Raw genomic sequence first — 57,671 nt, forward strand, 5'->3', positions numbered from 1 at the left:
GGTCAGCAACGGCCCGGCGACCGCGCGATACGCGGCAAGCACATCGGGATCGGTGACGTCGTAGTTGAGGATCAGGAGCGCGGCATGCGGCGGTCCTTCCGTCGTACTGGTGAGACTGTTGAGACGGGTCGTCCTCACGCGAGGACGTCGAGGTGCGCTCGCCGGGAGCGCATGGCGTGACAGCCCGCGCGACAAGACATACCGCTACGGCGCAAGCCAGCGCGAACACTCCCGCTCCGGCGAACGCGAGTGCATGACCCACCGCGGTTGTGAGCACGACGCGGCGCGGTGCCCACCGGCGGCTCACGAAGCGGACCGCACTGCCCGCTGGTAGTCACGCAGCAGGTCAGGGTCATCGATCGAGCCGTGGTGATGCAGTTGCCGCCAGCCCGTGCCGTCGCGGTTGCCGAACACTCGTGTCGTCCTGATCGCTAACGGCACCGAAGCGCCCGCCACCGCGAACTCACCGCGCTCGCGACCGGCGAACATGACCACATCAGGCGACTCGTAGCGCAGGATGTCACCGAACTCCACCCACACTCGCGCTGTTCCGGCGAATACCCGCGCGTAGACCTGGCTGATCGCCTCGATACCACGCACGATGCCACCGAGCGGGTTGTTGAGCTGGATCGCCAGGTCATCCCACCAGATTTCGCGCATCACCGGCAGCGAACGCTGGTTGAAGGCGTAGTAGAACGTCTCCAGCGCGGCGTGGGCCCCGGTGAGACCAGCATCGCGTGTCTGGTCAAGACACTGCTGGGCGTCCCGGCCGTAGGTCGTCGTCACCGGTGTGATCATCAGGCTCCCCCTCTCGAACCGGACAGCAATGCCAGCGCCCCACGCTGCGCGCGGTTCATCGCATCCGGGTCGCCGGTGGCTCGTGCGATGACGAAGCCCCCCTGCACCACCGCGACGAGCGTGGCGGCGAGGTCCGCACTCACCACACCCCGATCGAGGTCACCCGCCGCGACCGCGTCATGAAGCTTCTCAGCCAGCCGGTGCTGTAGATACTCGAAGAACGCGCCGATCGGATCACGCACCCGCGACTGCTCCAGAATCGGTTCCCCGGTCAGCCGCCCGAGGCGACACCCCATCAGCGACTGCCGTGGCGCCCGCAACCAGGTGAGCACACCTTCGAGGGGATCATCGACCGAGTCGAGCAACGCGTCGGCCTCGGACCGCATCTCGGTGGCTACCTCCGCCAGTGCCGCGGCCGCTAGGTCATCTTTCCCGTCGAAGTGGTGATACAGCGATCCGTGGCCGACTCCACTACGCCGCAGCACGTCCCTCGGACTCGTCGCGAGATAGCCGTCCTCGGCCAGCAGGTCCTTCATCGCTCGCACCAGCGCCACCTTGCTCTGGACACCCATCGCGCACCTCCCGCAACATACGTACTAGTAGGTATGTTAGCGGCCTACGGTACGGACGGCAATCCGGGCGGGCGTTCCGTCGCCCAGGGATCGGACCGGTGTCACGCAGGATCGGCGTGCGAGGTTCGACTTTCACGCCGTCGCCGACTACGACCAGAACGACATCGACCGGCTACTCACGAACCCCGGAATCGTCCGGCATCGGGGCAAGATAGAGGCAGTCATCAACAACGCAAGAAAGGCCATCGAACTCCAGGCCGAGACCGGCTCGCTGGCAGCGTTCTTCTGGCGTTACGAGCCTGCCCACGACGAACTTGACGAGCCACAATCCGCGTCGACGTCACCTGGCTCGATCGCACTGTCGAAGGAGTTGAAGAAGCGGGGCTGGAAGTTCGTCGGACCCACGACCGTCTTCGCCTTCATGCAGGCTATGGGACTCATCAACGACCACGCCCACGGCTGCGTCACCCGTCCCACGGCGGCAGCCAGACGAAGCCACTTCACGCCACCGCGAGGATGACGACCCACCGCACCAGGATGGGTCCCTCCCACCCGATCTCGGATGCGGGCGGCGGCACGGGGTCAGCACAATTAACGGGCCAGCAACCGCGCAGTACTTCCGGCGTCGTCTGGACGTCGTGCGGCCCGGCGACTGTTGCCTAGGCCGCTGATCCGGCGGCGACACCCGATCAAGGAGATTCCGTTCATGGCCAACTCGCTGCTATCCCGATTTCTGCTTGCCGCCACGGCGACCACGCTGGCCTGCCTCGCCGTGGTTCCGCCTGCTGCGGGCGCACCGGGCGACCGCGCTGACGAGGCGCGTCCCGGTGCCAGGCCGCACCCGCTCGTCATTGGGCACCGGGGTGCGTCCGGTTACCGGCCGGAGCACACACTGGCGTCCTACGAACTCGCGGCGCGGATGGGTGCCGACTACATCGAGCCCGACCTGGTCGCCACCGCGGACGGCGTGCTCGTCGCGCGGCACGAGAACGAGATCAGCAGCACTACCGACGTCGCAGAGCGCCCCGAGTTCGCCGACCGCGAGACGACGAAAACCATCGATGGCTACGAGGTCACCGGCTGGTTCACCGAAGACTTCACCCTGGCCGAGCTGAAGACGTTGCGTGCCAAGGAGCGGCTGCCGCAGCTGCGCCCGGACAACACGCGCTTCGACGGCCGCTACGAGGTGCCGACGTTCCAGGAAGTCATCGACCTGACCCAGCGACTCTCCCGCGAACTCGGCCGCGACATCGGCATCTATCCCGAGACCAAGCACCCGAGCTACTTCGCCTCGCTCGGACTACCGCTGGAACCGCCGCTGGTGCGCACGCTCACCCGGAACGGGCTGAACCACAAGAACGCGAAGGTGTTCGTGCAGTCGTTCGAAGTCAGCAACCTCAAGGCGCTCGACAAGGCGCTGCGGGTGCCGCTGGTCCAACTGGTGTGGAAGGACGGCCAGCCGTACGACTTCACCGACCGCGGTGACGACCGCACCTACGCGGACATGGTCACCCCGGGAGGGCTCGCCGAGATCGCCACCTACGCCGACGGCGTCGGCCCGGAGAAGACGATGGTCATCGGCTGGGATGACGACGACTCCCTCGATGCACCGAGCGACCTCGTGCCGGATGCCCACGACGCCGGTCTCGTCGTGCACCCCTACACCTTCCGTGCCGAGAACGCGTTCTTGCCCAGCGACCACCGCTCCTCGAACCACCCTGCCGAGCACGGCGACGTGACCGGCGAACTCCGCGCGTACTACGACGTCGGCGTCGACGGCGTCTTCACCGACCACCCCGACCTCGGCGTCGCCGCCCGCGACGACTAACCACACGCGGAACCCCACCTCCGGAATGGCCCGCGGGGGTGGGCTGGGTGGTCGTCATCAACGTGGTTCCGGCCGCGCGACTGTCATCTGGATGGCAGCCGCGCGGCCGAGCCGAGCGATGGTCCGCAGCGCGGTGCCGTAGCCGGCCCTTGAGCTGCGGGGTCCGGGCCGGAGGCGACGCGGTGGAGCTGGTTGTTGTGCACGGCGGGGCACGGGTGCGGATCACAGCCCTCGGGGCGGGTTGTGACCACTCACAAGAGGTCCAGTGCGAACCGGGATCGGCGGGGTTAGCCTGTCCGAATCCATGTGCGTCGCTCGCATGGCTCGGCGGTACGTCGTTGGCCGTCCGCCGAGCCGAAACAGCAGGAGGCAGCGATGTCCGTCGTGCCAACGGGCAGCCCCGCCGACGAACCGCTCGTCGCGGACCTGATCGACCGGTTCGACTTCGACGGGGTCGCCCGCCGCATCGTCGAGACGACGCTGCCGACCATCCCCGGCTCTGACGACAGCACGCGAACTCGCAATGCCGAGCGCATGCAGCATGCGCCATCCGGCGCAGAACATAGCCGCGATCCGAGCCAATGGCTCCACTGAACAGCTCACGACAAAGGTCTGGCGCATCCCGTTGTCCTTGCCAGGTAAGAAATCACTAAATATTCTTTCCTATTGGCAAGCACACACCTCTCGCCGCTGCTCACAAGCGAGAGCAACGGAAAGCCCGGATCCATCCAGGTGCCTTGCCTGGGACGAAATCCGCCCGTCGGGTAGTCCTCGGCCGACGGACGGCAACGTGCCATACATCATTCCCATTTCGAGGCGACGCCCTGCCCGCTCGTGACAAATCCGGATGTTTTCGAGAAGGAGTTGGCATGAATCTGAAGCGCAAGCTCGCGATCGGGACTGCCGCCATAGGCGTCACGCCGTTATTCCTGGTCGCGTTACCCGCAGGCGTCGCCAACGCACACGGCTACGTGTCCTCGCCGCCGAGCAGACAGGCCCAATGCGCGGAGGAAACCGTACCCTGCGGACCGATCAAGTGGGAGCCGCAGAGCGTGGAAGGCCCCAAGGGGCTGCGTAGTTGCAGCGGCGGCAACGCCGAGTTCGCCGAACTGGACGACGACAGCAAGGCATGGCAGGCGACCCCGGTGGACAACTCGGTGACCTTCACATGGACGTTCACCGCGCGGCACGCCGCGGCCAACTACCAGTACTTCCTCAACGGCACCAAGATCGCCGAGTTCGACGGCAACAACCAGCAACCGCCGCCGACCATCTCGCACGACGTCGACCTCGGCGACGTGAGCGGACGACAGAAGGTGCTCGCGGTGTGGAACATCGGCGACACCGGCAACGCCTTCTACGCCTGCATCGATCTCGACGTCAACGGCGGCGGTGGGAACCCTGACCCCGAGCCGACCACGACAACCGCACCGCCGCCGCCGACCACCACAACGACCACGCCGCCGCCCAGCGGCGGGACCTGGGAAGCGGGCACGGCGTACGAGGTCGGGAGCGAGGTGACGTACAACAGCGTCACCTATCGGTGCCGACAGGCACACACCAGCCTCGCTGGCTGGGAGCCCGATCGCACGCCCGCGCTGTGGGAAGAGGTCTGAGTTCGCGGCGGCCAGAGTTCCGACCACACCGCAGCGGTCGCGGCAGCCACGACACGCAGCCTGCTATGGCGAAGCGAGTGACGACACGACCGACTACAACAACCGCCCCAGCTTCGTCCGCGAGATCAGGATCCAGCCGAGGCCGAAGCAGGCCACGATGCCGATCGCGCCGACAAGCGGCGCCTTCACCTCGGCGGGTGCCGGCATCGGCCGCAGCGCGATGGCCAGCATGATCAGCACCGGCCCCTGCAGCACGAAGGCGGCGAACGAACTGCGGATGGCGCTGTCGCGCACCTTGCCTCCCCGGATCAGCCGCTGTTGCGCGATGCCGAGCAACCAGACCGAGCCGAACACCACCAGCACCGACTCGACGGTCGCCAGCAGCGCCGACTGCCAGTTCCAGCCGCCGAGGAATGGCCCCATGTCGGCGGCGAGGTTGTCCACCCCGATGACCAACGCCAGTACGGGCACGATGATCAGGGTCGCTAGCGTGACCATGCCGCTCGCACGCCGCAGCCGGTGTGGCACCTGCTCCGCAAGCCCGCTGCTCGCGAACAACACCCCAAAGCCGAACATCGCGCCGAGCTGCGGCCACTGCCACAAGTGGACGTCCCCGAACGCGCTCGCGCGCGCCGGGATCGCGACCCGCAGCAGGAATGTCGTCAGCGCCAGCAGCACCGCGAGCACCCAGAGCTGGTTCACGGAGTGCAGTACCCGCTGCCGCTCGTTCTCCCGCCTGTCGGCGACCCAGCGCCATCCGGCGTAGACGAGCGAGAAGATCAGCAGCACCTCGGCGAACCACAGTGCGCCGGAATCGAACACCCGCTCCCTGCCGCTGAGCAGAAAGGAGTACGAGACCGTCTGGCCCGAGGACAGGTACGCCAGCCACATCACCAGCGGCCACACGATCGCCGCGCTGACCAGGAACGGCACGCCGAGTCGCAGTATCCGGCCCGCGACGAACTGGCTCGCGCCCTTGTGCCGCAACGACCGTGGCGTGAGCAGGCCCGCGATCAAGAAGAACGTGCCCATGAAGAACAGCGCGGATGGCCCGAAGATCGCCGCGAGTACGAGTTCGACCGACGTCGTGAACGTGACTTCGTTGACCTCGTCGTAAGCCCATCCTCCGACGGCCGAGTAGCCGAGCAGAGCATGCCCACCGATGATCCATGCGACAAGCAGCGCACGCAGGGCGTCCAGACTGTAGAGGCGCGTGCCCTGCTGAGTTCGCGGTACCACGGTCACGATGACCAGGATCCCCCTTCCTGGACCGTATGCCGAGAGGATTTAAGCCCTTTTGTGACCACAACGCCCCGAATGGGCGAGCTGTTCCCGAATATTCTTCATGCCGCGTGACGGTGCGGCGGCGCTGGCTGGACGTCGTCGGCGCACGCGTGCGGTTCCGGAGCGGGGCGCGGCTCTCGGCGTCGAAACCAGCGGCCACCTGGGCGCGGGTCAGCCAGTGCGACCACTACGACAAGTCCCGCCTGCACCAGCGCGTGCGAGAGCAGCCGCACCAGTTCGATGTGCCCGCTCACGACGTCAATGATCTCCAGCACCGTCAGGGCCAGCACGAACGCCGCCAGCGTCGGCACGATCCCGGAGGGCTTGGCCACCCGGAACGCGATCCACAGGAAGCCAACGCCGAGCGCGAGGTTCCACGCCGCGAACTCGTGCGACTGGTGGATCTCACCGGAATGCGCCCATACCGTCGCGCCCAGCAGGGTGAGCGCCGCCAGTACGAGCTGCCCCATGCCGAGCAGGGCGAGCACGACACGCAGGCTCAGCCGCAGCCGGTGACGCCAGCGTGTGGGACGGGCGGCGAGCACGGCGTCGACCAGATCGGGGCTGGGCCGCGCCACCGCCATGCGCGCGAGCCGCGTCACCCGGGCGGCAGCGTCCTGCCACTCCCGGCAGGCGGCGCAGGCCGCGACATGCGTGTCCACTTCGGCCCGCAGGCCAGGGGTTTCCTCGCCGTCGAGCCGAGCCGAGAGCTGTTCCCGGCATTCTTCGCAGGTCATATGTAGAGGGTCGGAGTTGAAGCGCGGACAGTTCCAACTCGAGGCCTAGGGCAGCCGGTCGCTGCTCGGCTCTCGACCTCGCCCGCTACTGTGAGGCTCCTATGACCGCAGCGCATCCCCACGACAGCGAGGTCACCAGCATCGCACTCGAGGCGCGAGACGGTGACCGGGCCGCCTTGGAGGAGTTCATCCGGGCGACTCAGCGGGATGTGTGGCGGTTCGTCGCGCATCTCGCGGGTACCGCGGCTGCCGACGACCTCGCGCAGGAGACGTACCTGCGCGCGGTGCGCAGCCTCTCCAGCTTCCGTGGACGGTCATCGGCGCGTACCTGGCTGCTGGCCATCGCGCGGCGGGTGGTGATCGACCAGTTCCGCAGGGACAGCGTGCGACCGAGCCACGCCGGGGTGGACGACTGGCAACTGGCTGCCGAGCACGCGCAGCCAACCGGACTGCCCGGCGTGGACGAGGCGGTGGCACTCGGCGATTTGCTTGCCCGCATCGACGACGACCGCCGCGAGGCGTTCGTGCTCACGCAGATGCTGCGGCTGACGTATCCGGAGGCGGCCGAGGTGTGCAGCTGTCCGGTCGGAACGATCCGGTCCCGGGTCGCCAGGGCGCGCGAGGACCTGGTGGGGATGCTCAACGACGAGCGACACGACTCTGGCGCCTACTCGGCGGGGTGAGGACCACGTCACGACCGGGGCCGGGAGGACATCGTCTGCTCCCGGCCCCGGCCTGCGTTGTGGGTTAGGCGGCGCGTCGCGCCGCGCGAGTGCGGTATCAGAGGTCAGCGCAGGCGAACTTCGTGCCGTCCTCGTCGTCAAGGTGCAGCACGATCGACTTCGCGCCCTCGCTGTTCGGGTTGTCGTTGCTGACGGTGGTGTTCGCCGCACCATCAGCGTCGGCTGTGAAGGCGATGTGGACCTCGTTCGGCGGTTTCTCCGAGCCCTTCTCGTCGAACCTGAAGTGCGGGCCACCGTCGTCCTCGGCGCACGGCTGGGCGTGCAGGTGCGACATGTACGCGGCCTCGGGCTGCAGGCCTTCGACGTCGATGGTCACCGTGGTGCCCTCGTCGTGCCGGGCCACGTACGCCACGCCGCTCACAGATTCGGTGCCCGCCGGGGCCGACTCCAGGGGATTGAACGTGCCCTCCGTGAGGTCCGCACCCTCGATCTCGTTGGCCGGAGTCGCGTTCGGGTCGCCCGTCGCCCCCTCGTGACTGTGGCTGTGGCCGGAGTGGCCGTCATGGCCGCCGTCCTGATTGGCCGCCGTCGACGTCGAGCCCGCCGTGTCGGCAGCGTTCTCGACGGCCTCCTCGGCGTCGCCGCCACATGCGGACAGGGTCAGTGCGGTAGCCGCCAGCGCCGCGAGCAACGTGCCCGCGCGCCGGTTCCGCGTCATATTGGTCGTGATCATGCCCAGATAGTCGCACAGCCGTGTAGTTCAGTTCCCACGACCGTGTCCCCCGTTCGCTATGTCGTGTTCCTCCTTCTAGCCGCTGTATGTCACGTCCATGACGCTGTGTCCCGCCTTCCCACCGTCGTGTCTCCTCAGGACGTCGTGTGGCGCGCTCAGCAGCAGTGTTCACCACGCCACGCCTCGCGGCCTTCCCTGACCGCGACGACGGCGATGACAATCGCGACCACCGGATCCGCCCACGCCCAGCCGAACAGGCTGTTGAGCAGCAGTCCCACCAGCAGCACGCCGGAAAGGTACGCGCACAGCAGCGTTTGCTTCGAGTCGGCGACCGCGCTGATCGAGCCGAGTTCCCTGCCGGCACGCCGCTGCGCGAGTGACAACGACGGCATGATGAGCAGTGACAACGCGGCAAGGACGATGCCGACCGTCGACGTCCCAGCGGACTCGGCGCCGACCATGGTCCGGACCGCCTCGACGGTGATGTAGATCGCGAGCGCGAAGAACGACACGGCGATGACCTTCAACGCCGCTCGCTCTCGCGCTTCCGGATCGGTCCCGGAGAACTGCCACGCCACCGCCGCGGCCGAGCCGACCTCGATCACTGAGTCCAGACCGAAGCCGATGAGGGCAGTCGAATTCGCGAGGGTTCCCGCTGAGATCGCGACGACCGCCTCGATGATGTTGTAGGTGATCGTCGCGGCGACCAACCAGCGCACCCGACGACTGAGCACGGACTGGCGCGCGGCCGAGAGCTCGGGACTGCCGTCCGCCCTCGCGCACTGGTCGGCGTGGTTGGTTTGGTGGTCTGGCCTGGTCATCACGCCCCCACGCCGTCAGCTACGACGCCGTAACGCGGGCACAGCGTCACTGCCTCGCCGGTCGCCGCGAGCACTGCTTCAGCAGCCGCGAGCAGGTCGAGTAGCTCTGGACGGCTCAACGAATAGAAGACCTGCCGACCTTCGGGGCGTCCCGACACCAGACCGCAATCCCGCAGGCAGGCGACGTGCGCGGACACCGTCGACTGCGCGAGACCGAGGTCCCGCGTGAGGTCCACGACCCGCGCCTCCCCCTCGGCCAGCCGCCGCACGATCGCCAGCCGCGTCGCGTCGGAGAGGCTGTGGAACAGCGATACGGCCGGCTCCATGCCGACCGCGAGGCAATTAATCGTCATATGGCGATTATATCGCAACATGCCGATGTTAGAACACAGCGTCCGGAATGACGGACACACGGTTTCTGCGGGAGGGACACGGCGTGGGCAACGAGGGACACGGCGTCGTGGAGGCGGGACACGACATCGGTGTCGGGGGTGCGGAGCAGAATGTCCCGCGTGGACATCGTCGTGGCGGAGCAGGAGAAGCAGTCGAGCGACGGTGACCCGCTGTACGAACTCCGCGCGGTCGCCCGGGCCGCGCAAGAGTCGGAGCGAGCCACGGCGCCGCCGCACGACCTCACCGCGCACGATCTCGCCGCACGGATCGCCGAGCACGACACCGGAAACACCACGTGGGTTCTGCCGAGTACGGATCGCATCTATCCGAGGCTGCTGCGGCACGGCATGCGGCTCCGCCGCTGCCACGACGTCGCCCTCGCCGAACGTCTGCTGCTCAACAGTCAGGGGCGACACGACGAACCGCACGGGCTCGCCGCCGCGTACGCCAGGGCGCGCGGTCTGCCACCGCCATCCGACGCGGAAGACGACACCGCGGACGCCACCGGCCAGGCGGCCCTGTTCGCACCACGCGGAACCGGCCTCCCGGATGACGTCACGCCCGCCGAGGCAACGGAGATCGTCCTTGCCGAGCAACACAGCGCGATCCAGCGCGCCCCAGCGCCTGAGCGCTTGCGACTACTGATCGCGTCGGAGTCGCAGAGCGCGCTGGCCGCGGCCGAGATGTCGCAGCACGGGCTGCCATGGCGCGCGGACATTCACGACGCGGTGCTCACCACACTGCTCGGCCGCCGCGTGGCGAACGGACGTCCGAGCACGCTCGCCGACTTGGCCGACCGGATCTCCGAAGCATTCGGCACGCCGGTCAACCCGGATCATCCACCGAGCGTTGTGCGTGCGTTCCGCCGCGCGGGGATCGACGTCCCGTCCAGCAGGGCGCACGTGCTCAGAGATGTCGACCACCCTGCCGTCGTACCGCTGTTGGAGTACAAGGAACTCGCCAGGCTGCATTCCGCGCACGGTTGGTCGTGGCTCCGTGAGTGGGTCCACGATGGACGGTTCCGAGCCGCCTACGTCGTCGGTGGCGTGGTGTCGGGGCGCTGGGCGACCAGGGGCGGTGGCGCGTTGCAGATCCCGAAGGTGCTGCGTACCTGCGTGCGGGCTGATCCGGGCTGGCGGCTGGTCGTCGCGGACGCCGCGCAGCTCGAACCACGCGTGCTCGCCGCACTGTCTGGGGATCGGCGGCTCGCGGACGTCTCGGCGTCGTCGGATCTCTACGCCAGCATCGCGGCGGACGCCTTCGGTGGCGAACGCGGCCGCGCCAAGATCGCGATGCTGTCCGCGCTCTACGGCGGCACGTCCGGTGAGGCTGGCCCGTTGCTGGCGCGGCTGCGCACCCGGTTCCCCGACGCCGTGCATTACGTCGAGCACGCGGCAGCGGCGGGCGAGCGCGGCGAACTGGTGCGCTCCCGGCTCGGCAGGACGTCGCCGCCGCCGTCGGAGCAGTGGCGTGCGCTGACCGGCAACGCCGACGCGGGTGTGGCGGCGCACCGCGCGTCGCGGGAGTGGGGCCGGTTCACCCGCAATTTCGTGGTGCAGGCCAGCGCGGCGGATTACACGTCGGTGCTACTGGCGCTGCTGCGCCGCGCACTCGCACATCACGCGCCGGACGCCGAGCTGGTGTTCTTCCAGCACGACGAGCTGATCGTGCACTGCCCCGCCGAGGACGCGGAGGCCGTCGCGGGCCTGTTCCAGTCGTGCGCCGACGAGGCGGGAACGCTCACGTTCGGCGCGCGCTGCCCGGTGCGGTTCCCGTTGGAAGCGACGCTGGTGGACTGCTACGCCGACGCGAAGTGACGGTCGCGAGCGAGGAACACGGCGTCGGGAACGGGGGACACGGGGTCGGGAACGCAGGACACAGCGTCGGGAACGCAGGACACAGCGTCGGGAACGCAAGACACAGCGTCGGGAACGCAAGACACAGCGTCGGGAACGCAAGACACAGCGTCGGGAACGCAAGACACAGCGTCGGGAACGCAAGACACGGCGTCAGGGGTGGTAGTGGGCCACCCCGTCTCGCACGGTCTGCTCCAGCACGCCGGTCGTCGCGAGGTGTTCCAAATGCGCGGCGGTCTCGCCGATCGCGAGGAACTGGTTGAACGTCCCGAGTGTGTCGAACGCGCGGTGCTTGCCGGTCCACGTCAGCCGGGACGCCGACTCGTACGCGGTCGTCGCGCCCTCGGCCACGGTCCGCTGGGTGGCATCCAGTCGCTCGTCGTGGTGGCCAAGTAGCTCCTTGACCCGCACATGCACGCTGTCGGTCACCGGCCCGTGGGCGGGCAGCAGCATCATGTCGGGCAGTTCCAGCAACAGCCGCAACGACGCCAGGTACTCGGTGAGCGCGCTGCGGCGGATCACCGGCTGGAACCCGATCGACGGCGTGATGTGCGGCAGCACGTGGTCACCGGAGAACAGCAGCGAGGCGGCCTCGTCGGCGAAGACGATGTGCCCCGCGGTGTGTCCCGGCGTGGGCACCGCGCGCAGCGTCCGAGTGGTCAGCGCGATATCCGTCTCGGTGTCCAGCCACTCGTCGGGCAGCTGGTAGACCTCGCGGGAGTGGCTGGGGTCGATGCCGATGTCGCGCATCGACACCTCATCGGGGATGCCCCACCGGCGCGGTTCGCCCAGCTCGCGCGAAGTGCTGCCACCCAGGATCGCCTCGATCGACTCCCGCTCCGCCGCACCGAGCGTGATCGGCGTGCCGTACTCCTCGCGCAGCGCGATCGCGAGCGTGTAGTGGTCGGCGTGCATGTGCGTGACGAGAAACCGCCGAACGTCGGCGAAGTCGTGGCCCAGTGCGACGAGCGCGTCGCGCAGGTGCCCCTTGGCGTCGGCGTCGTTCCAGCCGGAGTCGATCAGCACAAGGCCGTCGCCGTCATCGATCGCGTAGACGTTGACCGCGCGCAGGCCGTCGTTGGGCATCGGCAACGGAATCCGGTGCACTCCTGGCGCTACCGGCTGCGGGCCGGGCTCGGTCCACGGTTGGGTGTCGAAAGGCATCCGGCTCCGATCTCAGGCGAAACCCGTCCCCTCGACGCTACCCAAATAAACGCTCGTTAACAACGATGGTCGTGTCACATCGCCAGGAACGCCACTGACCGGAGCCCGCGCCGCCAGGTCACCCCAGCCCGAGCCGAGGCAGCTCGATCGCGGGACACCGATCCATCACCATGTCCAGCCCCGCACGCGTGGCCCGCTCATACGCGTCCTCGTCGACCAGGTCGAGCTGGAACCACACCGCCTTCGCGCCGACGTCCACGGCGGCGTCGGCGTACTGCCCTGCCTCGTCGGCGCGCCGGAAGACGTCGACGCAGTCCACGCTGAACGGGATGTCCGCAAGCGTGGCGTACCCCTGCTCACCGTGCACGGTCGCGGCGCTGGGGTGCACCGGAACGACGCGCTTGCCCGCGCGCTGCAACGTCTTCGCCACGCCGTACGCGGGCCGCGCCGGGTTATCGCCGAGCCCGACGATCGCCCAGGTCTCGCAGCCGGTGAGGATGCGGCGGATGGTGTCTTGGTCTGTCCACGGTTCCACGCCGCCAGTCTGCCGCGCCAGCTACGCTCGCGCCACGAGCACCGAGTTGACCACGTCGGAATGCGGGTGAACTTCCAACTCGACCCGTAGGCCCGCGAGATCCTCCGCTCGCACGCACGGGTACAGCAGCGAGCGCAGCCGCACGGCCGACCGGGCCAGCACCAGCGTGCCGGGGCGCAGCAGCCGCGCCAACCGCGCGCTGACCGCACGCTTGCCCGCCGCGTCCTGCCCCACCAGCGCGGCCAGCACCACGACGTCACAACCGTCGATGCCCTCGGCGCGCAACACGTCTTCGCTCGCCGCGACGTCGAGGTCGGCGTGCGCGGCAGTGGCGTCGACACCCAGCGCCGCCGTGAGCTTGCCGCCCAGTTGGAGGCTGTCCAGGTCGCGATCGACGTGCAGCACCGAGGCGCCGTAGTCGCGGGCCAGCACGATGCCGGTCAGCGGCAGCGGGCCCGAACCAAGCACGGCCACCCGCCGGGGCAGTTCGCCGCCCGCCGCGATGACCGCGCCCAGCTCCATCCGCACCAGCTCGCGGTAGTTGTCCAGGTACGGAAACCGCGCCAGCTCGGCGTTCGGGTCATCGGCGGCGAGCACCCGCCGCGCCCAATGCTCCTCCAGCGCGGCCTCCCCCGCCGCGCATAACCTGCGCGTCGCGGGCGCCTCGTCGTCCAGTTGCGCCAGCGCCGAAGCGGCCAGCGGCGGCGGCGTGGTGCAGCACAGCCCGACCAGCTCGGTGAACAGTGCGTTCACCTCATGGCAGGGCCGCAGGTCAGCGGCCGATTCCAGTCGTGTCCGCAGTTGCCGCACGCGCTGCGATACCGCGCTGGCAGCACTCACCTGTGCCTCCGATCACCCACAGAGACACAATAATGGAACCCATTTTCATTAGGGTACCGGGGTGTGCTCGCACGGTTACCCAGGGCTATTCACCAATGAGCTGGCGAGGCGTCAGCGCGCCCGGGACAATCCCGCCTTCGCGGCCGTCTGGATCAGCCACTGATACCCGGAGCCCAGCGCACGCGGCATGAGGTCGAGACCGTAGGCGTCCGCACCAACCAGCACCTTCGCCTCATTCCGCCGCACACCCCGCAGGATGCGCTTGGCCGCGGCCTCCGGCGTGGTGCGGGCGATCTTGTCGAACAGCTGCGCCAGTTGGTCGGAGTCCTTGCCGGTCGCGGCGCGGGCGTTCTTGGCGATGTTGGTCTTGATCCCACCCGGGTGCACGCAGCTCACGCCGACCGGGTGACCGGCGATGCGCATCTCCTGCCGCAGCGCCTCGGTGAAGCCGCGCACCGCGAACTTCGTGGCGTTGTACGCGCTCTGGCTTGGCACCGCGATCAGACCGAACACGCTCGAGACGTTGACGAGGTGACCGTCACCGGAATCGATCAGGTGCGGCAGGAACGCCTTGGTCCCGTGCATGACGCCCCAGAAGTTGATGTTGACGATCCACTCGAAGTCGTCCCAGCTCATCTCCGTGACATCAGCGGTCAGGGCGACGCCCGCGTTGTTGAACACCAGGTTGACCCGGCCGAACTCACCCGCGACGGCATCGGCATTGGCGTGGACGGCCTCCCGGTCAGCGACGTCGAGCACATCGTGGCGCACCGTGACGCCCTCGGCCTCGCACAGCTTCACGGTCTCGGCGAGCCCGGTGACGTTGACGTCGGAGAGCGCGAGCTTCGCCCCGCCACGGGCCAGCTCAACGGCCAGCGCCCTGCCGATCCCCGACCCGGCCCCGGTAATGACTGCGACTTTGCCATCGAACGACTTCACTGGCCCGCCTTTCGTTCCGCTGATGCGATGAGCGGAACGATAACCTACTAACAGTAAGTTAGCTAGACGGCGGTGTCTCGGATGACACCTTCGCTGGACGGGGCGCGCCGAGCAGACCGATGTGGCCTTCATCGTGGAACCGCTCGGTCATGTGCGGGTAGTGCAGCTCGAACGCGGGCCGCTCGGAGCGAATACGCGGCAGTTCGGTGAAGTTGTGCCTCGGCGGCGGGCAACTGGTCGCCCACTCCAGCGAGTTGCCGAAGCCCCAGGGGTCATCGACGTCGGCGCTGTCGCCGAACCGGTAGCTGCGCACCACGTTCCACAGGAAGATCAACATGGACGCACCCAGCAGGAACGAGCCGCTGGTCGAGATCATGTTCAGGGTGGTGAACCCGTCACCTGGCAGGTAGTCGGCGTAGCGCCGGGGCATGCCCTCGTCGCCGAGCCAGTGCTGCACGAGGAACGTCACGTGGAACCCGACGAACGTCGTCCAGAAGTGCCACTTGCCGAGCGCTTCGTCCATCATCCTGCCGGTCATCTTCGGGAACCAGAAGTAGACACCGGCGAACGTCGCGAACACGATGGTGCCGAACAGCACATAGTGGAAGTGCGCCACCACGAAGTAGCTGTCCTGCAGGTGGAAGTCGAGTACCGGCGCGGCGAGGATGACCCCGGTGAGCCCGCCGAGCAGGAACGTCACCATGAAGCCGAGAGACCACAGCATCGGCGTCTCGAAACTGAGCTGACCGTGCCACATGGTGCCGATCCAGTTGAAGAACTTGATGCCGGTCGGTACCGCGATCAGGAAGGTCAGGAACGAGAAGAACGGCAGCAGCACCGCCCCGGTGGCGAACATGTGATGCGCCCACACCGAGAACGACAGTGCCGTAATAGCCATTGTCGCCAGCACCATCAGCTTGTAGCCGAACAGCGGCTTCCGGCTGAACACTGGCACGACCTCGGTGATGATGCCGAAGAATGGCAGCGCCACGATGTAGACCTCGGGGTGGCCGAAGAACCAGAACAGGTGCTGCCACAGGATCGCGCCGCCATTGGCGGGGTCGAAGACGTGCGCGCCGATATGCCGGTCGGCGGCGAGCCCGAAGAGCGCCGCGGTCAGGATCGGGAAGGCCGCGAGGATCAGCACGCTGGTGAACAGGATGTTCCAGGTGAAAAGCGGCAACCGCCACATCGTCATGCCCGGCGCCCGCAGGCAGACGATGGTCGTGATCATGTTGACCGCGCCCAGAATGGTGCCGAGACCCGACACGATCAGCCCGAAGATCCACAGATCCCCGCCGATACCCGGCGAGTACACCGCGGTGGACAGCGGCGCATAGGCGGTCCAGCCGAAGTCAGCGGCGCCAGCGGGCGTCAGGAACGATGAGACCACGATGGTGCCGCCGAACAGGAACAGCCAGTACGAGAAGGCGTTGAGCCGGGGGAACGCGACGTCGGGCGAGCCGATCTGCAGCGGCAACACGACGTTGGCGAAGCCGAACAGGATCGGTGTCGCGTACAGCAGCAGCATGATCGTGCCGTGCATGGTGAACAGCTGGTTGTACTGCTCGGCCGAGAGGAACTGCATCCCCGGCTGCCCCAGCTCGGCGCGGATCAGCATCGCCATCGCGCCGCCGAGCATGAAGAACGCGATCGACGTGACCAGGTAGAGGATCCCGATCTGCTTGTGATCGGTGGTGCGCAGCAGCCCCAGCAGTACGCTGCCCTTGGATGCGCGTACCGCTGGCCTGCTGGGTACTGGCTTCGCCACCTCGGGGGGTTGCGCGAGGCGGGATTCCCGTGTCTCTGTCATCGCAGTGTGACCTCGGGACCAGTGTCCGTCACATCCGCTGCCGTGGCCAGAGGGCAGCTGTGGTCAATCCGCGTGATCACGCCGCGGTGATGCGTTTCCGGCGCGCGATCGCCGCCCACCGTTCCGACTCGTCAAGGCCGCCCCAGATGCCGAAAGGCTCCTCGGCGGTCAACGCGTGATGGCGGCACTGCACTAGGACGGGGCATGTCCGGCAGACCGCTTTCGCCGCCGCGATCCGCGCGGAGCGAGCGCGGCCACGCTCGGCGTCGGGATGGAAGAACAGTTCGCTGCTCGCGGTGCGGCAGGCGCCGTAGCGCTGCCAGTCCCAGTTGTCCGCGACGGGGGTGGGCAGTCGCGATGTCTCGGCCACGCCGGGGTCACCTCCTTGCTCTGTTGCGGGCATCAGAGGAGATACCCATTTCCGCTCGGGTCGAATCACGCGCCGATCAGAGAGACCATGGAAAAGTGACGTTCACCGATCGCACCGAAGCAGGCGAGAAGCTGGCCGCCGAACTCTCGCGCCGCGGGTGGAGCGACCCGGTGGTGCTGGCACTGCCGCGCGGCGGGCTACCGGTCGCCGCGATAGTCGCCGCGACGCTCGACGCTCCGCTTGACGTCGTTGTCGCGCGCAAGATCGGCGCGCCGGACCAGCCGGAACTCGCGGTCGGCGCGGTCACGGCGGACGGCGTCTACCTGCTCGACGACGCGACGCTCAGCGCACTCGGCCTGCGCAGGCCGGACGTCGCCGACCAACTCACCGCGGCGACGGCGGAGGCACGCAGGCGGCAGAACCGGTTCGGCGCGGCCGACTCGCCACCGTTGTCCGACCGGGACGTGATCATCGTCGACGACGGCCTCGCCACCGGCATGACGGCGCTGGCAGCCGTGCACACCGTGCGCGAGCACAATCCTCGCTCGATCTGCCTCGCCGTGCCGGTCGGCTCCTCGGCGGCGGTGCGACGTCTCGAGGCGGCGGCCGACACCGTGGTGTGTCTGAGTCAGCCGCGCCGGTTCACCGCGGTCGGCCAGTGGTACCGCGACTTCCGCCAGATCAGCGACGCCGAGGTGGACTCGCTGATGGCTCGATGAGGTGCCGCTCGAACCACTCCCCCGCGTGCTCCGCGACTTCTTCCAGCGCGCCTTCCTCCTCGAACAGGTGACTCGCGCCCGGCACGACGCGCAGCTCGTGCTCCGCGTTCAGCCGGGTGGCCGCCTGCTGGTTCAGCGTGAGCACCTGCGGGTCGCGTTCCCCCACGATCAGCAGCGTCGGCGCCCGCACACCCGGCAACTCATCACCAGCCAGGTCGGGCCGGCCGCCCCGGGACACAACGGCCCGCACCAGCTCGGGACGGCGCGCCGCCGCGCACAGCGCCACGGCAGCACCTGTACTCGCCCCGAACACCCCGATCGGCAGTCCCGAAGTGGCCGCGTGCCCCACGACATGCTCCAGAGCCCCAATCAACCGGGGTGTCAGCGAATCGATGTCAAAGCGGAACCGCCCGCCGCGCTGCTCGTGCAGTTCCTCGTTCACGTCGAGGAGATCGAACAGCAACGTCGCCAGCTGCCTGTCCTGCAGCGACCTGGCGACCGCGCGGTTGCGGCCGCTGAACCGCGAGCTGCCGGAGCCGTGCGCGAACACCACCGCGCCGATCGCGTCGGCGGGCACCACCAGGTCGCCGGACAGCTCGGTGCCGCCGCTTCCGATGGTGACCGGCACCGTCACGGCAGTCCCCCGCCGACGCCGCCGAACTCGCCCGACTCGCCGACGAGGTCGGTGACGGCCACCACGACGTCCGGGTGTCCCAAGGTGCGCGGCTCCGGCTCGCCTTCGGTGCCGAGCACGCTGATCCGCACGCCGTCGTCATGGAGTCTGCTCACGGACTCTGGCACCGTGCCAGGGTCGACGAGCAGCAGTGAACGCGGCCGGTGCGCCTGACAGAAATCGACCGCCACCGCCGCGCCGGTACCACCCGCGACGACGTCAAGCGGCAACCGCGCGGCGGCGAGCTCGTGCGTCTTCTGGGTGGCCTCGGCAAGCGAGTCCATCGCGGGCAGCCGGCACCACAGCACTTGGTGCCGCCACAACAGGTGGTGCCAACTCGCCGGCACGTCGTCGTGCTTGGCCAGCCCGTCCGGGTCGAACACCATGATCGCGGGCCCTCCGGCGAGACCCGCGGTCACCAGCGAGGGACCGACCTCGCGCGGGTGGGTTTCGAACTCGGCCATTCCGCATCAGTCCTTCCGCGACCCCGCACTGGCCCGGCCGAACTCGCGACGCGGCTGGTGCAGTTCGCCGAGCGCGACGATCTGTCTGCGGAACGGCAGCGAGAGCAGCCAGTCGAAGCTGATCCGGACCTTGCGGTGCGCCGTCGGCATGGTCGCCAGGTGATAGGCCCGGTGCAATGCCCAGGCCGGCACGCCTTTCAGTTTCACACCGTAGATCTCGGCGACGCCCTGGTACAAGCCAAGGCTGGCGACCGAACCCGCGTAGGCGTGTTTGTAGCGACCAAGCCTGCCGCCGCGCAACAGCGACACGACGTTCTTCGCGAGGCGTTTCGCCTGCCGGGAAGCGTGCTGCGCCGAGGGCGGACAGGTCCGCGTCGGTGCGCGCGAGAGGTCGGGAACGGCCGCGCAGTCGCCAGCGGCGAACACAACGTCCTGTCCCTCGACCCGCAGGTCGGGACCACAGCGCACCCTGCCCTTGTCGTCGAGCGGGAGCCCGGTGTTGGCCAGCATCGGATGCGGCGCGACTCCCGCCGTCCACACCACGGTGTCGGCGTCGAACCCGGTGCCGTCCGAGAGCTTGACGTAACCGTCCGCGATGGACTCAAGGGTGGTGTTGAGGTGGGTCTCGAAACCCTCGTCACGCAGCAGATCCAACGTGTACTGGCCGAGCCCCTCGCTGACCTCGGGCATGATGCGATCGGCGGCTTCGACCAGCACCCACCGCATGTCCGACCGGTAGATCGTCTCGTAGTAGTCCGCCGCGGCGCCCGCCATGTCGGCCAGTTCTGCCAGTGCCTCGACGCCCGCGTAGCCGCCGCCGACGAACACGAACGTCAGCAGCTTCTCCCGCAGTCTCGGATCCAGCGTGCTCGCCGCGGCGTCCAATCGGGACAGCACGTGGTTGCGCAGGTAAATCGCCTCGCCCAGCGTCTTGAACCCGACCGCGTGCTCCGCGAGACCGGGGATCGGCAGCGTCTTCGACCACGAGCCCGGCGCGAGCACCAGAACGTCGTAGCCGATGTGACGGGTGTGGCCGTCGGCGACCTCGACACTGACCTTGCGCTCATCCGGCCGCGCCCCGATGACTTCACCGCTGAGCACCTCGCAGCCCGGCAGCGCCTCGCGCAGCGGAACGACGACATGGCGTGGTTCCACCGATCCAGCCGCTGCCTCCGCGAGGAAGGGCTGGTACGTCATGTAGGAGCGCGGGTCGATGACGGTCACGGTCGCCTCGTCGGACCGCAGCGTGGCACGCAGCGACCGGGCCGCGTTCATCCCGACGTGGCCGCCGCCGACGATCACGATCCGCGCGGGAGCCTCCGCCGCGTGGGTCATCAGCCTGCCTTCCGGGATCGGGGATCAGTCCACCTACGCGGTTACCCGATCGCGGCCGATCCAATCCCGGCGACCCGGCCTTACCTCACCGACGGCAGCACCCGCCCGGTCACCTCGCCGAACCCGATGCGGGCACCGTCCGGTCCATGCGCCGACGCCGAGATCGTCACGACATCGCCGTCGTTGAGATACGTCCGGTGCGTGCCGTCGCCGAGCAGCAGCGGCTCCGTCGCGTCCCAGGTCAGTTCCAGCAGCGAGCCGCGCTCGTCCGGCTCAGGCCCCGATACCGTGCCGGACGCGTAGAAGTCACCGGTGCGCAGCGACGCGCCGTTGATCGTCATGTGCGCCAGTTGCTGCGCCGCGCTCCAATACATCGACCCGAACGGCGGTCGCGCGATCACGTGACCGTTCAGCCGCACCTCCATCGTGATGTCCAGCCCCCAGTCGGCGTCCGGGACCAGGTACGGCCGCGGCTCAGGGTCCTGCGGCGGCGGTGGCACCCTGGCGTGGCGGAGCGCGTCCAGCGGCACCACCCACGGCGAGACCGACGTCGCGAACGACTTGCCGAGGAATGGCCCGAGCGGCACGTACTCCCACGCCTGGATGTCGCGCGCGGACCAATCGTTGACCAGGCACACGCCGAAAACGTGGTCCGCGAACCGCTCGATCGGCACCGGCGTGCCGAGCGCGCTCGGCGTCCCGACGACGAAGCCGACTTCGGCCTCGATGTCGAGCTTGCGCGTGGGACCGAACGATGGCGCGTCCTCGCCGGTCTGCTTGCGCTGCCCGCACGGCCGCACCACCGGCTGCCCGGACGCCACGACGGTGCCAGCCCTGCCGTGATAGCCGATCGGCAGGTGCTTCCAGTTCGGCGGCAATGCGGCCGAGTCGGGGCGGAAAATGCTGCCCACGTTGCGGGCGTGATGTTCGCTGGCATAGAAGTCGACGTAGTCACCGACCTGGAACGGCAGATGCAGGTGCAGGCCATGCCGGTCAAGCCGGTGCGCCAGCACCATCGGCCGGTGGGCCGGGTCGGTCAGCCACGTCGTGATGCGCTCCCGCACCGCACGCCATGTCGGCCTGCCCGCCGCGAGCAGCGGGTTCAGCACATCGGCGTCGAGCAACGGCGCGAAATCCTCGCCTTCGACGGCGGCGATCGCGGCCACATCCAGCACGCTGTCACCGATCGCGACGCCGATCTTGCGGGGGCCGTTCTCGGTGCGCGAATACACGCCGAACGGCAGGTTGGCCACACCGAACTCGCTATCAGGCGGCACGTCGAACCACGTCTCAGTCACGCTCCCAGACTAGAAGCGCGAACCGGACGACTGGGACCCGCCAAGCGACGGAAACAGCGGCGACGATCCGTCACATCCTCACGCGGTCAGCTTGGGCAGCACCTCCCTGCCGAAGACCTCAAGCCACTCTTCCTGGTTGCGCCCGACGTTGTGCAGGTAAATACGGGTGAACCCGGCGTCGATGAACTTCTGTAGTGCGGCGCGATGCACGTCGGGATCCGAGGAGATGACCATGCGGCCATCGAAGTCCTCGCGCCGCACCAGCTTGGCCATCTGCTCGAAGTCGAACGGCGAACGGATGTCGGCCTTGGGGAACTTCATGCCACCGTTGGGCCACTGATCGATCGCGTTCTTCCAGGCCTGCTCGTCGGTCTCCGCCCACGACAGGTGCACCTGGAGCAGCTTCGGCATCACGTCGGGGTCCTTGCCCGCCTTGCGCGCGCCGTGGGAGAAGTTGTCCACGATGCCCGCCAGCTTCTCCAGCGACGCGCCTGGCGTGATCAGCCCGTCGGCCAGCTCGCCGGTCTTGCGGGACGTGTACGGACCCGCCGCGGCGACGTAGATGGGCGGCGGTTCGTCCGGCATCGTCCACAGCCGCATCGTGTGCAGTTTGAAGAACTCACCGTTGTGCTTGACGTCCTTGCCGGTGAACAGTTTCTTGATGACGTCGAGCGCTTCCAGCATCCGCCGCACCCGCTCCGGGGCCTCCGGCCAGTAGCCAGCGAGAACATGCTCGTTCAGCGCCTCGCCGGAGCCGATGCCGAGCCAGTGCCGACCCGGATACAGCGCGGCCGTCGTCGCCGCCGCCTGCGCGACCAGCGAGGGGTGGAATCGAAATGACGGGCAGGTCACGCCAGGGCCGAAGTCGCCATCGGTGTTCTCGGCAATGGCGCTGAGCACGCTCCATACGAACGACGCCTCGCCCTGCGCAGGCACCCACGGTTGGAAGTGGTCGGCGGCCATCTGCCCGGAGAAGCCATGCCGTTCGGCGAGCGCGGCCAACCGGACCGACTCAGCGGGCGGGAACTGTTCTAGTGCGGCTGCGATGCCGATCTGTACCTCAGTCACGCCTCCAACCTAAGCGATCGCGACCGCGTTGTGGCAACATCAACGGCGATCCGCGCCGCCAGTGGAACCATTGGCGGGCACGGTCGCGTCCGAAATGTGTGAACTCGTCAGTGAATACGGGGGCGCGGAACGAGACGTGCCCGCCGGGAGTCGATACTGGCGCAAGCTACTCGCCCACTGAGGCGTTCGTGTACGAGTGACGGGGGATTCCACATGTCGCAACCACCCGGCCCGGAGGGGCCCTACCAGCAGCAGCCAGGGCAGGGCGGTTACGGCCCGCCGCCCGGCTACCAGCAACAAGGTCCGATGGGCTATCCGGGCCAGCCGGGTCAACAGCCTGGCTATCCGGGCCAGCCGGGTCAGCCAGGGCAACAGCCTGGCCAGTACCCGCAGCAGGGCCAGTACCCGCAGCAGCCGCCGGGGCAGTACCCGCAGCCCGGCCAATACCCACCGGGTTACGACCCGTTCGGCGGCCAGCAACCACAGCAGAAGAGCCCGCTGCCGTGGATCCTCGGCGGCATCGGCGCGCTCGTCATTCTCGGTGGCGGCGCACTGCTGATCGTGCTGCTGACCAGCGGAGGCGGGAGCCCCGAGCAGGTAGCGGACGATTTCGTCAGCGCCATGAACGAGCGCGACTCGGACACGTTGCTCGAGCTTGGCTGTGACGGCGAGGGGACGCGGGAAGAAGCGGACGAAGCCTTCGAGCGGATGGACACCCTCGCGGACGCGGGCGGGGCCTCGCAGGTGGAGTTCGTGTTCGAGCGGGGTGCGGTCACTGAGACCGGCGACACCGCCAGCGCGGAGATCACCCTTCGGATCGAAAACGCTCCCGAGGAGATGCAGGCCGTCATGCCTGACACCATCACCGGCCAGCTCAAGATGAAAGACGACGGCGGGTGGTGTGCCTCGGACTTCGTCGGTGGCAGCTGATCGAGGATTCTGAGCGCCTTACCGCGAAGTCGCCGCACTGTAACCCGGGACTCGCCGCACTGTAGCCCGGGACTCGCGGCACCGGAGCGCGGAACTCGCGCCTGGTGCCGCGAGTGGGGTCAGACGTTGCGGCGGTACTGGCCGCCCACCTCGAAGAACGCCTCGGTGATCTGTTCGAGCGAGCAGACCCGTGCGGCGTCCATCAGCACGTCGAAGACGTTCTCCCCACTGGTCGCGGCCTCTCGCAACCGCGCGAGCGCCTGCTGCGCGTCGGCCGCGTTGCGCTGCTGGAACTCGCTGAGCCGCTTGAGCTGGGACTGCTTCTCGTCCTCCGTCGCCCGCGCCAGCTCGACCTCGGTGACCTCGTCCTCGTCGCCACGGGGCGGCAGGAAAGTGTTCACACCGATGATCGGCAGCTCACCGGTGTGCTTGAGCCGCTCGTAGAGCATCGACTCATCCTGGATCTTGCCGCGCTGGTAGCCGGTCTCCATCGCGCCGAGCACGCCGCCGCGTTCCGAGATCCGTTCGAACTCAGCCAGCACGGCTTCCTCGACGAGGTCGGTCAGCTCGTCGACGATGAACGAGCCCTGCAGCGGGTTCTCGTTCTTCGACAGGCCCCATTCCTTGTTGATCACCATCTGGATCGCCATGGCACGGCGCACCGACGACTCGGTCGGCGTGGTGATGGCCTCGTCGTAGGCGTTGGTGTGCAGCGAGTTCGCGTTGTCGTACAGCGCGCACAGCGCCTGCAGCGTGGTGCGGATGTCGTTGAAGCTCATCTCCTGCGCGTGCAGCGAGCGGCCCGACGTCTGCACGTGGTACTTCAGCTTCTGCGAGCGCTCGTTCGCGCCGTAGCGCTCTCGCATCGCCACTGCCCAGATCCGCCGGGCGACCCTGCCGATGACGGTGTACTCGGCGTCCATGCCGTTGGAGAAGAAGAACGAGAGGTTCGGCGCGAAGTCGTCGATGTCCATGCCCCGCGCCAGGTACGACTCCACGTAGGTAAAGCCGTTGGCCAGCGTGAACGCCAGCTGCGTGATCGGGTTCGCCCCTGCCTCGGCGATGTGGTAGCCGGAGATCGACACCGAGTAGAAGTTGCGCACGCCGTGCTGGATGAACCACTCCTGGATGTCGGCCATCATGCGCAGCGAGAACTCGGTGGAGAAGATGCAGGTGTTCTGCCCCTGATCCTCCTTGAGAATGTCGGCCTGCACCGTGCCGCGCACGTTACGCAGCGCCCACTCCCGCAGCTCGGCGGCCTCGGCATCAGACGGTTCCCTGCCGTGCTCTGACCGGAACGCGGCCATCCGCTGATCGATCGCGGTGTTGAGGAAGAACGCCAGGATCGTCGGGGCAGGTCCGTTGATCGTCATCGACACACTTGTACTCGGCGAGGTCAAGTCGAAGCCGTCGTAGAGGACCTCCATGTCCTCCAGCGTCGCGATGGACACGCCCGACGTGCCGATCTTGCCGTAGACATCGGGACGGGTGCCGGGGTCGTGACCGTAGAGGGTCACCGAGTCGAACGCCGTGGACAGCCGCTTGGCCTCGGAGTCGGCGGAAAGGTATTTGAAGCGGCGGTTGGTGCGGAACGGGTCGCCCTCCCCGGCGAACATCCGCGCAGGGTCCTCGCCCTCCCGCTTGAACGGGAACACGCCAGCGGTGTAGGGGAAGTAGCCCGGCAGGTTCTCCCGCCGCAGGAAGGACAGCAGCTCGCCCCGGTCGGTGTAGCGCGGCAGCGCCACCCTCGGGATCCGGCTGCCGGACAGCGTGTCTCGCCAGAGCTGGGTGTGCAGCTCCTTGTCGCGGATCTGGACGACGAGTTCCTCGGCGCGGTAGGACTCCGCGAGCTCCGGCCACTCATCGAGCAACCGGGCGGACTCGTCGTCCACGTCGGACCGCGCGCGCTCCACCAGCCGTTCGATGGCGTCGGTATCGGCACCGTCCTCGGCGAGCGCGTCGCGGGCGCCGGCGAGCTGGTCGGCCTTGCGCACCGCGTCGACCTGCCGCCGGGTGCGCTCGTGGTAGCCGCGCACCGTCTCGGCGATCTCGGCGAGGTAGCGCGCCTTCGACGTTGGGATGATGGTGCTCGCGCCGGTGGAGACCTTGGTGTCCGCCGCGGGCAGCACGCCGGTCGACACCGACAGGCCCTCGTCGGCGAGCATGTCACGCAGGAATTGGTACAGCGCGGTCACGCCGTCGTCGTTGAACCGGGCGGCGCTCGTGCCGTAGACCGGCATGTCCTCCGGCGACGCGCCGAACGCCTCGCGGTTGCGCACCAGCTGGCGGGAGACATCCCTGCGCGCGTCCTCGGCACCCCTGCGCTCGAACTTGTTGATCGCGACAGCGTCGGCGAAGTCGAGCATATCGATCTTCTCCAGCTGCGACGCCGCGCCGAACTCCGGCGTCATGACGTACAGCGAGCGATCGACGTGGTCGACGATGCCCGCGTCACCCTGGCCGATGCCGGGCGTCTCGACGATGACCAGGTCGAACCCCGCTGCCTTGCAGGCCTCGATCGCGCCTGGCAGCGCGGCGGGCACCTCGCCGGACTTGGTGCGGGTGGCCATCGAGCGGAAGTAGATCGGCTCGCCCTCGCCGAAACCGGGCCAGTGGCCGAGGCAGTTCATGCGAATGCGGTCGCCGAGCAGCGCTCCCCCGCCCCTGCGTCGGCTCGGGTCGACGGCGATGACCGCGATACGCAGCTTGTCCTCCTGGTCGAGCCGGAAACGCCGCACCAGCTCGTCGGTCAGCGACGATTTCCCTGACCCGCCGGTGCCGGTGATGCCGAGCACCGGCACCGTCCGGTTCCGCGCCGAGGCGCTCATGGCCTCGCGCCAGTCGCCCGGCAGTTCATCCTGCTCCAGCCGCGAGATGACGCGGGCGAGTGTGGGGATGTCACCGGTGTGTAGCGCGTCGAGCGATCCCTGCTCGCGTGCGGCGAGGTCCTCGTCGCACTCCCTGATCATCAGGTTGATCATGCCGGGCAGACCGAGTTCCTGGCCGTCCTCCGGCGAGAAGATCCGGGCGACGCCACGCGAGTGCAGCAGGTCGATCTCGTCGCGGACGATGACGCCGCCACCGCCGCCGTAGACCTTGATGTGGCCCGCGCCGCGCTCGGCGAGCAGCTCGACGAGGTAGCTGAAGTACTCGACGTGCCCGCCCTGGTACGCCGAGATCGCGACGCCGTTGACGTCCTCGGAGATCGCGGCGCGCACGACTTCGTCCACCGACCGGTTGTGCCCGAGGTGAATCACTTCGGCGCCCTGCGACTGCAGGATGCGCCGCATGATGTTGATGGACGCGTCGTGCCCGTCGAACAGGCTCGACGCGGTCACGAACCGTACCGGGTGTTCCGGCTGGTGGAGTTCGGTCATACCCCCAAAATACTAGGACTTCCAACTATTTGGAAAGGTTCACGCCGATGTGATGGGCGCCACGAAGCGGCAACTCCCGCTGGGCATGGCTCAGCTGAACGGCACCCAGGCGCGTTGTTCCAGCGTGTCGAGGTCGCTGGCCATGACACCTGCCGCCGACACCGTCCACAGCGTGTCGCCGATGACCAGCGATCGGCGGATCTCCGCGCGCCACCGCTTCCCATCCGGGTGAGAGATGGCGCCGGCCTCGACCAGCCGGTCATCCTCGACGCGGAGCACCAGCGCGTGGTTCCTCGGGCGTTCGGCGGGCCTGCCGTCTCGCTCCGCCGGCCGCGGCCACGACGTCACCGGCAGCACCACGTGGCCGGTGTCCGGCCAGTGCAGGAATGCATGCGGATCGTGCTCCACCTCGGTGTGACTGTTCTTGACATGGTGCCGCGCGAGCCTGCTCGGCGCGGCGGGGTCGCCGGTGTCGAACAGGGACAGCTGCGTCCCTGTGGTCCGGCCCCGTTCGGTGGCCTCCTGGCCGACCCCGAGGAGCCGGTTCTCCCCCACCGGGTGCAGGTACGCCGAGTAGCCGGTGATCTTGAGTTCCCCTGTCGTCCGAGGCCGCCGCGGGTCGGACAGATCCAGCGCGTACAACGGGTCGGTTTCGCGGAATGTAACGACATACGCGGTGTCACCGAGGTAGCGCACCGCGTAGATCCGCTCGCCCTTGCCGAGCCCGTCGACCTGGCCGACAGGTGCCAGCCTCTCGCCGCGCCGGGCCAGCACGGTGACGGCGCTCTGCGAGCCCGGGCGCTCCCGCCACGTCTGCCCGGTCGTGGTCGCGACCCTGAGATACCCCTCGTGCTCGGACAGGGCGTATTGGTTCAGCAACGTCCCTTTCACCGCACCCGATGCCACGTAGGTCGGCGCGCCGTCACCCGAGGTGTCGAACTGGTGGATCATCGTGCGCTGTTCTCGCTCCGCGGGCACCGTACGAGCCATGGGCCAGGCGTCGACGGGGACACGGTCATCGGCGATGTAGAGGCTACCGCCGGTGCCGTACACGGTGCCGCCATCCGCGGTGACCGAGACCGAATCGCCCGTGTCCAGGTCACCGGCGAGGTCGATGGTCAGCACCGTCAGCAGGTTCGTGCCCGCGCCTGCCGCGGGGTGGTTGATGGCGGCGCAGTCGACGAGCCTGCCCGAGCGGGTGGTGTCGTCGCGATGAAGTTCGAACCGTGGCAACCAGTCCGCGAGTGATGATCGCCGGATGATCTCGCGGTTCTCGCGCAGCGACCGCTTCGCACCGTCACGGCCGCGCGGGTACTCGAAGTCCAGCCGTGGTGCCGAGCGCACCACCACCCTGGCGCGCGATCCGGTCTGCCTGGCGTCCAGATAGCTCCCGTCGACGGTCAGGCTGCCGACGAGGCGAGCCGCGTTCAGATCGACCAGCACCAGCGTGACACCGGTAGGGCCGTCGGCGGGTGCGCTGTGGGAGCGAGGCCGCGGGCCGAACCCGCCGGTCTGGGTGAACACCAGCGCACGGTCGCCGTGCAGCAGCAGGTCGTTCGCGTGACCACCGGGGATGCGCACCGATCCGGTGACTTGCTCCGTCGTGGCGTCGACCACGCGCAGTGTCCGGTCGACGAGCGTGACGATGCGCCGCCCGTCGGTCTTGACCAGGTCGGGTTCGTCGGCGTCGGCCTCGTAGCTGTTCGTCGACGAGTGCCCGGGCCCCTGCCGCGGCGCTGCCGCGACCGACTCGCGCGCGGTCTGACCCCGGCTCATGGCCATGCCGTCGGCGACGGCGATCGGGGGCGTCCCGAGGCCGGGCAGTCCGTACGGGCCTACCTTGTCGAGCGCGGCGCGACGGAATTCCGCGAGAGCGTCGTCGCAGGAGTCGAACGCGACAAGCGCGATGTCGTCGGCGGTGACGACCGGCGGCGGCGCACCGGGCGGATCACCGTCAGCGCGATCGACCAGCGCCGGACTGGCCGACGAGACCAGCAGCGCACCGAGCAGAATCAGGACTGCCGCACCGGCACTCGTTCGTCGTCTCATGACTCAAAGACGGACGAACCACACAGAAAGGTTGCCCGGCCGCACGCGGCGCCGAGCGCGACCTATGCCGTGCCGTCGCGGCGAGCGATCCACTGCTGCATGGCGTACTCCGTCATCGTGATCAACGACTGCTTGACCGACTCCCGATCGCGAGCGTCGCAGTGCACGATCGGCACCGACTCGTCGATAGCGAGGGCGTCCCGTACGTCCTCGACTCGGTGCGGTTGCCTTCCCTCGAAAGCATTGAGCCCTACCACGTACGGCAGGCCCCTGTCCTCGAAGAAGTCGACCGGCGCGAAGGAGTCGGCGAGCCTTCGGGTATCGGCGAGCACGACCGCCCCGATGGCGCCGCGTACCAGGTCGTCCCACATGAACCAGAACCGCTGCTGCCCCGGCGTGCCGAACAGGTACAGAATGAGGTCCTCGTCGAGCGAGACCCGGCCGAAGTCCATCGCAACCGTGGTCGTCGACTTGTTAGGTGTCGCGGCGAGGTCGTCGATGCCGGTACTCGCGTCGGTCATCATCGCTTCGGTGGTCAGCGGGACAATCTCGGAGACCGAGCCAACGAACGTCGTCTTGCCCGCTCCGAAGCCACCGGCGACCACGATTTTGGCCGACGTCATGGTTGGCGTCGCCGCCGTCGGTTGCGTCAGCTGATCAGTTGGGTTACTCACGTTCTACAAAACCACTTTCACTTCAGTGACGGCACAAACGGATAAGAAAACGACAGAGCCGCCCATCGCGCGCAATGAGCGACGGCTATTTCTCTCAGAGCCGACGGAGTCCACTCAGCACCCTTTCCATGAGCAACAAATGGGCCTCCGCGCCGTCCGCACCGGAAACCGTGTTGTGCACGTTGACAAGACCGGCATCGGCCGCGTCGCTCACCAGAACCCGCGCGACACCCAACGGCATCCGCAGATCGACCGCGATTTCGGCGACGGAACGGGGCGACGAGCACGCCTCGACGATCGAGCGTTGCTCGATACGCATCGGGGCAGACTCGGAGAGCACACCGTTCTTCGCCGAAATCAAGGTCTCCAGCTCCAACGCGTAGGAAGCTTTCGTCCGCCCGCCGGTGAGCATATAGGGACGGACAAGCGATGTCTCGTCCTCCCGGTTCGAGCGGCCGTCGATTGCCGACGCGGTGGCGTGCGCGGAACGCCGAGGGCGCTGCGCCGTGGCCTGCACGGGCAACTCGGCGTCGACCGCGCCGACAGTGCTGCTATCGGACGTATCCACAACCACTGCCTCCTCCTGTGCTGCGTGATGCTCGGAATCATCGGGATCGGTCATCGCGCTCTCATGCCGGAGCACCGAGCAACGACGACCCGCCCGAGCCCTGCAACTGGGCACGGAGTTCCGGCGTGAGAATCTGGCCCACCCGGTCGACGAGCAAGGTCATTTCATAGGCCACCTGGCCGATGTCGCAGTTCGGCGCCGCGAGCACGGCAAGGCAGGACCCGTCGCTGATCGACATCAGGATCATGATGCCGAGTTCCATCTCGACGACGGTCTCGTTGACGGCACCCGCCTCGAAACAGTGCGCGGCGCCCTGGGTCAGGCTCACCAAGCCGGATGCCACCGCTGCGAGCTGGTCGGCACGGTCGAGCGGCAGCCGCGCAGACGACGTCAGCAACAGGCCGTCGGCCGAGACCACCACAGCGTGCGCGACACCCGGCACGCGTTCTGCGAAATCGTTGACCAGCCAGCCGAACTGGTTCTGGGGTTGCGGCGAGGTCATTCACCCTCCATTTTCCTGCGACGTGCTCTCGCTCGGTTGGTTCGTACTATCGCGTCCACGGCGGACACCTTGCTGGAAGCTGCTCAACCTGCCACGCATCGCGTTGGGGTCGCGATCGGGTTGCGGCGGCTTGACCGGCGCTGTCTTCGTCGTGGCAGTCGCGCTGCCCGGCAGCAACTGAGCGCCACGACGCCTGCGAGGCAGGCCGGACTCCGTGAAATCGGGCGGTGGCATCGAGGCCATCGCGTCGACGTCCGAGAGTTCGGAGTCCCGGGAGAAATCCCAGATGTCGGTCGCTGGCTCGTTGTCCTTCGTGGCGAGTGGGTCCGGCACCGGTGCGGTCGACTCCTCCGGCGACGGCGGCTGCGCGCCGTTGCGCGGGGTCTCCGGCTTGTCGCCAGCAGCGCCCGGCGTCGCGGCTGGCTTCGCGCCGTGCGACTTCGCGCCTTGCGACTTCGCGCCGTGCTTCGCCGCGGTGCGCTGGCCATTCCGCGCGCCGGTGCCCGTATCACTGCCGGTACCCCTGCCATTCGCGGAGTCGGCGCCCTTGGCGGAGTTCGCGGTGGGCTTCGATGAGCGCTTGCCGGAGCCCGCACCCTTCGTCGAGCCCTGCCCGGAGCCCGTGCCCGGCTTCTTGGCCGCACCAGAGCCCTTGGCCGCGCCGCGCGACGAGCCGTTGCGTGAGCCGGTGGCAGCGCCATTACCCGAACCGTGGCCCGAACCGTGGCCGGACGCCGCATCGGAGCCCGACGGCGTGCCGGAGCCGGTTGCCTGGCCGTTCGGGGATGTCGACGACGTATCGGACGATGGCCGCGCACCCGTCTCGTGCTTGCCAGACGTGCCTTCGGGCGACTGCCCTGAGTCCTGCGCCTCCGGAGCGTTGTGCTTGCCGACGCGGTGCTTGCCCCGGCTGAGACCACGCTGGAAGCTGCTGAGCCTGCCCCTGACGTCGTTGGGGTCGCGGTCGGGCAGGTCCGCCCTGCCAAGCTGCGACCGGCTCGGCTTCTCGCTGACCTGCTCGCCAGCCGCGCTGCCGGGCAGCAACCGCTCCCCGCGCTGCCGTCTCGGCAACCCAGCCTCAGTGAAGCTGCTCGCCGACGACTTCTTGGCGATTTCGGCGACGGTGCGCCAGTTCTCGTCGGCCGCGAACGTCCAACTACCGTGCTTCGCCTCGCTCTCAGTGCTCGGTTCCTGCTCGGCGGCATCGCCCGTGGTACGGAACCACACCGACAGCATCTCGTCGAAGATCGGAGTCGACTCCGACCGCGACGGTACCGGCTCCTTCGGCGGCGCTGGCTCTGCGGCCGCCGCCTGCCACCAGTCGGACAGCGGTGACGTGCCCGGCTTGAACAGCGCACTACCCGAGGGCAGATCCGTGCCGGCGTTCGCGTTGGCAGCTGACGTGCCGCCGCCGTTTCGCGTGCCGGTCTTTCCAGCGCCGTTCTTCCCGCCACCATTCGTGGCACCGCTGCTCGCGCCGTTCTGCGCGGTCTTCGTGCCACCGTCCGCGGTGCTCTCCGCACCACCGGTGTTGCCGTTGCTCCCCGCGCTGCCGTTGGAGCTCGTGCCACTCTTGCCGCCAGTGCCGTTCGCCGACGCGGGCACCCTGCGTGGCAGCTCGGTCGGGCCACCTCGCGGTGTCCGGTCCGGCCTGCGCGCGGGCTCCTCGCTGTCGTCGGTGATCGGAGTGAACAGCGCGGTACCGGAAATCTCGACGTCGCTTTCCGGTGCGGTCTTCGCCCCGCTGATCACCTGCTTCGTGCGCGCGTCAGGTGTGCGGGCAGCCGCTGCCTCAGTGATCATCGGGATCTCAGAGGTCAGCGGACCACCGCCGGCGCCGATGATCAGCTCAGGCGGCACCGCGACCGTGGCCATGACGCCCTCGGTCTCCGTGCCGCGCTGCAGTGTGACGCCGAAGCCATGCTTGCTCGCCAGCCTGCCGACGACGAACAGTCCCATCCGGCGCGAGGTGACCATCGTCATCTCCGACGCCTCGCCCATACGGGCATTGGCCTCGGCGAACTCGCTCTCGCTCATGCCGATGCCGTGGTCAAGGACGTCGATGGTCATCGCGCCACCGTTCGTCACCGAGGTCGTGACGGTCACCTGGGTCTCCGGCGGCGAGAACGCCGTCGCGTTGTCGAGCAACTCGGCGAGCAGCCGCATCAGGTCGCTCGCGGCGTGGCCGACCACCTTGGTCGTCGGCGGGGACTGCACCACGACCCGCTGGTACTGCTCGATCTCGGAGACGGCGGCACGCAGCACGTCGGCGGTGCTGACCGGCCTGCCGGAACGCCTGCCGGTCTCCGCGCCGGAGAGCATCATCAGGTTCTCGTTGTTGCGCCGCATGCGGGTGGCGAGGTGGTCGAGCTGGAAGAGCGTCGCGAGCTGGTCCGCGTCCTCCTCATCCCGTTCGAGCCGCTCGATCAGCTGCAACTGCCGCTGCACCAAGCTCTGGCTGCGCCGCGACAAGTTGACGAACATACCGCCGTACGCGCTGCGCATGTTCGCCTGCTCCGCGGCGAGCCGCAGCGCCTGCTGGTGCACCGCGTCGAACGCCCTGGCCACCTCGCCGACCTCATCGGTCGCGGTCACCGGCACCGGCTCGATGCTGGTGCTGGGATCCGTGCCGTCCTGAATCCGCCGAACCTCTTCCGGCAGCCGTTCCTCGGCCACCGTCATCGCCGACGTCCGCAGCACTCGTAGCGAGTGCAGCAACTGCCGAGTGATCACGATGACGACAAGCAGCGCGACCAGCAGCGCGAGGCCGAGTAGCACGGCAAGCACGACCACACCGGTCGTCGCATCGGACACGAGACCGTTGGAGGTCGCGACCGCCTTGGCGGTGAGCCGGTCGGCGACCTGGCCGAGCTGCTCGGACACCCGCCCGGACGCGTCTTGCCACTCACGCGGCGACAACTCGGCGATGGCCCGGTCGGAGGGCACCCCGAGCTCACCGAGCACCGCGCGCGCCGAGCGCGCCCGCGCCTGCGAGCTGGGCTTGCTCAACGTGTTGGTGTACAGCTCCCGCTCCGCGGGCGCGGCCACCGCGACGAAGTTGGCGAGCCGGTCCTCGATGCGTACTTCCCAGGTGCGCACCAGCGTCAGCTCGGACGGCGCAAGCGAACCCCGCACCGCGCCGAGGCCGACCAGTGCGCGCTGCTTGGACACCTCCTCGCGCGCGGCCGCCAATTCGAGCACCGCACGCGGGGTGCCGCCAATCGCCTCGTCACTGACCCGGGCCACCGACGCACTGGCGAGCTGCAACAGGGCGTCGGTGATCGCGGAGTACTCCTTGATCGCTTCGACCGGGCCGAGCTTGCCCGCCGAGACGTCCTCACGCAGGGCGGGCAACCTGTTGAGCACAGTCTCCGACCGGGTGACCGCGTCGACGATGCCCTTGTCGTGCTCCACCGCCCGCGTCGCGGTGGAGGTGACCGGGTCGATGGCGGCGTCGACGTCCTCTCGCGCCTGCCGCAGCGCCTTGTTGGAGCCGCGCGAGTCGGTCAGTCTGGCAACGGTCTCGGTGCGCTCCCGCTGCACGGCGTTGAGCAGGCCACCGACCTCGCCGGTGAGCACCATCAGGCTGTCGATCCGCTGGTAGCTGTCCGAACGCGAAATCTGGCTGGACAGCGTCGACGCACCGAGCACTACCGCGATCACCAGTGGCACCAGCGTGACCGCCGCCAGCTTGACCGGCAGCTTCCAGTCACGCCATGCCAGCAGCTTGCCGAGCCACGAACGCCACGATGCGCCGCGTCCCGGCTCTTCGCCGAGCAACCGCTCGACGGGAACTTGTTGTTGGCCTGATCCGGTCACGTATGTGACTCCCTGTTCCACACGATCGACCCCAGTCAACGGTTCATGGTCTGGTCGGGACGGCAACATGCATTTCGCATGTTGCGCTCATCTACCGGTTCGCGACACTGCCTCACTCGATCACCCAGTCCGTACTCCACGCACCGCACGGGCGACGTGCGGCAGTCCAGATCGACCGTGCCGGCACCAGCAGCCGCGAGACATCGTGCGCCGAACCTCCTCAAAGCCGCTTGCCGTGAAGCACTTCGTCGAATCTGCCGGGAGAGCCTACACCCATCAGGTGATCTCAAAATTCACTCGACATAGCGGCGTTGACCTGCGACGACGCATCGAAAATGCGCTATCGGAAAATGGATATCAATTACCGCGTGCGACTCGAATTCATTCGGTGACGCCCTCTTGAGTGACCGTTGGAACCGAAATCACCCACACAGAGCAATTATGTGATCTTTACACCGGAGGAGGGCTACCGAACGTACTAAAAACCCGTGTGATACGGGTAAATCTATGCACGATGATGTGGTCTCCAGTAACCCCTCTTAAGTCACACCGACGGGTGGAGCCCGCGGTCTGACAGCGACTGCATCTTGCAGGTCACCCGACCGGCGCGGGCGGGCGAAATCGCAGGTAAAAGGGGGTAACTACGTCGAAATGTCCGATACGCGGCGCGTTCGGTGGTCGCTCAGTGGGGTGGACGCAGGTTCAGTAGGCCGGGTGAGCCCGAACTCGGTGCGTCACCTTACGTTCGGCGAGGAACGACACGAACGGGATGCATCCGGCGAGCAACACGGCCGCGGTGCCCCACAAGGTCCACCGCGCCTTCAGCGCCAGATCGACCGCGAGCGCGAGGTAGACCATGTAGATCGCGCCGTGGATCGGCGAATAGATCGCCGACGGCTCCGGGTTGCCGAAGCCGTAACGGATGATCATCACGACGACGAGACCGAGCAGGCCGATGCCGGTCACCACGGCGGCGACCCGGAAACGTCGCAACGGGGCGCGCAGGGTGCCTTCGCGGGTGGTGCCGGTGGTGTCCTGCTGCTCTGAGGTCGTCATGGTTCCGCTGGCCCTCTCAACGGAGCTCAGGCCCCGTCACGATGTCTGGTCACGCTGGTTCAACTCAGCAAGGTAGCGGTTGTACTCCGCCAAGACGTCGTCGGGTTCACCGTCAGTGTCGGCCGCCACGGAATGCCGCGGCGCGCGGTACAGCCAGCGGCTCCGCAACGCCGACCCCGTAGCGGGGGCGTTGCTGCCGGTCGTCGCACTGGCGGTGGCGGGTTTGGCGCGCCCGGCCGGCTTCGTCGACGCTGCGCGCTCCGTCGGCTTCGCCGGCTCGGTCGATGCCGCGCGGAGCTTGCGCATCCGCAGGAACACGAACGCGGGAAACAGCCCGAACAGTGGCCATTGCAGCACGTAACCGAGGTTCTGAAAGCTACCGCCCGCCGAGGAATAGCGCTCCCACTGCCACCAGGCGAGCGCGCAGCACACGATCAGGCTCGCGGTCGAGACCGCGACCACACCGAACCGGCGTGCGGCAAGGGATTGCAGCGCTGACACACTTCGACGCTAGCACTCAGCCGCGACTGTTGACGGCGCGCGCATAGTGATCCGCCAGACCGAAGACCTTCTGGCCGTACTCGACAGACTGGTTGTAGGACCACAAACCGGCCCACCAGCCCTCGGCAGACGACATGTCCCTGCCGCCGGCGCAGAGATAGTGGGCAGCGGCGAGCGCGGCGTCGTCGATCTGCTGCGGGTCGGCCACTCCGTCGCCGTTGCCGTCGGCGGCGTAACTCGCCCAGGTAGACGGGATGAACTGCATCGGTCCGACCGCGCGGTCCACCTTGGTGTCACCATCGAGTTCGCCGCCATCGGTGTCGCTGATGGACTTGAAACCGCCAGAGCCGTCCAGCGGGACACCGATGATCGGCGTGGACGGCACACCGTTGGGCTGCAACACCGCGCCGCCGTAGCGACCGTGGTCGGACTCCACCCGCCCGATGCCTGCCAGCGTCGCCCACGACAACCGGCACGCCGGGTTGGTCTGCTTCATAGCGATCTCGGCCTTGCCGTAGGCGTGCAAAGCCCGCGACGGAACCCCGATCGCGGGCCCGGTGCGCTTCGCCCAGCCGGTGAGCGAGCCACCGGAACCCTGCGTGCCCGACCCGCCACTCGGGCGCTGCTTACGCTGCTTCGGCGTGTCCTTGACGGACACCGGGGTTACCGACCCTGGCTTCACGTTGGCGGCCTGCACGGAAAGTGCGGGAATCTCCAGCGTGGTCGGGCTCGGATCAAGCGCGGCGGCTTGCTTCAGCCCCCACACCGCGCCAACGGCAAGGCCGAGAACACCGAGTACGGCGACCAGCCGAGCGCCCACAGCACGACCGTGGGCGTGCCGTTGTCTCGGCCGGGAACGCCTACTCTCGTCGTTCTCGCTCTCACCTGAGCTGCCCACCAATAATCGCCTCTCGTCGCCGCCGGCTCACTGGATACAACGCGCCGCGATCTCGCGGCGTTACGCCGTTGTATCACGACAGTACCGACGTGCGGGTGAAACGATCGTGACGCGGACCGCGGCAGGCTCAGCTCGCCGCGTCGCGACGGGCCCGCGACAGCCTGGCGACGCACCACGCGGCGGCGCTGCCTCTGCGAAGGTGTTCCAGGACCGTGTACGGACCGAGGTGGGTGCTGAGGTCACTCGGTGACAGACCGGCGGCACGGTACTCCAGCGCGCGCTGGTCCAGCGGGCTGAGCCCGGCGTCCCACCATTCTTCGGCCTCCGCGACGCCACCGACCATGCGCCACCATCGCGCCGCGGCGGCGAGCAGCTCGTCAGGAACACCGGGCAGCCGCTTGCGCATGGCAGCGATGTACGACGAGTCCGAAGGGTCCGTGATGTTGAGGGCCGACCAGTCCGGCGCGTCCTCACTGCTGCGTTGACCTGGGATTCCTGGCGTCGCTGGGACGTCTGCGAGCCACTCCGACGCTATGCGGTTGATCTCGACGTCCTCCGCGGTTTGAGCTCGCTCCTCCGACCACTGCCGGATCAACTCGTCTACGCCAGGATCATGGGTCATGTCCGTCTCCCTACGGGTATGCAGTCATAGAGTCGGGGCCGTACCGCTTCGTGATCGGGAGTTCGCGATCGCCAGTGTCGACTGGTGTCTCTCTGACGGTGCAGAACCACTCGGTCACTTAATGTGAGCACCGTAGGGTGCGTTCCCACCGATACGCCAGACCTCAAGTCATCGAATTCCGCTGACCTGGGAGTTCATTCCACCAATCCACCCGTACGGCGCAATCTTGCGCCCGCATTGTGGGACAGCTCACATGCGAGTGCACGTGCATCCGCGCTGCTCAGGGCGGCATTTCCCGTCGCGGTCGATCGTACGAGTGTCCGCTGATCGATGTGATGCGGGCCACGTCGCCTACGCAGCGCGCACAGTGTCGGTAGTGCGGAGAAACTAAGCGAACAAGGCGCGGACGAACGTCATGAGGGCTTCCGCCCCATCCTGCAGCCAACCCAGGACCTCGTGCACAGCGTTCGCGGACTCGTGCGGTTTGGAGATAAGGAAGAACAGCACGATTGCGACAGCGCCGACAATGGCGGCCTTTTTGGCGTTCGGCGTCATGGCTCCATCCGATCAGCTATCACAAGGCCGCACGCTTCGGCCCGCTTTCCGTGTCCGGCTCTCGAGCCTAGAGCAAACGTCGATCAACTCCGCACCGGTCGGCGCCACGCGCACGGCGTGGCGCCGACCGCCTTACGCGATCACACCCGCGTCCCGCAGGCGAGCGACCTCCGTCTCGGCCATGCCCAGTTCGGACAGCACCTCGTCGGTGTCGGCTGCCGTCTCATGCGGAGCGGCGGGCGTGGCAGCTGGCGTGCGGTCGAACTTCGGCGCGGGCGACGGCAGCGTCACACCACCGACGTCGACGAACGTGCCGCGCGCCGCGTTCTGCGGGTGCGACGGCGCCTCTTCAGCCGACAGCACCGGCGTGATACAGGCGTCAGTGCCCTCCGCCTTGGCGACAAGCTCGTCGCGGGTGTACTTGGCGATCTCGGCCGTCAGGAGCTCACGCAGCCGTGGCCACTGCGATGCGTCGAAGTGATGGTGCGGCAGCTCGGCGTCGTCCAGCTCGAGCACCTTCACCAGGTCAGCCCAGAACCGCATCTCGAGCGCACCAACGGCCACATACTTGCCGTCCTTGCACTCGTAGGTGTCGTAGAACGGCGCGCCGCCGTCGAGCAGGTTGGTACCGCGCTCCCCCGACCAGGCACCGCTGGCCTTGAGCCCGTACAAGCTCGTCGCCAGCAACGCGGAACCTTCCACCATCGACGCGTCGACGACCTGGCCCTTGCCAGAGTTGCCCCGCTCGAACAGCGCGGCGAGAATGCCCATCGCCAGCAACATCCCGCCACCGCCGTAGTCGGCGACCAGGTTCAGCGGCGGCATCGGGCGCTCCCCGGCACGGCCGATCGCGTCCAACGCGCCCGACAGCCCGACGTAGTTGATGTCGTGGCCCGCGCGCTGTGCCATCGGACCGTCCTGGCCCCAGCCGGTGATCCGGCCATAGATCAGGCGCGGGTTGCGGGCGTGGCAGTCGGCGGGCCCAAGGCCCATCCGCTCGGTCACGCCGGGCCGGAAGCCCTCCACCAGCACGTCGGCCTGCTCAACCAGGCTGAGCACCAGCTCGACGCCCTCCGGCTGCTTGGTGTCGACGCCGATCGACCGGCGGCTGCGGCGCAGCGGGTCGTTCTCGAAGCCGATCACATCGGCGCCCGGCTTGGCCCGGTCGACCCGAATGACGTCGGCCCCCAGGTCGGCCAGCACGGTACAAGCGAAAGGTCCCGGCGCGAGCCCTGCTAGTTCCACCACCCGCAGCCCGCTCAGCGGCCCTGCTCCCATGTTCTGTCCTCTCGTCACGGTCACACTCGTCAAAATCGGCTAGGAAGTCGATTCGGCTAGGAAATCGATGAGAAGTGAGGGTGACCCGAACCGGGTCACCCTCACAGCGAGCCCTCACAGGCTGCGAGCGATGATCTCCTTCATGATCTCGTTGGTGCCGCCGAAGATCCGGGTCACCCTCACGTCGGCCCATGCCCGTGCGATCGGGTACTCATTCATATAGCCATAGCCGCCGAACAGCTGCAGACACTCGTCGACCACCAGGTTGATCCGGTCCGTCGTCCACAACTTGATCATCGCGGCGCCCTGCACGTCCAGCTCGCCCTTGAGGTGCCGCTCAATGCACTGGTCCAGGAACGCCCTGCTCGCCGCGGCTTCCGTCGCCGCCTCCGCGAGCTTGAACTTGGTGTTCTGGAAGCCGAAGATCGGCCTGCCGAACGCGGTGCGCTCCTTGGTGTACTCCAGCGTCTGGTTGACGGCCGCCTCCATACCGGCGACCGCCGTGACGGCGATGATCAGCCGTTCCTGCGGCAACTGCTGCATCAGCTGGATGAAGCCCTGGCCCTCGGCGTCACCGAGCAGGTTCGCCGCGGGGACGCGAACGTCGTCGAAGAACAGCTCCGAGGTGTCCTGGCCCTTCATGCCGATCTTGTCCAGCACGCGCCCGCGCCGGAAGCCCTCCGACGACGTCGGCACGCCGAACAGCGACACCCCGGCAGCGCCCGCGTCCGGGTCCGTCTTGGCCGCCACGATGACGAAATCAGCCTGGGCACCGTTCGTGATGAACGTCTTGGAGCCGTTGATCACGTACTCGTCGCCGTCGCGGACCGCGCGGGTCTTGATGCCCTGGAGGTCGGAGCCGGTGCCGGGCTCGGTCATCGCGATCGCACCGACCCACTCGCCGCTGACCAGCTTGGGCAGCCAGTCGTGCTTCTTCTCATCGGAGGCGTAGTTGAGCACGTAGTGGTTCACGATGCCGCTGTGCACGGACACGCCCCACGCGCTGTCTCCCGAGCGCGACTGCTCCTCGAGCAGCACGGCCTCGTGCGCGAACGTGCCGCCGCCACCGCCGAACTCCTCCGGCATGGACAACCCGAGCAACCCGACGTCGCCAGCTTTGCGCCACAGGTCGCGGTCGACCTCTTTCTGATGTGCCCAGCGCTCCTGGTTCGGCGTCAGCTCCTTCTGGCAGAAGGTGCGCGCGAGCTCGCGGAAGTCTTCGAGATCGGAATCGCTCCACGAACTCGCGGGCAGTTGCAGCGGCATGAGTCCTCCAGCTGGAAAACATTCCATTCGGCATGTAAGTTCTACCTGGAATGTACAGCTCGCCGCCCAGTGGAACAAGCACGGAATGAGGGAGATGAGGTGACGGCGACCAAGCCGACCCAGCCCGACGCGCTCGCGCGAACCCGCGAGCGCGGCCACCGCACCCAAGCCGAGCGGCGCGAACGCACCCGTACCGCGCTGCTCGACGCCACCATCGACTGCCTGACCGAACTCGGTTACGCCCGGACGTCGGTGCAGGAGATCTGCGCGAGAGCAGGCGTGTCCAAGGGCGCGCAGCAGCACCACTTCGCCACGAAAGCGGAGCTGATGGCCGCCGCCGTGGAGCACCTGACGAACCGGATCCAGGCCGAGATCCTGGCGGCGTCCGGTGACCTGCCGGAAGGCCCGGAGCTGGTCGAACAGGGTATCGACCTGATCTGGCAAGGCTTCGCCGGCACGCTGTCGGCCGCGGTGATGGAGCTGTGGGTGACCGCGCGCACCGACGCCGAACTCGCCGCGGCGATCAAGCCGGTGGACAAAGCACTCGGCCGCTCCACGCTGGAGCTGTTCCAGACGCTGGCGCCAGAGATGCCGCAACGGACGATGGAAACGCTGTACTGGCTGACCGTGAATCTGACCAGGGGACTCGCGCTGGACGCGCAGATCGGCGGCGACGCCGCCCGGCGGAACCAGCTGCTGACCGAATGGAAGCGCATCGCGCTGGCCGTCTACCGAGACGACGTGACGTGACGAGCGTGGCACCGGGAGCCAGGGCAGGCGGTGGGCCGATGCGACCCTCGCACGCACCGGCCCACCGCCTGCCCTGAAGGAGTGACCTCTACTGACAAGGACGGCGCAGCCGCGCGAGTGTGACGCGAGAGCCGTATCACCGGCCGGGCGACGCCTTGGCCAGCTCGCGGGAACGCCGGTAAGCTCAAGAAAAACCTACCGCTGAGTAACTGGAGTGTGTCGATGACGAGCGCAGCGCCGGGGAACGCGTCGGAACAGACCGGCCAACAGGGCAGCAGCGGCAGCACGATCGGTGCCATCGCGGGCGCGCCCTCGACGTCGCGGGCCAACGACTTGGTCGCTCGAGTCGTCGGCGGTAAGGACAACGCGCCGGTCGAGATGACCGCGCCGTTCACCGGCAAGCCGATCGTCCCGCTGCCGCAGGCCACCGACGCCGACGCGCGTGCGGTCTTCGACGAAGCGCGCCGTGCGCAGCGCGCGTGGGCCAACACCAGCGTCGCCGAGCGGCAGCGCGTGCTGACCAAGCTGATGTCGCTCGTGCTCGACCGGCAGCAAGAAGGTCTCGACCTCGTCCAGGTGGAAGCGGGCAAGAGCAGGCTGGACGCCTTCGACGAGATCGCGGGCACCGCGCTGGCCGCGTCGTACTACGGCACGTACAGCGCGCGGGCACTCGGGGTGAAGCGCAGGGCCGGCGTGTTCCCGCTGCTCACCAAGGCCCAGGAACTGCGTCACCCCAAGGGCGTCGTCGGCATCATCTCGCCGTGGAACTACCCGCTCGCGCTGACCGGGCTGGACGTCCTGCCCGCCCTGGCCGCTGGCAACGCCGTGGTGCAGAAGCCGGACAACCAAACCGCGCTGTCGGCGTTGTGGCTGCACGAACTCGCCGAAGAAGCCGGACTGCCGCGCGGGGTGTGGCAGATCGTACTCGGCAGGGGCTCGGTCATCGGCGACGCGATCGTCGAGGAGTCCGACTACGTGGCGTTCACCGGCTCGACGGCCACCGGCAAACGGCTCGCTGGCAAGATCGCCGAGCGGCTGACCAGCTTCTCGCTCGAACTCGGCGGCAAGAACCCGATGATCGTGCTGCCGGACGCCAATGTCGAAAAGGCGGCGAACGGCGCGGTGGCGGCGTGCTTCTCGTCGGCGGGTCAGCTGTGCGTGTCGGTGGAGCGGATCTACGTGCACGAGTCCATCCGGGAGGATTTCGCCGCCGCGTTCGCCGCCAAGGCGAAGGAACTCACGCTGGGCGCGAAACTCGACTACTCGGCGGGCATGGGATCGCTGACCTCAGCAGACCAGCTCAAGACGATCACCGAGCATGTCGACGACGCCCGTGCGAAGGGCGCCACGGTGCTGGCGGGCGGCAAGGCGCGACCGGACATCGGCCCGCTGTTCTACGAGCCGACGGTGCTCACCGATGTCACTCCGGACATGACGCCGTTCGCCAACGAGACCTTCGGGCCGGTCGTGTCGATCTACGGCTACACCGACATCGACGACGCCGTGCAGCGCGCGAACGACACCCAGTACGGGCTCAACGCCAGCGTCTGGAGCTCCAACGGCGCGAAGGGCCGCGAGGTCGCCGCGCGCATCAAGGCGGGCACGGTCAACGTCAACGAGGGCTTCGCCGCGAGCTTCGGCTCGATCGACGCGCCGATGGGCGGCATGGGTGACTCCGGTGTCGGCAGGCGAAACGGCGCGGAGGGCATCCTGCGGTTCACCGAGGTGCAGACCGTGGCCACGCAGCGTGGGCTGAAGCTGCGGCCGTTCAAGGGCATGCCACCCCGGCTGTGGGCACGCTCGCTGACCACCGGGATCAAGGCGCTGCGGCGTCTGCCTCGGTAACCGGCCCCCGGTTCTCCGTAGCGGCGAGCAGTCCCCGGTCGTAGGCGATCGCGACGGCTTCGGCGCGCCTGCTCGCGCCGAGCTTCGCCATCGCGCGAGACAGGTGCACGCTCACCGTCTTCTCGCTGATGTAGAGGTCGGCGCCGATCTGGCGGTTGGTGCTGCCCAGCGCGACCCGTTCCAGCACCGCGTGCTCCCGCTCGGTCAGCGGGTTGCCATCGGCGCCCGGCGCTGGCCGCGGTCGCCGTCCGATCCGTGCCCTGCTGGCGAGCCCGCGCACCTCGGCCAGCAGCGGGCGCGCGCCGAGGCGTTCGGCCACGGCCTCCGCCGCCATGAGTTGCGACGCCGCTTCGGTCTGCGGATCAGCACGAGCATCGGAGCCGCCGGTGGCATTTCCCGTGGCGACCTGCCCAGCGGCCGCTACCCGAAGTAGCGCCGCCGCATAGCGCCACCGGCAGACCGCCTGCTCGTAGACGGCCCCGTAGTCGAACGCGTCGACCGCGCGCCGCCACAGCTCGGGTTCGGGCGCCCCGCGCAGCCAACTGGCTTCCGCGTCGGCGCGTGCGAGCCACGCCGCGCCCTCCTTGCCGAGCGTGGCGCCTCTGGTCTGACCGCGTTCCGCATGGTCGCGGGCGTGGCCGAGCAGCCGTTCACCCACCGCGATGGCATCCGCTTCGGCCGCATCGTCGCCGTTCCCGCGGGCGGCCTCGGCGGCTCGCGCCGCCGCCCCAATGCCGAGCGCCGCGAGCCGTACCCCGGCGAGCAGCCACGGCTCGAACTGATCGAGCCAGCCCAGCGCGCGTTCGATCGCGGCGATCGCGACATCGGGTTCGCCACGCCAGCACGCCAGTTCCGCGTGCGCGGCACCGGCCTCGCGCGCGATGCCGACATCCCACTGCCAGTGCTCGACCAGCTCGTCGATGCTGGCCTGTGCCTCATCGAACCGCCCGGTCGCCACCAGCAGGTTCACCGCCGCCGCGCGCAGCCGTATCGCGGCGAGGCTCGGCGCGCCCTGCTCGATGGCGGTGAGCTCGCGCGGCCAATCCCCGGTGATATAGCGAAGGTGCAGTGCGTGCGCCCGCAGCTGGAGCCCATACCCGCTGGACTGCAGCCCCAGCTCGGCGGCGCGGGCCATTCCGGCGTCGTAGACCGCGAGTGCCTGGGCGTACTCGGTCTCGTCGTCGTGGGTGAGCGCCAACGCGAACCACGCCCGCAGCTCGGCCGCGAGCGCGCCGGCGGTGACGGCCTTGTCCCTGGCATCCCGCAGCAGTTCCCGCGCCCGCACCACGTCGCCTTTGCGTTCGGTGAGCACCCCGAGGGTGCACAGCGCGTCGGCCTCGGCCCCGAGGACGTCGGTGGCCCGCGCATCGTCGATGGCGGCCAGCGCGCTGCGTTCGGCGTCGTCGAACTCGTTGAAGGCCCGTTGGAGCATCGCGCGGGTGGCGAGCACCCAGGCGCGTTCCTTGCTCGGTGGCGCGTCGGCGACGAACCGCCACGCGGTCTCGATCGCCTTCGGTGACTCGTGTTCGGCGCCGGTCATGCTCAGTGCGAGCGCCATCCTGCGCCACACCGCCGCGGCGCGTTCCGGGCCGACTTGCTCCCCGAGCGGACCGTCGAGCAGCTCGACCGCCGAACGCGCGTAACTCACCGCCCTGTCGGTCTCCCCGGCGAGCCCCGCGAAGAAAGCAGCACGCCCAAGCAACCGCAGTTCGTCCACATCGGATGGACGTTGGTCTTCAGGCACCGCGTCCCAGATTCGCAGCGCCTGCTCGATGCCACGCAGCGCGGCCGATGGCGCTCCCCTGCCCTGCGCCTCGGACGCCGCCCGCAGCGATGCCGCGAGCGCGGTGGGTAGGTCGTTGCTCTCCAGGCTGTGATACGCGAGCAGCGCCGCCTGACGTGCGCCGGTCCTGCCGACCAGCCGTCGCGCGTAGGCGGCGTGGATGCGGACCCGCTCGCCCGGCAGCAGGTCGGCCTGCACCGCCTCGCGCAGCAACGCGTGTCGAAACCGGTGGAACGCACCATCGACGACGAGCACGTTGTGCCGCACCGCCTCGCGCAGCGCCTCCTCCAACTCCTCCTCGTCGAGACCGGCGACGTCAGCGAGCGCCCGATGGCTCGCGCCGCCGTCCGCGAGCGAGGCGATTCGCACCACCCGTTGCGTGGTGGACGCCAGCCGGGCCAGCCTGGCGTGCAGCAGGTCGGCGAGGGCGTCAGGGATCCCGTCGCACTCGACGCACGATGCGAGCAGCTCCTCGAGGAAGAAGGGGTTGCCCTCACCTCTGCTGACGATCCGCGCGACGAGGCTCGGCTCGATCGACTGCGTCGCCAGCGCACCCACGAGTTCGCGCGCGTGGGCCTCATCGAGCGGGTGGAGGTCGAGGTGCTCGACCGCGGGCACCCGCCGGAGCTGCGTGAGCATCGAGCGCAGCGCGTGTCCCCTGCCCACGTCGTCAGCGCGATAGCTGGCCAGCACGAGCAACCGAACACCACACGCCCTGGACAGCACGAACGACAGCAGGTCGCGCGTTGAGCCGTCCGCCCAGTGCAGATCTTCGATGACGAGCACGACGGTGCGCCGCTCGGCGAGTTCGGCCAGCAAGCCGAGCACCGCCTCGAACGCCTGCAACTGGCCGATGTCGCGTTCCGGAGTGGTGCGGCCAGGGACCTCCCGCGTCAGGGTCGCGGCCAGCCGGTCCGAGCTGGGCGCCGCGCTCACCGCGAGCTGCGGCAGCACCCTGCCGAGCGCCGGTCGGCCGCGCACCGCGTCGGCGGCGGGGTGGGTGTCCCTGGTCAGCGGGGCGAGCGCGTCCGCGAAGGCGAGATACGGCAGCTCGTGCTCTGCCAGGTCAAGGCAACGGCCGACGAGAACGAGCGCGTCAGATTCCCGCGCCTCCTCGGCGACGGCCGTGATCAGCCGGGTCTTGCCGACCCCGGCCTCGCCCGCGATGAGCACGCCACGTGCCGAGCCAGCGTCCGCGGCAGCGAGGGCGGCACGGAGGCGATCGAGTTCGGCATGGCGACCGATCAGCGGCTCCTCGGCATCCTCCCTCGACATGCCGTCATCGTACGGTGAACGGCCGACAACATTCGGCCGTACCCGAATTCATTTCACGCGTGACAGGCTCAGGCGGCGCGGACGGCCAGCCAGCCGGAGCAGGCGCGCACGTCGAGCCTCGGCCCTGTAACGGGCGGTGCGGTAGTCGACCTCGGCCATCACAGCGTCATAGGTGCGGTAGGGGATCATGGGGCTCTCCTTCGAACCGTGGTGTGTCGGTGCTGATCTCCACGGTCGTGCTGAGGCCCCTGGCGTCACATCGGGCGTTCACGTCGCCCAGTGCGGTCGCGGCACCCCTTACCCCGGCTTACCTCTGCTCACCGGGGGTAAGGGAGTGCCACGGGTGCGGTCAGCGCAGGTCGAGCGCGCCAGTACGCGCGGCGCGCAGCATCTCCTGCCACTGCGCGGTCTCAATCCGGATCACGCCGCCGTCCCGGTGCTTCGAGTCGCGCACGACCGGCGCCGCATCGATGAATCCCACCTCGACACAGTCGTTGCCGCCGCCGCTGTAGCTGCTCGTGCGCCACTCGACGGTGCGTTCGTCGTCCCTGCTGAGCACCAAATTCCACTCCTTACTCGTCATCATTACTCTTCCCTCCCGCTCGTGGCGGTCGAGGCAAGCCCGGAAATCAGGTCGGTCGAGTCGTCCGGTTTGAGCGCCGTCGCGCGCAGGTGGTCGAACATCAGTGAGTACCGCCGGACGTCGGCGGGCAGTTCAAGGTAGGCCCCGCTTGTCGTACTGTCGACGTAGACGACATCGGGGTCGGCCTGTTCCGGGAAGCCCAAGATCAGGAACGGGCCCTCCATGCCGGGGTGCGCGCCCGCGCCGAACGGCACCACCTGGATCGTCACGTGCGGCAGCGCCGCCATGGTAAGCAGCCGTTCGAACTGTTCCGCCATCACATCGGAACCGCCGACGGCGCGGTGCAGCACGGCCTCATCGATCACCGCCCAGTACTCCGGCGGGGCGGGCTCGGTCAGCAGCCGCTGCCGCTGCATCCGCGCGGTTACCCTGCGCTCGATCTCTTGCTCATCGGCATCGGGCCGCATCGCCCTGATCACCGCGTGCGCGTACCGCTCGGTCTGCAGCAGTCCTGGCACCAGCAGCGCCTGAAACGCACGCAACGAGCTGGCGTCGGCTTCCAGACCGACGAACGCGCCAGTGAACACCTCGCTGTAGGCGTGCCACCAGCCTCTGGTGCGCGCCTCGCGAGACAGCTGGACCAGCGCTTCCCTGTCGTCACCAGCGACGCCGTACAGCTCAAGCATGTCCCTGACGTCGCGCGGCGTCACACCGACGTGCCCGGTCTCGATCCTGCTGATCTTCGACGCCGAGCATTCCAGCTTCTCGCTCACGTCGTCGATGGTCAGGTCGGCGACCTCCCGCAGCCGCCGCAGCTCACTGGCGAGCCTACGGCGGCGGACCGTCGGCCCTCGGCCCCGTGACACGGACGCACCTCCTGCCGTGCTGCGTGTGCTCTTGCATCTGCATGTGGCATCTAATCAGCTCACCGAGATTCGCGCGCCCGGGCTACCCGATGTGGGGCTGATTACGATCCGGACTCGAATCTGCAAGTTGCAGATTCGAGCAGTACACTGGCGATGCGCACCTGCGTCAGTGTTGGCGTCACCATGGCGTCCGCTGAGGCCGGACGACACCCTCCCCGGTTCCCCCTTCGTCGTTCGGTCAGGTGTACCGAGGTCGGGACCGTGTCCACGTTGGTCCCGGCCTCGGTGTACGCCACGGCACTTCCGTCCGGTCTTCCCCGCTGGCTGAGTCGACGTCGTAGGTCAGTCGCCGCGGCCGGGAGCTTCGGAGCCATCGCCGTTAGCGCCATCGGGGCCGTCAGCGTCGCTGTCGAGCACCCGGAGCAGCCCTTCCTGCACCACAGTGGCGATCAGCGTGCCATCGCGGGCGAAGAACCGCCCCGTCGCCAGCCCGCGCGCGCCGGACGCGGTGGGCGAGTCGGTGTCGTAGAGGAACCAGTCGTCGGCACGAAACGGCCGGTGAAACCACAGCGCGTGATCGAGGCTGGCGCCGAGCACCTTGTCCATATTCCAGTACACACCGTGCCGCGCGAGCGCCGAGTCGAGCAATGTCAGGTCGGACGCGTACGTCAGCACGCACACGTGCAACAGCTCGTCGTCCGGCAGCGTGCCGTTGGCTCGCATCCAGACCTGGTTGGCCCCGGTCCTGCCGCCCGTTGAGCGGGTCACCCACGGCGGGTCGTTGACGTAGCGCAGGTCAATCGGGCGGTTGCGGGCATAGTCGACCATGTCGTCGCCGAACTCCGCGAACCGCTCCGCCAGTGTGGGCAGCGACTCCGGGTCGGGCACCGCTGGCATCGGCGTGGTGTGCGTGACGCCGTCCTCCTGTTTCTGGAACGACGCCGCCAGCGAGAAGATCGCCTTGCCGTGCTGCACCGCGACCACCCTGCGGGTAGTGAAGGAGCGGCCGTCCCGGATGCGGTCCACCTGGTAGACGATCGGCACGCGCGGATCGCCGCCCCGGATGAAGTAGGCGTGCAGCGAGTGCACGTGCCGCTCGGCAGGCACCGTTCTGCCCGCGGCGACCAGTGCCTGGCCCGCGACCTGCCCGCCGAATACCCGCACCGGAGAGTCCGGCGGGGACACGCCCCGGAAGATGTTCTCCTCGACCTTCTCGAGATCGAGCAGGGCCACGAGCCGGTCGAGCGAGACCTGCTCCTCAACTGGTTCCGCATCACTCATGCGGCCTCCTCAATCGCGCGCGCCGCGCCAAGACACGACGTCGGCCAGCATGACGTCCAATAGTTCGGATCTGCGAGCAATCCTCACGCGGCCAACTGTAGAGGGCAGGTGATCAGGCGTGATCTTCCTCGCCGAGCCGGTGCACCCGAATGAGATTGGTCGAGCCGACCGTGCCGGGGGGCGATCCCGCGACCACGACGACCAAGTCGCCCGGCTGGTAACGCGGCATGGCAAGCATCGCCTGGTCGACCTGGCGCACCATCGCATCCGTCGAGTCGACCGACGCCACGATCTGCGCCGTCGTCCCCCAACTCAGCGCCAGCTGCGAGCGAACGCTCTCCAGTGGTGTGAACGCCAGCAGCGGCAGCCGGGTGTGCAACCGCGACAACCTGCGCACGGTGTCACCGGACTGCGTGAACGCGACCAGCGCCTTGGCATTGAGCCGCTCCCCGATGTCGCGGGCGGCGTAGGAGATCACACCGCGCTTGGTACGGGGCACATGACTCAGCGGTGGCACGGCGGTGGACTCCGCCTCGACCGCCGTCACGATCCGGCTCATGGTCTCGACCGTCTCGATGGGATACCGGCCGACGCTGGTCTCGCCGGAGAGCATCACCGCGTCGGCGCCATCGAGCACCGCGTTGGCCACATCGGACGCCTCCGCGCGGGTGGGCCGGGAGTTGCCGATCATCGAGTCGAGCATCTGAGTGGCGACGATGACCGGCTTGGCATTCTCGCGGGCGATCTGGATGGCACGCTTCTGCACCAGCGGCACCTGCTCCAGCGGCAGCTCGACGCCGAGGTCGCCACGCGCCACCATGACGCCGTCGAAGGCGAGCACGATCGCCTCCAGGTTGGCGATCGCCTCCGGCTTCTCCAGCTTCGCGATGACCGGCACCCTGCCCCTGCCTGCCCGGTCCATCACCTGGTGCACCAAGTCGATGTCGGCGGGCGAGCGCACGAACGACAGCGCGACGAAGTCGACGCCAAGCTGCATCGCGAACTCGAGGTCGGCCATGTCCTTGTCGGACAACGCTGGCACCGAGACGTCCATACCCGGCAGCGACACGCCCTTGTTGTCGCTGACCGGGCCGCCCTCGACGACCTCGCAGACGACATCGGGGCCTTCGACCCGCAGCACCGTCATCGCGACCTTGCCGTCGTCGACGAGCAGCCGGTCACCCTGCTTGGCGTCGTCGGCGAGCCCCTTGTACGTGGTCGACACCCGATCGTGCGTTCCCGCCACGTCCTCGACGGTGATCCGGACGACATCACCAGTGCGCCACTCGGTCGGCCCGGTGGCGAAGGTGCCAAGGCGAATCTTGGGGCCCTGCAGATCGGCGAGGATGCCGACGGGAGTATCCGTTTCGGCTGCCGTGTTCCTGATCAGGTCGTAGACCTGCTTGTGGTCCTGGTGGGTGCCGTGGCTGAAGTTCAATCGCGCGACGTTCATGCCAGCGCGGACCAGGTCACCCACCTTCTCAGCGGTCGCCGTGGCAGGGCCCAGGGTGCATACGATTTTCGCTCGTCGCGTCACGTCCACACAGCCTAGCCGACGCCCCGGGGTGAACTGAACCGATCCCGAGATCGTTTCGGTCACTATTCGGGTACTACTTAGTGCACAGCACGGTTCACCGCGATGACGGCGCTCAGTCGAGGATGAGCGGCACCACGGGAGCGCGCTTGTCCGACAACGGGATCTGGTAACGCTGCGCCAGGTAGGCGGCGATGTCGTGGAACAGCGGACCCGCGGAGTGACCGAGCGGCAGCGTGGTGTCGGGCGCGTCGAGCCGGATCGCGACGACGAAACGCGGATCGTCGGCTGGCAGCACACCCGCGAAGGTGATGTTGTACTTCGACTGCGAGTAGCTGCCCGTCACCGGGTTGATCTGCTGTGCGGTCCCGGTCTTGCCCGCGATCTGGTAGCCCTCGATGGCGGCGGGCGGCGCGGTCCCGTCGTTCTGATAGCCGGGAGCGTCCTGCGTGGTGGCGCGCAACATCTTGAGCACCTGATCCGCCGTGCGCTCGCTGACGACCCGCACCCGATCCGGCGCGGGTTCCGGCACCCTTGTGCCGTCCTCGCGCACGGTGGCGCTGACGATGCGGGGCTGGACGCGCTCCCCGCCGTTGGCGATCGCCTGGTACATGCCTGCCAACTGCACCACGGTCATCGACAGCCCCTGCCCGATCGGCAGGTTGCCGAACGTCGAACCCGACCACTGGTTGCGCGGCGGCACCCTGCCCGCGCTCTCGCCGGGCAGGCCGATGCCGGTGCGCTCACCAAGGCCGAACTTCTGCGCGATGTCGAGCCAGCGGTCCTCGCCGACCCGTTGCGCCAGCTTCAGCGTGCCCACATTGGACGACTTGGCGAACACCCCCGTGGTGGTGAACGGCAACGTGCCATGCGGCCAGGCGTCGTTGATCGTGCGGTCGGCGACGGTGATCTGACCGGGCACCATGATCCGCGACCGCGGCGTCGTCACCCCGTACTCCAGCGCGGCGGCCGCGGTGATGACCTTGTTCACCGAGCCCGGTTCGAACGGCGTCGTCACCGCCTGGTTGTTCAGCTCCTTCTCGGAAGCGGCGGTGATGTTGTCCGGATCGAAGGTGGCGTCGTTGGCCAGCGCGTACACCTCGCCGGTTTCGGCGTCCATGATCACCGCACTGCCGCCGTTGGCATTGGTCCGCGTCACGTAGTCGGCCAGCCGCCGCTGCAGCTCGTACTGTACGTCGGAGTCGATGGTCAGCTCGAGGTCGGAGCCGCTCACGGCAGACCGCAGCTCCTTCGCGGTGCCCGGGATCGGGATGTCATCGCCCTCACTGGTATCGACCAGCCGTCTGCCCGGCCTGCCGACGAGGCTGTTGTCCCGCGCGCTCTCCAGCCCGATCAGGCCGTGGATGTTGTGCTTGGACCGATCCGGCGAGTCCATCCGCCAGTTCGCGAACCCGACGATGTTCGACGCCAGCCGCCCGCCGGGATACTCCCGCAACGCGCGCTGCTCCTGTGCGATCTCGGGGAACTCATTCGTGATCTCGTTCGCGACCGACGGCTCGACGTTGTCGACAAGGAAGGTGAACGGACCCGGTTTGCGGAACCGGGCGAGCAGGTCTTCCTCGGTAGTCAGCTCAGGCAGTTTCTTCGCCATGTACCGCGAGATCTCGGCGATCCGCGCCTCGAAGTCCTTGTCGGACTCCGGGTTTGTGCGGTCGTGTTCCGCCCACTGCTCGCGCATGGCGCGCAGGTTCACCTGCAAGGTGCGGGTCTCGACGCTGAACGCGAGCTGGGTGCCGTTGCGGTCGACGATGTCGCCGCGTTTGGCGGGGATCTCGATGACGGTCTCACGCTGGCGCTCGGCACGCTCCGACAGCGCCTCCGCCTGGAACGCCTGCAGGTAAACCAGCTTCAGCCCCGCGAGGCTGAGCACCGTCACCAGAATCAGCGCGGCGGTGGTGTAGCGGTTGCGGGGCCAGCGCAGCGCGCCACGCAGCCGCGTGCGCAGGCGGGTGCGAACCCGCCTGCCGCGCTGCGGCGCGCCCCGCTTGTTCCGCACCGGAGCGCGGGACGACGTCGTGGCACGCGCGGCGCTGGTACGCGACGGGGCGCCGCTACGGGACGTCGCCGAGGAACGGGTGCGCGCCCGTGCGGCCGGCGCCCCGCGTGTCCCACGCCGGGGCGCGGCGCCACGCTGTCGCCGACTGCTTGCCATCGCGTGTTACCTGCCCGCCGGCCGCGGTTCGCCGACCAGCTTCGGCTTGCCGTCCTCGGACACCACGATGCGCGCCGGGTTCCCCGACGGCACCATGCCCAGGTCCCTTGCCTTCTGCCCCAACTCAGCGGGCGACTCCTGCCGCGCGACTTCGCGCTGCAACTGCTCGGCGCGTTCCTCGAGGTTCGCGGTCTCGGCCCGCATCCGCTCCAGCCGGTAAGAGTCCGCGATCGCCTGGGTGGACAGCCACAGCGTCAGCACGACACCCGTCGCCAGCATCACCATCATGAGCAGCACGAACGAGGCACGAGATCGCGGCAGCCGGAGCGCGATCAGCGCACCCATCCCCGCCGCGGCGGTGCCGCTCTCGACGTGGTCGACGGCGGCGGTGCGCTGCGCCCTGCGGGCGTAGGCCTTCTGCGCCGCCGAACTGCGGCCCCGCTGCGGGCTATGCTCCGTCGTTCGCTGGGGCGATCGGTGCGGGGATCGCTGCGGCGAGCGCCGGGCAGGGCGCTGCCGAGTGCCGGTTCGGCCCGATGCCGACGTCGTGCCGCGTGCCGGTGACGCCTCGGTGTCCGCCGTGCGTGCCGCCGTCGCGGCCCTGCTCGCCGTCGTCATCCTGACGCCTCCTCTGTCACGATCCGTTCCGCCGCGCGCAGGCGCACCGGCGTTGCCCTGGGATTGCGTTCGCTCTCGGCCTCGGACGCACGTTCCGCGCCCCTGGTCAGCAGCCGGAACTCGGGGCCGTGGCCGGGCAGCTCCACCGGCAGCCCCTCCGGGGTGCGCGAGCGCGACCGTTCGGCGAGCGCGCGCTTGACCAGCCGGTCCTCGAGCGAGTGATACGACTCGACGACGATCCGCCCGCCAGGCGCGAGCGCGTCCAGCGCGGCGGGTAGCGCGCGAGCCAGGACGTCCAGCTCCCGGTTGACCGCGATCCGCAGCGCCTGGAACGTGCGCTTGGCAGGATGACCGCCAGTGCGCCGCGCCGGCGCGGGCACGGTGTCGTAGATCAGCCGCACCAGCCGCGCACTGGTGGTGAACGGCTCCTTCGCCCGTGCCGCGGCGATGGCCTTGGCGATCCTGGCGGCGAACTTCTCCTCGCCATAGCCGCGCAGGATGCGGGTCAGCTCCTCGACCGGCGCGGTGTTGAGCAGGTCGGCAGCCGTCTGCCCTCGGGAGTCGTCCATGCGCATGTCGAGCGGAGCGTCGACGGCGTAGGCGAAGCCGCGCTCGCCGGTGTCCAGCTGCATCGAGGAGACGCCGAGGTCGAACAGCACGCCGTGCACCGCGCCGATGCCCTCGTCGGCGAGGACGTCAGCGATTTCGTCGTAGACGGCGTGCACCAGCCGGACCCGGTCGCCGTAGCACGTGAGCCGCTCGCGGGAGTAGGCCAGCGCGTGCGGGTCGCGGTCCAGCCCGATGAGCCGCAGTGAGGGATGCGCGGACAGCAGCGCATCGGCGTGCCCGCCAAGACCGAGCGTCGTGTCGACAAGAACAGCACCGTCGGCGGCCTCTCGGTTAAGCGCGGGGGCGAACAGCTCGAGCACGCGGTCGAGCAGCACCGGCTCGTGCGACGCGGCACCTGCTGCCATATCGTGCTCCCTTTCCACCTCCGTGCTCGCCCCAGGACCCCCAGGACACTGTGGCGTGGGTGCCGTCAGGTCCCCGCCCGCTCCGCTGTGAACCTGGTGCCGGGGAAGGTGCACCAGGGTCATTCCCGTGCGGACAGAGGCCTCACGACATCCACATGCCGCTCTCACTGACCGGCCCACCCTGACCCCCCGACAGCCAGGGTTTGCCGTATGCGTCAGAAGAGTCCCGGAAGCACCTCCTCTTGCGCCTTGGCGTAGCTGTCCTCGTGCTCTTCCAAGTAGCCCTGCCATGCTTGGGCGTCCCAGATCTCCAATCGGGTGATCGCACCGATCACCACGCACTCCTTGTTGAGCCCCGCGTAGCGCCGCAGTTCTGGCGCGATCGCGATGCGTCCCTGCCCATCGGGGCGCTGCTCATCGGTTCCGGCGAACAGGTACCGCTGGTAGGCCCGCACCGACTCGTTGGTGAACGGCGCATCCGCCACCTTGCGGGCCAACTGCTCGAACTCGGCACGCGGGAAGACGTAGAGGCAGTGGTCTTGCCCCTTCGTCACCATCAGTCCACCTGCCAGCGCCTCACGGAACTTCGCGGGCAGTGTCAACCGCCCCTTGTCGTCGAGCTTGGGCGTGTGGGTACCGAGAAACACGGCAACCACCTCCCCGCCGGAACCTGCTCAATCCAGGAAGGTCACGGCCCTGGGGCTCCCTGCCGCCCCACTTGCCGCCACCGTACCCCACTTTTCACCACAGTCAACGCGAAATGAGTCCATTCAGAAGTGATCGCATGACCGTTTTCGCAGGTCATAGCGAGTGGGACTGGGTGGGGTGTGGTGGGGACGTCACACCGCCTCCCGGCCACTTCTCCCCCTTTCGGGTCACGACCAGCGCGCCATCGAGCAGCCGCGCGGCAGAAAATCGCCAGTCGCTGGCCGCGGTAGCGGACGTGTGGAAGACGCCAGGTAGCGGCCGTGGGGAGATGTGGGGAAGCCACAGGATTGCCGCCGATCTGCTGGATTCGCCGTGAAAATCGAACCAACCCAGGCGGACGTGGCGACAGAACTTTGACACACTGCAAGGCAGAGTGATGGCAACTGACCAACATCACACCGGGTCGCAGTGCCGCGAAACGCCCGCGCGCTATCGTGGGGCATTGCTCACGAGGAGGACGTGTGACGTCGAGGACCGAGACCGCGGCTCATACCGCGGCGTACCCGACGACGGATGAGGACATCATCGGCAACGGATCGCATCCGCCGCAACGCGCGTCACGCGAGGGCCCCATCGGATTGTCCGGTCTCGATGAACTGCACTCCGTTGCCCGTGACATCACCACCAACATCGAACGGATCCTGGTCGGCAAACCCGAAGTCGTGCGGATCGCGCTGGTGACTCTGCTCGCACAGGGACACCTCCTGGTCGAGGACGTGCCAGGCGTCGGTAAGACGTCGCTGGCCAAGGCACTCGCCCGGTCCATCGACTGCACCGTCAGCCGCATCCAGTTCACTCCCGACCTGTTGCCTAGCGACGTCACCGGCGTGTCGATCTACAACAGGGAGAACGGCGGCTTCGAGTTCAGGGCGGGCCCGGTGTTCGCCAACATCGTCGTCGGTGACGAGATCAACCGCGCCTCGCCCAAGACCCAGTCGGCGCTGCTGGAGTGCATGGAGGAAGGCCAGGTCACCGTCGACCGCTCGACCTACCAGCTCGAGACGCCGTTCATGGTGATCGCGACGCAGAACCCAGTGGAGATGGAGGGCACCTACATCCTCCCCGAGGCGCAGCGCGACCGGTTCACCGCACGGGTGTCCATCGGCTACCCGGACCAGGCCGCCGAACTCGCGATGGTCGACGAGCACTCCGGCCACGACCCGTTCGCCGACCTGACGCCGGTGTCCAACGCGGCGACCCTGCGCCGGATGATCAAGGCGGTCCGTGCCATCCACATCTCCCGTGAGCTGCGGCAGTACGCGGTCGATCTCGTCGGCGCGACCAGAACGCTGTCCGAGGTGCGGCTCGGCGCGTCGCCGCGCGCCACGCTGCAGTTGGTCCGTACCGCCCGTGCGCAGGCTGCCCTCGCAGGCAGGGACTACGTCGTCCCTGACGACATCCACGCCGTGGCCATCCCCGTGCTCACCCACCGCCTCGTGCTGACGACGGAGGCGCACGCCGCGCGCCGTTCCGCGGCGGACACGGTGCGCTCGGTGCTGCAGCGCGTTCCGGTCCCCCGCGCGAACCCGTCACGTCGCTGACGGCCAACGGCCATGCTGTCCGGTCTGACCACACGCGGCAGGTGTCTCCTCGCGGCGGGGATCGCCGCGGCGATCTGCGCCTGGGTACTCAACGAACGGGACCTGCTGCGGGTCGCGGTGTTCGTCGTCGCGCTGCCGCTACTCGTCGTGCTGTTCATCGCACTGTCGAAGGTGCGCATCGGCGCGACTCGCGCGCTGGTGCCCGACCGTGTGCAGGCAGGCGCGGAGACGACGGTGCAGCTCCAGTTGTGGCGCACCGGCAGGATGCCGTCCGGCGAGGTGCTGCTCGAGGACGGTGTCGCCTACGGCCTCGGCGTGCGGCCTCGGTTCATCGTCGAGCACCTGCCACACGACCAGCGGGTGCCGCTGCAGTACGGGTTGCGCCCGCAGCTGCGCGGGGTGCAGCAGGTGGGTCCGCTGCGCGCACGGGTGACCGACCCGTTCGGTATCTGCGAATTCGACCGGGAGCTGATCGGCACCTCCCGGCTGATGGTGGTGCCGAGGACGGAGCAGCTCAGCGGGCTGCCGTCTGGCGGCGGGCTTGGCACCGGCGAGGACGGCTCGGTGCAGCGCGGTTCCGGCGCTGGCGAGCCCGACGCCACCGTGCGGCAGTACCGGCACGGTGACGACCTGCGCCGGGTGCACTGGCCCTCAACGGCACGCCGGGACGAGATCATGGTGCGGCTCGAGGAGAAGCCCCGCCACGGCGGCACCACCGTGCTGCTCGACCACCGAGCGGCCGCCCACCATGGGGCGGGGCCGAGGGCAAGCATGGAGTGGGCGGTGTCGTTCGCGGCCAGCGTCGCGTTGCACCTGCGCCGGTCAGGCCACGGCGTGCGGCTGGTCACCGAGCACGCCAAGGAACTGGCGGAGCTGCCCTCCGATGGCGGGCCCGCCCACGACAACCTCGCGCTCGACGCGCTGGCGATGCTGCAACCCGCGCACCAACGCGACGTCACGCTTGGCGGTGATCCCGCGGGCGGCCAGGAGCTGATCGCGGTGCTCGGCAGCATCAGCACCGAGGCGATCCACGAGCTGACCAAGCACCGCGCGCGCGGCATGCGCAGCCTCGCGGTGCTGCTGGACACCCCAGCCTGGTCGACGGA

General features: G+C 68.4%; 54 protein-coding genes (2 of these 54 cut by a window edge). 12 read left to right on the forward strand and 42 right to left on the reverse strand.

Annotated elements, in window-relative coordinates:
• The 3 genes from AMYHA_RS16270 to AMYHA_RS16280 all read right to left on the reverse strand — a co-directional run.
• Positions 1-138, reverse strand: partial view of a DUF1330 domain-containing protein gene (locus AMYHA_RS16270; protein ID WP_051399991.1) — the 5' end (the start) only. Its footprint begins 222 nt before the window's first position; only the first 138 of its 360 coding nucleotides appear in the window; the start codon lies at positions 136-138; the stop codon falls past the left edge of the window.
• Positions 139-303: 165 nt separating this feature from the next.
• Positions 304-798: a YybH family protein gene (locus AMYHA_RS16275; RefSeq protein ID WP_034272254.1), complete on the reverse strand. Its 495-nt coding sequence runs from the start codon at positions 796-798 to the stop codon at positions 304-306.
• Entirely contained in the window at positions 798-1,370 is a 573-nt protein-coding gene (locus tag AMYHA_RS16280) for a TetR/AcrR family transcriptional regulator (RefSeq protein WP_034272257.1), read from the reverse strand. The genes AMYHA_RS16275 and AMYHA_RS16280 overlap by 1 nt, the downstream gene beginning before the upstream one ends.
• A 61-nt stretch (positions 1,371-1,431) precedes the next feature.
• Between AMYHA_RS16280 and AMYHA_RS28435 the strand changes: the two genes are divergently transcribed.
• The 4 genes from AMYHA_RS28435 to AMYHA_RS16295 all read left to right on the forward strand — a co-directional run bounded on the left by AMYHA_RS28435 (position 1,432) and on the right by AMYHA_RS16295 (position 4,814).
• Positions 1,432-1,890 carry a DNA-3-methyladenine glycosylase I gene (locus tag AMYHA_RS28435; protein WP_084037294.1) on the forward strand — a complete coding sequence of 153 codons (459 nt, stop codon included), beginning with the start codon at positions 1,432-1,434 and terminating at the stop codon, positions 1,888-1,890.
• A gap of 186 nt (positions 1,891-2,076) precedes the next feature.
• Positions 2,077-3,198 (forward strand): glycerophosphodiester phosphodiesterase, encoded by a 1,122-nt coding sequence (locus AMYHA_RS16285; protein WP_051399992.1) that lies wholly within the window; start codon positions 2,077-2,079, stop codon positions 3,196-3,198.
• Between the two features lie 375 nt (positions 3,199-3,573).
• Positions 3,574-3,792, forward strand: coding sequence for a hypothetical protein (locus AMYHA_RS16290; protein WP_034272260.1), 219 nt, complete (start codon positions 3,574-3,576; stop codon positions 3,790-3,792).
• Between the two features lie 275 nt (positions 3,793-4,067).
• Entirely contained in the window at positions 4,068-4,814 is a 747-nt protein-coding gene (locus tag AMYHA_RS16295) for a lytic polysaccharide monooxygenase (RefSeq protein ID WP_034272263.1), read from the forward strand.
• 93 nt (positions 4,815-4,907) lie between these two features.
• Here the strand turns inward: AMYHA_RS16295 and AMYHA_RS25905 are convergent, their stop codons facing one another.
• The gene (locus tag AMYHA_RS25905; protein ID WP_051399993.1) at positions 4,908-6,059 is read right to left on the reverse strand and encodes an acyltransferase family protein; all 1,152 of its coding nucleotides are present in this window, start codon (positions 6,057-6,059) and stop codon (positions 4,908-4,910) included.
• Positions 6,060-6,157: 98 nt separating this feature from the next.
• Positions 6,158-6,835: a zf-HC2 domain-containing protein gene (locus AMYHA_RS16305; protein ID WP_051399994.1), complete on the reverse strand. Its 678-nt coding sequence runs from the start codon at positions 6,833-6,835 to the stop codon at positions 6,158-6,160.
• 101 nt (positions 6,836-6,936) lie between these two features.
• Between AMYHA_RS16305 and AMYHA_RS16310 the strand changes: the two genes are divergently transcribed.
• Entirely contained in the window at positions 6,937-7,518 is a 582-nt protein-coding gene (locus tag AMYHA_RS16310) for a sigma-70 family RNA polymerase sigma factor (protein ID WP_034272266.1), read from the forward strand.
• 97 nt (positions 7,519-7,615) lie between these two features.
• On the opposite strand, the gene AMYHA_RS16315 is transcribed toward AMYHA_RS16310, so the two are convergent.
• The 3 genes from AMYHA_RS16315 to AMYHA_RS16325 all read right to left on the reverse strand — a co-directional run bounded on the left by AMYHA_RS16315 (position 7,616) and on the right by AMYHA_RS16325 (position 9,425).
• Positions 7,616-8,251, reverse strand: a complete 636-nt coding sequence (locus AMYHA_RS16315; protein WP_084037298.1) for a superoxide dismutase family protein — start codon at positions 8,249-8,251, stop codon at positions 7,616-7,618.
• Positions 8,252-8,406: 155 nt separating this feature from the next.
• Positions 8,407-9,072 carry a cation transporter gene (locus tag AMYHA_RS16320; RefSeq protein ID WP_034272269.1) on the reverse strand — a complete coding sequence of 222 codons (666 nt, stop codon included), beginning with the start codon at positions 9,070-9,072 and terminating at the stop codon, positions 8,407-8,409.
• Complete coding sequence (locus AMYHA_RS16325; protein WP_034272272.1) at positions 9,072-9,425, reverse strand: ArsR/SmtB family transcription factor; 354 nt, start codon at positions 9,423-9,425, stop codon at positions 9,072-9,074. The genes AMYHA_RS16320 and AMYHA_RS16325 overlap by 1 nt, the downstream gene beginning before the upstream one ends.
• A gap of 150 nt (positions 9,426-9,575) precedes the next feature.
• Between AMYHA_RS16325 and AMYHA_RS16330 the strand changes: the two genes are divergently transcribed.
• A complete protein-coding gene (locus AMYHA_RS16330) occupies positions 9,576-11,282 on the forward strand; it encodes a bifunctional 3'-5' exonuclease/DNA polymerase (RefSeq protein WP_084037300.1) in 1,707 nt (568 codons plus the stop codon).
• 192 nt (positions 11,283-11,474) lie between these two features.
• Here AMYHA_RS16330 and AMYHA_RS16335 read toward each other — a convergent pair whose 3' ends face one another.
• The 6 genes from AMYHA_RS16335 to AMYHA_RS16360 all read right to left on the reverse strand — a co-directional run bounded on the left by AMYHA_RS16335 (position 11,475) and on the right by AMYHA_RS16360 (position 16,982).
• Entirely contained in the window at positions 11,475-12,485 is a 1,011-nt protein-coding gene (locus AMYHA_RS16335; RefSeq protein ID WP_034272275.1) for an MBL fold metallo-hydrolase, read from the reverse strand.
• A gap of 118 nt (positions 12,486-12,603) precedes the next feature.
• Complete coding sequence (locus AMYHA_RS16340) at positions 12,604-13,020, reverse strand: CoA-binding protein (protein ID WP_034272278.1); 417 nt, start codon at positions 13,018-13,020, stop codon at positions 12,604-12,606.
• A 21-nt stretch (positions 13,021-13,041) separates the two neighbouring features.
• Positions 13,042-13,860, reverse strand: coding sequence for a nicotianamine synthase family protein (locus AMYHA_RS16345; RefSeq protein ID WP_084037302.1), 819 nt, complete (start codon positions 13,858-13,860; stop codon positions 13,042-13,044).
• Between the two features lie 111 nt (positions 13,861-13,971).
• Positions 13,972-14,799: an SDR family NAD(P)-dependent oxidoreductase gene (locus tag AMYHA_RS16350; RefSeq protein ID WP_034272284.1), complete on the reverse strand. Its 828-nt coding sequence runs from the start codon at positions 14,797-14,799 to the stop codon at positions 13,972-13,974.
• A gap of 58 nt (positions 14,800-14,857) precedes the next feature.
• Complete coding sequence (gene ctaD / locus AMYHA_RS16355; RefSeq protein WP_034277566.1) at positions 14,858-16,612, reverse strand: aa3-type cytochrome oxidase subunit I; 1,755 nt, start codon at positions 16,610-16,612, stop codon at positions 14,858-14,860.
• A 76-nt stretch (positions 16,613-16,688) separates the two neighbouring features.
• Positions 16,689-16,982 carry a WhiB family transcriptional regulator gene (locus AMYHA_RS16360; protein ID WP_034272287.1) on the reverse strand — a complete coding sequence of 98 codons (294 nt, stop codon included), beginning with the start codon at positions 16,980-16,982 and terminating at the stop codon, positions 16,689-16,691.
• Positions 16,983-17,077: 95 nt separating this feature from the next.
• Here AMYHA_RS16360 and AMYHA_RS16365 point away from each other — a divergent pair, with 95 nt between their 5' ends.
• A complete protein-coding gene (locus AMYHA_RS16365) occupies positions 17,078-17,701 on the forward strand; it encodes a phosphoribosyltransferase (RefSeq protein WP_034272290.1) in 624 nt (207 codons plus the stop codon).
• Here AMYHA_RS16365 and AMYHA_RS16370 read toward each other — a convergent pair.
• The 5 genes from AMYHA_RS16370 to AMYHA_RS16390 all read right to left on the reverse strand — a co-directional run bounded on the left by AMYHA_RS16370 (position 17,664) and on the right by AMYHA_RS16390 (position 22,539).
• Entirely contained in the window at positions 17,664-18,335 is a 672-nt protein-coding gene (locus AMYHA_RS16370; protein WP_034272293.1) for a dienelactone hydrolase family protein, read from the reverse strand. The genes AMYHA_RS16365 and AMYHA_RS16370 overlap by 38 nt on opposite strands.
• Complete coding sequence (locus tag AMYHA_RS16375) at positions 18,332-18,838, reverse strand: hypothetical protein (protein ID WP_051399998.1); 507 nt, start codon at positions 18,836-18,838, stop codon at positions 18,332-18,334. The genes AMYHA_RS16370 and AMYHA_RS16375 overlap by 4 nt, the downstream gene beginning before the upstream one ends.
• Positions 18,839-18,844: 6 nt before the next feature.
• Positions 18,845-20,173, reverse strand: coding sequence for an NAD(P)/FAD-dependent oxidoreductase (locus AMYHA_RS16380; RefSeq protein WP_034272296.1), 1,329 nt, complete (start codon positions 20,171-20,173; stop codon positions 18,845-18,847).
• An 80-nt stretch (positions 20,174-20,253) separates the two neighbouring features.
• Positions 20,254-21,471 (reverse strand): fumarylacetoacetase, encoded by a 1,218-nt coding sequence (gene fahA / locus AMYHA_RS16385; protein ID WP_034272299.1) that lies wholly within the window; start codon positions 21,469-21,471, stop codon positions 20,254-20,256.
• 78 nt (positions 21,472-21,549) lie between these two features.
• Complete coding sequence (locus AMYHA_RS16390; RefSeq protein WP_034272302.1) at positions 21,550-22,539, reverse strand: TIGR03557 family F420-dependent LLM class oxidoreductase; 990 nt, start codon at positions 22,537-22,539, stop codon at positions 21,550-21,552.
• 213 nt (positions 22,540-22,752) lie between these two features.
• Between AMYHA_RS16390 and AMYHA_RS25910 the strand changes: the two genes are divergently transcribed.
• Positions 22,753-23,469 carry an Rv0361 family membrane protein gene (locus AMYHA_RS25910; protein ID WP_157362166.1) on the forward strand — a complete coding sequence of 239 codons (717 nt, stop codon included), beginning with the start codon at positions 22,753-22,755 and terminating at the stop codon, positions 23,467-23,469.
• A gap of 119 nt (positions 23,470-23,588) precedes the next feature.
• On the opposite strand, the gene icmF is transcribed toward AMYHA_RS25910, so the two are convergent.
• From icmF to AMYHA_RS16455, 13 genes are all read right to left on the reverse strand, one after another.
• Positions 23,589-26,846 carry a fused isobutyryl-CoA mutase/GTPase IcmF gene (gene icmF / locus AMYHA_RS16400; protein ID WP_034272305.1) on the reverse strand — a complete coding sequence of 1,086 codons (3,258 nt, stop codon included), beginning with the start codon at positions 26,844-26,846 and terminating at the stop codon, positions 23,589-23,591.
• 90 nt (positions 26,847-26,936) lie between these two features.
• The gene (locus AMYHA_RS16405) at positions 26,937-28,895 is read right to left on the reverse strand and encodes a beta-propeller domain-containing protein (protein ID WP_034272308.1); all 1,959 of its coding nucleotides are present in this window, start codon (positions 28,893-28,895) and stop codon (positions 26,937-26,939) included.
• A 62-nt stretch (positions 28,896-28,957) separates the two neighbouring features.
• Entirely contained in the window at positions 28,958-29,518 is a 561-nt protein-coding gene (locus AMYHA_RS16410) for a GTP-binding protein (RefSeq protein WP_034272311.1), read from the reverse strand.
• 145 nt (positions 29,519-29,663) lie between these two features.
• Positions 29,664-30,137: a DUF742 domain-containing protein gene (locus AMYHA_RS26520; RefSeq protein ID WP_231104782.1), complete on the reverse strand. Its 474-nt coding sequence runs from the start codon at positions 30,135-30,137 to the stop codon at positions 29,664-29,666.
• A gap of 61 nt (positions 30,138-30,198) precedes the next feature.
• Positions 30,199-30,639 (reverse strand): roadblock/LC7 domain-containing protein, encoded by a 441-nt coding sequence (locus AMYHA_RS16420; protein WP_034272314.1) that lies wholly within the window; start codon positions 30,637-30,639, stop codon positions 30,199-30,201.
• The gene (locus AMYHA_RS16425; protein ID WP_034272317.1) at positions 30,640-34,458 is read right to left on the reverse strand and encodes a sensor histidine kinase; all 3,819 of its coding nucleotides are present in this window, start codon (positions 34,456-34,458) and stop codon (positions 30,640-30,642) included.
• 702 nt (positions 34,459-35,160) lie between these two features.
• Complete coding sequence (locus AMYHA_RS16430) at positions 35,161-35,514, reverse strand: DUF3817 domain-containing protein (RefSeq protein ID WP_034272320.1); 354 nt, start codon at positions 35,512-35,514, stop codon at positions 35,161-35,163.
• A 36-nt stretch (positions 35,515-35,550) separates the two neighbouring features.
• Positions 35,551-36,015 carry a hypothetical protein gene (locus tag AMYHA_RS16435; RefSeq protein WP_034272323.1) on the reverse strand — a complete coding sequence of 155 codons (465 nt, stop codon included), beginning with the start codon at positions 36,013-36,015 and terminating at the stop codon, positions 35,551-35,553.
• Between the two features lie 16 nt (positions 36,016-36,031).
• Positions 36,032-36,835 (reverse strand): lytic transglycosylase domain-containing protein, encoded by an 804-nt coding sequence (locus tag AMYHA_RS16440; protein WP_231104784.1) that lies wholly within the window; start codon positions 36,833-36,835, stop codon positions 36,032-36,034.
• 205 nt (positions 36,836-37,040) lie between these two features.
• Entirely contained in the window at positions 37,041-37,535 is a 495-nt protein-coding gene (locus AMYHA_RS16445) for a hypothetical protein (protein ID WP_034272329.1), read from the reverse strand.
• A 387-nt stretch (positions 37,536-37,922) separates the two neighbouring features.
• Positions 37,923-38,090 carry a hypothetical protein gene (locus AMYHA_RS27440; protein WP_169732943.1) on the reverse strand — a complete coding sequence of 56 codons (168 nt, stop codon included), beginning with the start codon at positions 38,088-38,090 and terminating at the stop codon, positions 37,923-37,925.
• 132 nt (positions 38,091-38,222) lie between these two features.
• A complete protein-coding gene (locus AMYHA_RS16450) occupies positions 38,223-39,368 on the reverse strand; it encodes a CaiB/BaiF CoA transferase family protein (protein ID WP_034272331.1) in 1,146 nt (381 codons plus the stop codon).
• A 114-nt stretch (positions 39,369-39,482) separates the two neighbouring features.
• Positions 39,483-40,634, reverse strand: a complete 1,152-nt coding sequence (locus AMYHA_RS16455; protein WP_034272333.1) for an acyl-CoA dehydrogenase family protein — start codon at positions 40,632-40,634, stop codon at positions 39,483-39,485.
• A 99-nt stretch (positions 40,635-40,733) separates the two neighbouring features.
• On the opposite strand from AMYHA_RS16455, the gene AMYHA_RS16460 reads away from it, so the two are divergent.
• Both AMYHA_RS16460 and AMYHA_RS16465 read left to right on the forward strand, forming a co-directional pair.
• The gene (locus AMYHA_RS16460; protein ID WP_051400000.1) at positions 40,734-41,384 is read left to right on the forward strand and encodes a TetR/AcrR family transcriptional regulator; all 651 of its coding nucleotides are present in this window, start codon (positions 40,734-40,736) and stop codon (positions 41,382-41,384) included.
• A 222-nt stretch (positions 41,385-41,606) separates the two neighbouring features.
• On the forward strand, positions 41,607-43,229 hold the full coding sequence (locus AMYHA_RS16465) for a succinic semialdehyde dehydrogenase (protein WP_034272335.1): 1,623 nt from the start codon (positions 41,607-41,609) through the stop codon (positions 43,227-43,229).
• On the opposite strand, the gene AMYHA_RS16470 is transcribed toward AMYHA_RS16465, so the two are convergent.
• The 10 genes from AMYHA_RS16470 to mraZ all read right to left on the reverse strand — a co-directional run bounded on the left by AMYHA_RS16470 (position 43,201) and on the right by mraZ (position 54,963).
• Positions 43,201-46,287 (reverse strand): helix-turn-helix transcriptional regulator, encoded by a 3,087-nt coding sequence (locus tag AMYHA_RS16470; protein ID WP_051400001.1) that lies wholly within the window; start codon positions 46,285-46,287, stop codon positions 43,201-43,203. The genes AMYHA_RS16465 and AMYHA_RS16470 overlap by 29 nt on opposite strands.
• 48 nt (positions 46,288-46,335) lie before the next feature.
• Positions 46,336-46,476 (reverse strand): hypothetical protein, encoded by a 141-nt coding sequence (locus AMYHA_RS27090; RefSeq protein ID WP_157362170.1) that lies wholly within the window; start codon positions 46,474-46,476, stop codon positions 46,336-46,338.
• 160 nt (positions 46,477-46,636) lie between these two features.
• Positions 46,637-46,870, reverse strand: coding sequence for a DUF397 domain-containing protein (locus AMYHA_RS16475; protein WP_157362561.1), 234 nt, complete (start codon positions 46,868-46,870; stop codon positions 46,637-46,639).
• Positions 46,871-46,872: 2 nt separating this feature from the next.
• Positions 46,873-47,736: a helix-turn-helix domain-containing protein gene (locus tag AMYHA_RS16480; protein WP_034272337.1), complete on the reverse strand. Its 864-nt coding sequence runs from the start codon at positions 47,734-47,736 to the stop codon at positions 46,873-46,875.
• 342 nt (positions 47,737-48,078) lie between these two features.
• Positions 48,079-49,017: an acyl-CoA thioesterase II gene (gene tesB / locus AMYHA_RS16485; RefSeq protein WP_084037310.1), complete on the reverse strand. Its 939-nt coding sequence runs from the start codon at positions 49,015-49,017 to the stop codon at positions 48,079-48,081.
• A gap of 112 nt (positions 49,018-49,129) precedes the next feature.
• On the reverse strand, positions 49,130-50,554 hold the full coding sequence (gene pyk, locus AMYHA_RS16490; RefSeq protein ID WP_034277584.1) for a pyruvate kinase: 1,425 nt from the start codon (positions 50,552-50,554) through the stop codon (positions 49,130-49,132).
• Positions 50,555-50,666: 112 nt separating this feature from the next.
• Positions 50,667-52,568 carry a peptidoglycan D,D-transpeptidase FtsI family protein gene (locus AMYHA_RS16495; RefSeq protein ID WP_034272339.1) on the reverse strand — a complete coding sequence of 634 codons (1,902 nt, stop codon included), beginning with the start codon at positions 52,566-52,568 and terminating at the stop codon, positions 50,667-50,669.
• A 162-nt stretch (positions 52,569-52,730) separates the two neighbouring features.
• Entirely contained in the window at positions 52,731-53,342 is a 612-nt protein-coding gene (locus tag AMYHA_RS16500) for a hypothetical protein (RefSeq protein WP_051400002.1), read from the reverse strand.
• Positions 53,339-54,316, reverse strand: coding sequence for a 16S rRNA (cytosine(1402)-N(4))-methyltransferase RsmH (rsmH, locus tag AMYHA_RS16505; RefSeq protein WP_034272341.1), 978 nt, complete (start codon positions 54,314-54,316; stop codon positions 53,339-53,341). Before rsmH ends, AMYHA_RS16500 begins: the two co-directional genes overlap by 4 nt.
• A 215-nt stretch (positions 54,317-54,531) precedes the next feature.
• A complete protein-coding gene (gene mraZ / locus AMYHA_RS16510; protein WP_034277588.1) occupies positions 54,532-54,963 on the reverse strand; it encodes a division/cell wall cluster transcriptional repressor MraZ in 432 nt (143 codons plus the stop codon).
• 633 nt (positions 54,964-55,596) lie between these two features.
• Between mraZ and AMYHA_RS16515 the strand changes: the two genes are divergently transcribed.
• Together AMYHA_RS16515 and AMYHA_RS16520 are read left to right on the forward strand one after the other, a co-directional pair.
• Positions 55,597-56,565 carry an AAA family ATPase gene (locus AMYHA_RS16515; protein ID WP_231104961.1) on the forward strand — a complete coding sequence of 323 codons (969 nt, stop codon included), beginning with the start codon at positions 55,597-55,599 and terminating at the stop codon, positions 56,563-56,565.
• Positions 56,566-56,577: 12 nt separating this feature from the next.
• Positions 56,578-57,671, forward strand: the 5' portion of a protein-coding gene (locus AMYHA_RS16520; protein WP_034272343.1) for a DUF58 domain-containing protein. The gene runs 166 nt beyond the window's last position; 1,094 of the gene's 1,260 nt are visible here — the first part of the coding sequence; it begins with the start codon at positions 56,578-56,580; the stop codon falls past the right edge of the window.

Source organism: Haloechinothrix halophila YIM 93223, assembly GCF_000504245.1.
Taxonomy (GTDB): domain Bacteria; phylum Actinomycetota; class Actinomycetes; order Mycobacteriales; family Pseudonocardiaceae; genus Haloechinothrix_A; species Haloechinothrix_A halophila.

Bases quoted from the DNA above. Each gene is read 5' to 3' on its own strand.
- AMYHA_RS16465 (WP_034272335.1), top strand. From the start codon at position 41,607: ATGACGAGCGCAGCGCCGGGGAACGCGTCGGAACAGACCGGCCAACAG.
- AMYHA_RS16475 (WP_157362561.1), bottom strand. From the start codon at position 46,870: ATGACGAGTAAGGAGTGGAATTTGGTGCTCAGCAGGGACGACGAACGC.
- AMYHA_RS16335 (WP_034272275.1), bottom strand. From the start codon at position 12,485: ATGCCTTTCGACACCCAACCGTGGACCGAGCCCGGCCCGCAGCCGGTA.
- AMYHA_RS16500 (WP_051400002.1), bottom strand. From the start codon at position 53,342: ATGACGACGGCGAGCAGGGCCGCGACGGCGGCACGCACGGCGGACACC.
- AMYHA_RS16295 (WP_034272263.1), top strand. From the start codon at position 4,068: ATGAATCTGAAGCGCAAGCTCGCGATCGGGACTGCCGCCATAGGCGTC.
- AMYHA_RS16445 (WP_034272329.1), bottom strand. From the start codon at position 37,535: ATGACCCATGATCCTGGCGTAGACGAGTTGATCCGGCAGTGGTCGGAG.
- ctaD (WP_034277566.1), bottom strand. From the start codon at position 16,612: ATGACAGAGACACGGGAATCCCGCCTCGCGCAACCCCCCGAGGTGGCG.
- tesB (WP_084037310.1), bottom strand. From the start codon at position 49,017: ATGAGTGATGCGGAACCAGTTGAGGAGCAGGTCTCGCTCGACCGGCTC.
- AMYHA_RS16285 (WP_051399992.1), top strand. From the start codon at position 2,077: ATGGCCAACTCGCTGCTATCCCGATTTCTGCTTGCCGCCACGGCGACC.
- AMYHA_RS16380 (WP_034272296.1), bottom strand. From the start codon at position 20,173: ATGACCCACGCGGCGGAGGCTCCCGCGCGGATCGTGATCGTCGGCGGC.
- AMYHA_RS27090 (WP_157362170.1), bottom strand. From the start codon at position 46,476: ATGATCCCCTACCGCACCTATGACGCTGTGATGGCCGAGGTCGACTAC.
- AMYHA_RS27440 (WP_169732943.1), bottom strand. From the start codon at position 38,090: ATGACGCCGAACGCCAAAAAGGCCGCCATTGTCGGCGCTGTCGCAATC.
- icmF (WP_034272305.1), bottom strand. From the start codon at position 26,846: ATGACCGAACTCCACCAGCCGGAACACCCGGTACGGTTCGTGACCGCG.
- AMYHA_RS16315 (WP_084037298.1), bottom strand. From the start codon at position 8,251: ATGATCACGACCAATATGACGCGGAACCGGCGCGCGGGCACGTTGCTC.
- AMYHA_RS25910 (WP_157362166.1), top strand. From the start codon at position 22,753: ATGTCGCAACCACCCGGCCCGGAGGGGCCCTACCAGCAGCAGCCAGGG.
- AMYHA_RS16280 (WP_034272257.1), bottom strand. From the start codon at position 1,370: ATGGGTGTCCAGAGCAAGGTGGCGCTGGTGCGAGCGATGAAGGACCTG.
- rsmH (WP_034272341.1), bottom strand. From the start codon at position 54,316: ATGGCAGCAGGTGCCGCGTCGCACGAGCCGGTGCTGCTCGACCGCGTG.
- AMYHA_RS16470 (WP_051400001.1), bottom strand. From the start codon at position 46,287: ATGTCGAGGGAGGATGCCGAGGAGCCGCTGATCGGTCGCCATGCCGAA.
- AMYHA_RS16430 (WP_034272320.1), bottom strand. From the start codon at position 35,514: ATGACGACCTCAGAGCAGCAGGACACCACCGGCACCACCCGCGAAGGC.
- AMYHA_RS16330 (WP_084037300.1), top strand. From the start codon at position 9,576: ATGTCCCGCGTGGACATCGTCGTGGCGGAGCAGGAGAAGCAGTCGAGC.
- AMYHA_RS16320 (WP_034272269.1), bottom strand. From the start codon at position 9,072: ATGACCAGGCCAGACCACCAAACCAACCACGCCGACCAGTGCGCGAGG.
- AMYHA_RS16405 (WP_034272308.1), bottom strand. From the start codon at position 28,895: ATGAGACGACGAACGAGTGCCGGTGCGGCAGTCCTGATTCTGCTCGGT.
- AMYHA_RS16455 (WP_034272333.1), bottom strand. From the start codon at position 40,634: ATGCCGCTGCAACTGCCCGCGAGTTCGTGGAGCGATTCCGATCTCGAA.
- AMYHA_RS16450 (WP_034272331.1), bottom strand. From the start codon at position 39,368: ATGGGAGCAGGGCCGCTGAGCGGGCTGCGGGTGGTGGAACTAGCAGGG.
- AMYHA_RS16410 (WP_034272311.1), bottom strand. From the start codon at position 29,518: ATGACGTCGGCCAAAATCGTGGTCGCCGGTGGCTTCGGAGCGGGCAAG.
- AMYHA_RS16420 (WP_034272314.1), bottom strand. From the start codon at position 30,639: ATGACCTCGCCGCAACCCCAGAACCAGTTCGGCTGGCTGGTCAACGAT.
- AMYHA_RS16305 (WP_051399994.1), bottom strand. From the start codon at position 6,835: ATGACCTGCGAAGAATGCCGGGAACAGCTCTCGGCTCGGCTCGACGGC.
- AMYHA_RS16275 (WP_034272254.1), bottom strand. From the start codon at position 798: ATGATCACACCGGTGACGACGACCTACGGCCGGGACGCCCAGCAGTGT.
- AMYHA_RS16290 (WP_034272260.1), top strand. From the start codon at position 3,574: ATGTCCGTCGTGCCAACGGGCAGCCCCGCCGACGAACCGCTCGTCGCG.
- AMYHA_RS16375 (WP_051399998.1), bottom strand. From the start codon at position 18,838: ATGGCCGAGTTCGAAACCCACCCGCGCGAGGTCGGTCCCTCGCTGGTG.
- AMYHA_RS16310 (WP_034272266.1), top strand. From the start codon at position 6,937: ATGACCGCAGCGCATCCCCACGACAGCGAGGTCACCAGCATCGCACTC.
- AMYHA_RS16325 (WP_034272272.1), bottom strand. From the start codon at position 9,425: ATGACGATTAATTGCCTCGCGGTCGGCATGGAGCCGGCCGTATCGCTG.